Genomic DNA, 53,851 nt, shown 5'->3' with positions numbered 1-53,851 from the left:
CCCCCTCACCCCGCCCCTTCCAACACCCGCACGCGGGCCTCCACCAGCGCGGGCAGTGCCCGGCGGCGCGCGAGGGCGGCCGGCAGGCGTCGTACGGCTCCAGTCAGTGCCAGCCGGGCCGTCGGGTCCGTGCGGCCTTCCAGCGCCAGTCGTGCGGTGTGTGCGACGGCGTGTCGCAGTGGGCGGCGTAGCCACGCGGTGAGCAGGACGTTGCGGCGTACTTGGGCGGCGCGGCCTGGACGCGGTGCGCCGCCCGCGCCGTCGGGCTGGTGGCGGGCGATGAGCGCGGGGCAGTAGGCGACGCCCCAGCCGGCCGCCTCCAGGTCCAGGGCCAGCAGCGATTCCTCGGCGCCGAAGTGGAGTACGGGGTGGTAGCCGCCGACCTCCAGGAACGCGTCGCGGCGGGCGACGGCGGCGCAGCCCAGGAAGCCGAGCACGGACGGGCCCGGCAGGTCGGGTTCGTGGCCCAGCGGGGAGGCGGCGAGCACGTCGTTGAGCGGGTCGGGGCCGGCGTCCGGGCCGACCAGGGTCGCGGCGGCGGCCAGCCCCAGCCGTGGGTGCGCCGCGAACACCTCGGCGGCCCGCGCCAGGGCGCCCGGCTCCCACCAGGAGTCGTCGTCGCTGAACGCCACGAGCGGCGTGTCGAGCGCGGCGGCCCCGTACGTACGGCCGACCGCGCCGAGGTTGTGGCCGGGCGTCAGGACCCGTACGGCGGGGAAGCGCTCGTGCACGGCGGCCGCGGTGCCGTCCGACGAGCCGTTGTCCACGACCACCACCGGCGGCTCCTCGGGCAGCCGGGTGATCCGTTCCAGCGTCCCGAGCAGGCGCTCGCGCCGGTCCCGGGTGATCATGACGATGCCCACCCGCGGGGCGTCCGGCGCGGCCACCGTGCCGGGCGGTCCGGCCGTCCGCGCGGTCACGAGCGGACCTCGGGCCCCGGCGCGGCGGCGCGGGCCGCGCGCCGGGCCAGCGCGGTCGTGGACCTGCCGTCCAGGTACGGCAGGACGAGCGCCTGGCCGCCCCACTCCCGCAGCGTGGCCGCCTCCGGCAGCGCGTCCACCGAGTAGTCGCCGCCCTTGACCCATACGTCGGGCCGCAGCCGCCGCAGCAGTTCGACGGGCGAGTCCTCCTCGAACACCGCGACGGCGTCGACGCTGCCCAGCCCGGCCAGCACGCGGGTGCGGTCCGCCGCCCGGGTCAGCGGCCGTCCCGGGCCCTTGAGGCGGGTGACGGACGCGTCGGAGTTGACGCAGACGATGAGGCAGTCACCGATCCGCCGGGCACTCTCCAGCAGGCCGACGTGCCCGGCGTGCAGCAGGTCGAAGCAGCCGCCGGTGGCGACCACCGTGCCTCCTCTGGCCCGTACGGACCGGGCCAGTTCGAACGGGTCGGCGGGCCGCGCCGCCGCCGGCCGTTCCACCGGCGCGGTGCGCCACAGCGCACGGTTGCCCGCGCCGCCCGCCGCGACGAAGGCGGCGGCCTCGGCGACTGCCCGCTGTACGGCTTCCTCGGGCAGCGCGCCGTCGGCCAGCGCGGCGGCCGCCGTGGCGGCGAAGCAGTCGCCCGCCCCGCACGGGTCGCCGTCGGCCCGGTACGGCGCGGGTACCAGCATCGGCGAGTCGCTGCCCGCCCTGGCCAGCAGCGCGCCGCGCGCGCCGAGCGTCACCGCGACGGCCGCGGCCTGCCATTCGGCGGCCAGTTGGGCGCCCCGTACGGCACAGGCGTGCAGCGACCGGTCCTCGCCGGAGGTCAGCGCGCGCGCCTCGGACGCGTTGGGCGTGACCAGCCGCGCGCCCGGCACGGGCGGATCGCCCTTCGGGTGCGGGTCCCACAGCAGCGGCACCCGGTGTGCCACGTCGGCGAGCAGGTCACGTACTGCCGCCGCGGTACCCCGCCCGTAGTCGGCGACGAGGACGGCACGCGCTCCGGCGAGCGCCTCGCGCACCTCGGGCCCGGGCTCTCCCGGCCGCCCGCCGCCGCAGTCGAACCGCACCAGGGGGCGTCCGGAGGCCATCACCCGTGTCTTCTGCGGCAGTTGCCCGTCCAGGGGGATCTCCGCCAGGCGTACGACGTCGCGCAGCGCGCGCCGTACCGCCTCGCTCGCCGGGTCCTGGCCCAGCGCGGCGATCAGGACCACCTCGCGTCCCGAGCGCGCGGCGAGCGCGGCGGCGAGTCCCGCACCGCCCGGCCGGCTGCGGTCGTCGGCGACGTCCACCACCGGGGCGGGCGCGTCCGGAGCCAGCCGCGAGGACTCCCCGTCGATGTCCCGGTCCAGTAGTACGTCCCCCACGACGGCGAGGGGCTGACGGGTGCTCATGGCCGCCTCCGGGAATCGGGATCAGGCTGGGCGGCGTTCACAGCGCACCATCCCGCTCCACCACCGCGGCCTCCAGCGGAACGTCCGCGGCGGCCGGCGCGGAAGGAGAGGCCGGCGCGGCGCTGACCGCGTCGAAGTGCTCGCACAGAATGTGCACCGCGATCAGGTGCGCTTCCTGCACCGTCGCGCTGCTGGGGGAATCCACGCACACCGCCTCGTCGGCGGCGTCCGCCAGGGGATTGGGCCGGGGCCCGGTCAGTGCCCACACGCGCAGTTCGGCGTCCCGGGCGGTCTCGGCGGCAGCCAGCAGGTTGCCGCTGCGGCCGGAGGTGGACAGCAGCAGGAGTACGTCGCCGGGGCGGCCATGGGCGGCCACCTGCCGGGCGTAGACCTGCTCGAAACCGTAGTCGTTGCCGATGGCGGTGACGCTGGAGGTCTCGGCGTGCAGCGAGATCGCCGAGTAGGCGGGGCGGTCGTGCTGGTAGCGGCCGACGAGTTCGGCCGTCAGGTGCTGGGCCTGGGCGGCGCTGCCGCCGTTGCCCGCGGCGAGCAGCCGGCCGCCCACCGGCAGCACGGCGCCGAGGTGGTTCCCCCACTCGGCTATCCGGCGCAGGTGGCGGCGGCGCAGCTGGTGCACCGCCTCCTGGAGCGACTGGCAGTGGCGGTGGGCGGCGTCGAGAGGATGGCTCATGGTCGTCGGGCTCCCGGGAGGGCGCCGGTGGCGCCGGGGGCCCGCACCTCCTTCACACGTCTGCGGCGGGGACAGGGCGTAGGACGGTCGGCCGGGGCGGGGCCGCGGGGCGGCGGTCAGGCCACCTCGGTGACGGCGGGCCGCGGGCTCAGCACGCCGCGGTAGACGACTTCGGTGCCGGCCGCGACCTGGTCCCAGCCGTACCGGGCCAGTACGCGGCGGCGGCCCGCGGCACCGCAGGCGGCCCGCAGTTCGCCGTCCATGAGCAGTTCGCCGACCGCGTGGGCCAGCGCGGCCGGATCGCGCGGCGGCACCAGCCGCCCGCAGTCCGGGTCGGCCACGGTGTCCAGCTGCCCGCCGACGGCGGTGGCCACCACCGGCGTGCCGCAGGCCATCGCCTCCAGCGGCACGATGCCGAACGGCTCGTAGTCCGCCGGGCACAGCACCACGTCGGCGGCGCGCAGCAGCGGCGGTACGTCCTCGCAGGGCACGCCGCCGATGAAGCTCACCCGGTCGGCCACCCCGGCGGCGCGGGCCAGTTCGCGCAGCCGCCGTACCTCCGGGTCCGCGTCGAGCAGGTCGGCGGGCGGCCCGCCGGCGATGACGAGCCGAGCCTCGGGCAGCCGGGCCAGCGCGGCGACGGACACCTCGGCGCCCTTGCGCGGGACGAGCCGGCCGAGCTGGAGCAGCAGCGGGTGGTGCGCACTGTGGTCGGCGACCGGTCCGTCCGGTGTGAAGCGCGCGGTGTCCACCCCGCACGGCACCACACTGACCTTGCCGTCGCCGATGCCCATCCGGCCCAGCTCGGTGACCTCGTCCCGGCAGGTGGCGATCACCCGGGCACAGCCCTCGCCCACCTCGGCCTCGCTGGTGACGCGGGTGCGCGGGCTGGTGTCGGCGTCGCCCTGGTGGCGCCGCTTGACGGTGCCCAGCGCGTGGTACGTGTGGGCCAGCGGCAGCCCCAGTTCGCGGGTCGCCCGGAGCGCGGCCAGGCCGGACATCCAGAAGTGCGAGTGGACCAGGTCCGGCGCCCGTACCCGCCATTCGGCGGCCAGGAAGTCGCCGAACGCCGTCATGTACGGCAGCAGGGAGTCCTTGGGCACGTGCCGGGGCGGCCCGGCGGGGACGTGCCGGACCCGGACGCCGGGCCGCAGCACCGTCTCGTCCGGCAGGTCGGCGGCGTCCCGCCGGGTGTACACCGTCACCCGGTGTCCCCGGTCGGCCAGCGCGCCGGCCAGGCGCGCGACATGGACGTTCTGCCCGCCCGCGTCGACGCCGCCGAGCACCGCCAGCGGACTGGCGTGCTCGGACACGAGCGCGACGGACAGGCGCCGGGTGGCGCCCAGAGGGGTGGTCATCTCTGCACCTCCGTGATCAGACGCTCCCAGTCGTGCAGGAAGCGCTTGAGCCCGTAGCGCTCCAGGGCGGCCTGGCGGGCCCGCGCGCCGTCCTCGGCCGCCGCGTCGGGGTCCTCCAGGTACGTCCGGGCGGCGCGGGCCAGGACTTCGGGCCGGTTGGAGAGCGTGCCGGTGCCGGGCCGTACCGCTTCGGCGGCTTCGGTGGTGGCCAGGGCCACCACCGGCATGCCCAGGTGCATGGCCTCCAGCAGCGACAGGCCGAGGGAGGTCCAGCGCACCGGGTGCAGGTAGAGCCGCCGCTGCGCCATGGCGGCGTGCAGTTCGGCCTGTGGGAGGTCGGCCGTGCGGCAGCGGTCCGGTGGCAGCCCGAGGTGCTCGGCGAGCCCGTCGGTGCGCATGCCGAAGACGTCCAGCGGGGCGGCGGCCGACAGTTCGGGCAGCAGGTCGGTGCCGACCGTACGGCCGCGCCGGACCGGCTCGTTGACCACGACGGCGGCGCGCTCGACGGCGCCGGTGTACTGGTGGCCGGGGTCGACGATGCCGTGCTCGATCACTTCCGTACGGGTGCCGCCGTTGTCCCAGAACAGCCGGTTGAAGTGGGTGACGTGCACCAGCACCAGGTCGTCCCGGTCGGCGTACGGGTGGCGGGTGTGCGGCACGTCGCCGTCCGGCGCGTTGTGCTCCAGGTAGACGGCGGGCACGTCCCGGCCGGGGCGGCGCCCGCCCAGCCAGCGTTCCGCCAGCTCCGCCTCGTGCGGCCGTTGCAGCACGACCAGGTCGACCGGGGCGTGCCGCAGCTCCGCCGGGGTCTTCTCCACCACCGATTCGGGCCACGGGAAGGTACGGGCGCGGCCCAGCCCGTCGGGTCCCCGGTCCGGGGTGACCGGCACCAGATAGGTGTGCGGCCCCTGGACGAACGCGGTTGTCCACGATCCGTGGACATGCCAGAGCAGGATGTTCATACAGTCGCACCTCGTTCGGTGTCGTCGGGAGCCGCTACGGAACGGTCCGTACGGCCGGGCGCGGACGGCACCGACGGCCGTCCGGGGCCGGTCAGCCGGGACACGGCGGCGAGCAGCGCGGTGTCGCTGACCGTGTCGAGACAGGGGTGTCCCGGCACCGGGCAGCGCCGGGCGCGGCTGCCCGCGCACGGCGCGTCCTGGTCGCCCAGCAGGACGTGCGGCACGCCGTACGGCGCCCACAGCCGCGCGGGCACCACCGGCGCGAACAGGCAGACGACCGGCGTGCGCACGGCGGCGGCCAGGTGCGCGGGGCCGGTGTTGCCGACGACCACGGCCCGCGCGCCCGCCAGTACCCCGGCGAGCTGGTGCACGTCGGTGCGCCCGCCGAGGTCCAGCGCGTGGCGCCCTGCGACGGCGGCGGTCAGCTCCCGTTCGCCGGGCCCGCCGGTGACGACGACGCGGTGCCCCGCCGCGCTCAGCGCGCCCGCCGCCCGCGCCGCCCGCGCGGCACTCCAGGCGCGGGCCGGTACCGCCGCGCCCGGGTGCAGCACCACGTACGGGTCGGAGCCGGTCAGGGGAGAGGTGTCGGGGGGCGGCAGGACGCCGAGGGCGCCGTCGTCGCCGGGCGGCAGGGCGAACCCGGCGTCCCGCGCGAGGTCCAGCGCCGCTTCGGCCTCGTGCCGGTGCGGCTTGCGGTGGTGCCGCAGGTCCAGCAGCGCGCCGGGGTAGTCCACGCTGTCCGCCGCGACCCAGCCGACCCCGGCGAGTTTGAGCAGCAGCGCGGCAGGAAGCGGGCTCTGGTGGTACGAGACGAGCACCAGCGCCCGGTCGAACCGGCCCGCCGCCAGGGTGTCCACCAGCTCCCTCGTGACCTGCCGGTCCACCGGCGCGGGCCGCAGGCCGACCCACGGCGCGTCGTGCACGATCACCTCGTCCACGCCGGGCAGCAGCCGCGCCGCGCGCTCGCCCAGCGGGCCGCACAGCAGCGCGGTGTACGACGAGCCCGCCGCCACGGCACGTACCGCCGGACCGGCCAGCAGCACATCACCCGCGCTGTCCAGCCGGACCACGAGCGTCCGCGGGGCCGAGGTCATGCCGCGCCCTCTCCGGGGCCAGGGCCGCCCAGCAACAGCCGTACGGCGCCCGGCAGATCGCGCGCGTACTCGCGTGCCGCGACGACCTCCTCGGCCCGCGTCATCGGCGTCGGGACGAGCACCCCGCGCGCCCCGGCGGCCCGCGCCGCGCCCACGTCCGCGCCGATGTCGCCGACCACGGCGGTACGCGCGGGGCAGACGCCGAGGTGCGCGCAGGCGGCGAGGACCAGGCCGGGCGCGGGTTTGCGGCAGCCGCAGCGGTCCCCGGGCCCGTGCGGGCACACCGCCCACACGTCGAACGGCCCGAACCGCGCGTCGACTTCCTGCCGTACGGACCCGACCTGAGCACCCGTCAGCAGCCCGCGCGCGACGCCGGACTGGTTGCTCACCACGCCCACCATCAGGCCGCGGGCCCGCAAGGCGGCCACGGCCTCCAGTGCGCCGGGCATCGGCTCCACCAGCGACGGGTCGCCGTTGTACGGCACATCGGTCACCAGCGTCCCGTCCCGGTCGAAGAGCACCGCCTCCAGCGGGCCCGCGTCGCCGGACGGCACCCGGGTGGGGACCGGCACCCGCTCGGGGGTCTGCCGCCCCGGCCCGTACAGCCACAGGCGCCCGGCCTCCTCGCGCTCCGCCGCCGGGTCCACGACCGCCGTCGCCCCACGGGCGCCCGGCGCAGCATCCTGATACCTGTTCACCGGCTACACCCGCTCCGGCACCGGCTCCGGCAGAGCCTCCGGCATCACGGGCGCCGGGCGCACGCTCAGCGGCGCCACCCGGCGGTGCCGCACCAGACCGCGCAGCCAGTGCCCGGCGGCCGACGGCGGGATCAGCGCGCTGGTCACCGCCATCGTCACCACCTCGTCCCGGGTCCGCGGCCCCGGCGCGATCCGCGCCCACGCGAACTCCGCCGTACCGCCCAGCCACAGCCCGGCCAGCACCGCCGCCGTCCGCCGTCGCCCGGCCGCCGCACAGAGCAGCGAGGCGCCCGCCGCGGCCGTCACCGCCAGATGCCACGGCAACCGGCCGCGCGGCGCGTCCGCGTGGTGCCACCAGTCCCGGCCGTGCCGACGCGTCATCAGCACGTCATCGGCGTTGCCCGCCTGGAGCCGTACGGAGACCCAGCGGTCGGCCGGGCGCACCGGGTGCGTGGTGCGGCGGGTGCCGGACGCCAGCGCCCAGCCGGCCGCCAGCACCCGCAGCGCCAGATCGGCGTCCTCCCGGAAGGCGCGCCGGAACCGCTCGTCGAAGCCGTCCACGGACTCCAGCGCGTCCCGCCGGTACGCCATGTCCGCGGTGATCCACTTGGCGGTGGCCAGCCCCGCGGTGTTGCGCTCCCAGTCCGTCGAGCGGCGGTCGACGGGCACCGGCACGGCGATCCGCGCGGTGATCCCGGCCGTACGCGGCGACGCGGCGGCGAGGTCGGCGGCCAGGTCCGTACCCCAGGTGGGGCCCGGCACCACGTCGTCGTCCAGGAAGACCACCCACGGCGTGGCGTCCGCGGCCCGCCAGCCCGCGTTACGCGCCGCCGCCGGGCCGCGCGCGCAGCCCGGGACGACCTTCGTCCGGTCGCGCAGCGCCTCCGGGATCCCGGCGGGCAGCGGGGTGCAGTCGTCCAGCGCCCGGTCGTCCACCAGCACGACCTGGAGCGGCGGCGGCCCCTCGGCCGCGGCCAGCGCCTCCAGGCACGCCGTCAGGCTGGGGCGCCCGAGCGTCGGGATCACCACCACGTAGTCGGTGGACGGCGAGGTCATCGGACCGCCTCCTCACCGCTGCCCGCGACCGGCCCGGTGACCGGCAGGGACGCGGTCTCCGCCAGCCGGTCGTACGAGGCGGGCGCCAGCGTCTCCTCATGGCCGGACGGGAACGACAGCACCTCGGCCGGGCGCCGCGCCGAGCGGTTCCCGGCGGCGAAGAACTCCTCCCGCCGCACCGCGAACGGACCGATCGCCAGCAGGTCCACCGGCGTGGAGCCGAAGCACTCCAGCGCGTCCCGCGGGTCGTCGACCATCGGCCGCCCCGCGGTGTTCAGGCTGGTGTTGACGACCACGGGCAGCCCCGTACGCTGCTCGAACTCGGCCAGCATCCGCGCCACCAGCGGCTCGTCGGCCGGGTCCACGGTCTGGATGCGGGCGGTGCCGTCCACATGCACCACGGCCGGGATGCGCTCCCGCCACTCCTTCGCCACGTCGTGCACGAAGAGCATGTACGGGCTGGGCAGCTGCCCGTCGAAGATCCGGCCCGCCCGGTCGGCCAGCACCATCGGCGCCACCGGCCGGAACTGCTCGCGCCCCTTGACGTCGTTGAGCCGCTCCAGGTTCGCGGAGTGGCCCGGGTGCGCCATCAGGGAACGGTGGCCGAGCGCCCGCGGCCCGTACTCCGAACGGCCCTGGAACCACGCCACGATGGCGTTCTCGGCCAGCGCCTCCGCGACGGTCGCGGCGATGTCCAGGGGCCGCTCGAACGGCACGGCGGCGGTCCGCAGCCACGCCTCCAGCTCCGCGTCGGACCAGCCGCGGCCCAGGTCGGCGCCGGGCATCGGCGCGGGCTCCTCGCCGCCGTCGGCGCTCAGCAGCAGCGCGCCGCCGAGCGCGGTGCCCGCGTCACCGGCCGCGGGCTGCACCCACACCCGGTCGAACGGGCCCTCGCGCGCGATCCGCGCGTTGGCCACACAGTTCAGCGCCACCCCGCCGGCCAGCGTCAGCACGCTGTCGTGCGTACGGCCGTGCAGCCAGCGGGCCAGGTCGAGCAGCGTCTCCTCCAGGACCAGCTGGGCGCTGGCCGCGAGATCGGCGTGCGCCTGGCTCCACGGCTCCTCCGGGCTGCGCGGTACGCACAGGTCGCTCCACGGCACGTGCGCGGCGTGGAACCCGCCGTCGCCCGTCGGGTACACGTGGCGGCGCAGCTCGGGCAGCATCCGCGGGGTGCCGTACGAGGCCAGCGCCATCACCTTGAACTCGTCCGAGGAGCGCAGGAATCCGAGGTGCGCGGTCAGCTCCTCGTAGACCAGGCCGAGCGAGTGCGGCAGCTCCTGCCCGTACAGCGGCTCCAGCTTGCCCTGTACGCGCTGTGCCGCCAGGTGCGAGGTGGCCTCGCCGCGCCCGTCGAGGACGAGCACCGAGCAGCTGTCGGCGTCCGGCGCGGCGAACGCGGCGGACGCGGCGTGCGCCATGTGGTGCGGGACGTAGCGCACCCGCTGCGGGTCGAGCCCCGGCAGCGCGTTCTTGAGGAAGCCGGGGGCCTCGCGCGCGTACGTCAGGCGGAGGTGGTCCCAGGGGTCGTCCAGCCCCATCTGCTCGGCTGGCCGGGCGAGGCGGGGGTCGAAGGAGTACGCCACCGCGTCCAGCTCCTCGGGGCGCAGCCCGGCCGTGGCCAGGCACCAGGCGGCGGCCTGGTCGGGCGTCTCCCAGGCGGAGAAGGGCACCGGCCGCTTGCCGTGTTTGCGCCGCGAGAAGCGTTCCTCCTCGGCGGCGGCGACGGTCTGCCCGTCGACGACGAGGGCGGCGGCGGGGTCGTGGAAGAGCGCGTTGACGCCGAGAATGCGCATGGAAGTTCGCTGGCCTTTCGTCGGGATGGGCGGCGGCCGGCCGCCCGGTCGGGACGGCCCGTGCGCCGGGGCTCCGGCCGGAACCGGGGCCGGTGTCAGGCCCCCGGCCGCTTGCGGAACCAGTCGACGGTGCGTGCCAGACCGTCCCGGGCCGCCACTTCGGGCTCCCACTGGAGCTTGCCGCGGGCCAGGGTGATGTCGGGGCAGCGGACCGCGGGGTCGTCCGTGGGCCGTTCGATGAACCGGATCTGGGAGCGGGAGCCGGTGAGTTCGGTGATCAGCCGGGCCAGGCCGAGCATGGTGATCTCGACCGGGTTGCCGAGGTTGACCGGGCCGCGCAGATCGGAGGCGGCCACCGCGAGGACGCCCCGTACGGTGTCGTCCACGTGGCACAGGGAGCGGGTCTGCCGCCCGTCACCGGTGACCGTGAGCGGTTCGCCCGCCAGGGCCTGCCGGATGAACGTCGGCACCGCGCGGCCGTCGTGGCCCCGCATCCGCGGCCCGTAGGTGTTGAACAGCCGCACGATGCCGGTGTCGGTGCCGTGGGTGTTCGCCTCGGCGGTGGTCATCGCCTCGCCGAAACGTTTCGCCTCGTCGTACACGCTCCTCGGGCCGATCGGGTTGACGTTGCCCCAGTACGACTCGCTCTGCGGATGCTGCTGCGGGTCCCCGTACACCTCGGACGTCGAGGCGAGGACGAAACGCGCCCCGTGCGCGCGGGCCACCGCGAGCGCGTTGCGGGTGCCCAGACTGCCGGTGTCCAGCGTGTGCAGGGGCAGCCGCAGATAGTCGGCCGGGGAGGCCGGGGAGGCGAAGTGCAGGACGAGATCCACCTCGCGCCCGATCCGGAACGGCTCGGTGACATCCGCCTCCACGAACGCGAACCCGGGCCGGCCCTTGAGGTGGGCTATGTTCTCGCGCGCCCCCGTGCTCAAGTCGTCGATGCAGGTCACGGAGGCCCCCTGGGCCAGCAGCGCGGTACACAGATGCGAACCGACGAAACCCGCGCCGCCGGTCACCACGGCGTGTTTCCAGTTCCGGGACAGGGCGGCGTTCATGGGATCTCCCTCGACTAGGGGGCTACCGGGCATCGGGTGCCTCTCCAGCCCCGGAGAAAACGTCACGCTGGGCGACACTGCGCGCGCCCTTCGCATCGCTTAAGCTGAAAAATCGCCGCGGGGCGGCTCATCCCGTCCGATGCCGCCCGATGGCCGTGCGTGGCCAGTCAATTCCCGTACGCCGTGGCGCGGTGGGCCCCGGTCCACCGGACCGGCAACCGCCGCACAGTCACCCGTCCGACCGAGCCAGCCACCGCAGCAGCCCGCCGAGCAGCCCGTCCCCGTCCGGCGACAGCGTGTGCGGCCCCGTCTGCGCCCGCCCCTGCGGCGACAGACACCAGGCGAACAGCCGGTCCAGCTCCCCCTTCCCGGCCTGCTCGCAGCGCAGTACGGCCGGCCAGCCCAGCGCCGCCGCCTGCGCGCTGACCTTCGCGCCGCCCTCGACGGGATCGACGGCCAGCGCCGGAGTGCCCGCGCGCAATGCCAGGACCATGCCGTGCAGCCGGGTGGTCACCACCACGTCCAGCCGGGCCAGCACCGCGTGCAACTGGTCCGGCGTCGCGGGCAGCCGCCAGTCGCGTGAATCCAGCCGGGTGTCCAACGGCACGCGCGCCGCGTCCACGGTCCCCAGCCAGTCCGTCAGCCGCTCCGTGACCTCCTCGTGCCGCCGCCGGGCGCCGTACTCGTGCTGCCCGCCGGTCAGCACCACACCGACGAGCGGCACGTCACCGGGCGCCGGGGCGCGCAGGCTCAGATCCTGCGCCCCGGTCCGCCGCCCGGCCAGGTCACGGGCCAGCACCTCGTCGAACCGGGTCACCGCCGGATCGTCCGGATCGGGTACGGACACGCCGACCGCCACCCGGCGGCACCCGGCGAACCGGTCGTGCAACGCGAGCAGCGGACTCGGCCCGCCGTCCGGCGTCGGCCACGAGTGCACCGGGCCGCAGGCGAACACCACGTCCGTGAAGGCCGCGGGATCGGCGTCCTCCAGGTGCAGCGCGTCCGGCCGGAACACCGGCGACCACGCCGTGTCGTACGCGATCCCGGCCCCGTGCAGCGCGCACTGCACGGCCTCGGCAGCGAGCATGTCCCCGGCCGTCACCTCGCCGTGCAGAAAGCTGAACCAGCCGGTCAGCAGGATGCGGTGGTCCGGTGCGGGGCCCTGCCCCCGGGGCGGCGCCGTCACGAAACCGGTACCGGCACCGACCCGGGCGCGGCGGCCGGCCGAGCCTCCAGCCGTACGTCTTCGGGCCGCCGTACCGGCTCCGGCAGCCGCGCCACCGCCGTCAGCACCTCCGCCGCGGTGATCCGCAGCAGCCGCCCGTCCGGCTGCCCGCCGTGTGCGTCGCCGGGACGGGCCCGGTCCAGGTGGCCCGGATGCCACAGGGCCCGGTGCCGGGGCAGCCGGGGCGGGCCCCACAGCCGGGGCGCTACGGGCCCGAAGAGCACCACGGACGGCGTACCGAGCGCACTGGCCAGATGCGCGAGCCCGGTGTCGCCGACGATCACCGCACGGGCCCGCGCGACCAGCGCCGCCAGTTCCCCGAACGGCAGATCCGCCGAACCGCCGAGAACCGCCGACGGCGGCAGCCCGGCCTGAACGGCGACCTGCCGCGCGAGCGGTCCCTCACCGGCCCCGGCGGTCAGCACCACACGGTGCCCCGCACGGTGCAGCGCGTGCGCCACCGCGGCGAAACGCTCCGGCGGCCAGCGGCGCGCCGCGGCGTCCGCACCGGGGTGCACCACCACCGCGCCCGGCGCGGGCGACGGGCCGGGCGGCGCGTCGATCCGCAGATCATCCGGGTCCGCCGGAATCCCGTACCAGGTCAGCAGCCGGCACCAGCGGCTGCGCTCATGCTCGTCCGCACGCCAGACCGGCCCCAGGACGCGGGGCATCGCCGGATGCGCATACGCGAACAGCCGGACCGGGCGCAGGGCCAGCAGCGGAAGATGGCTGGCAGGCCCGTTCCCGTGCAGATCCACGGCGACAGCCGGGGGCGGCCCGGCCCAGTCGACCCGCCGCGGCACGCCACGACCGGGCGCCGACGCGGGCAGCACCCGGTCGACCACTCCCGTCGCCACCGCGGCCTCCGCCAGCCGGCCGGGCGCCGCCAGCACCAGCTCATGCTGCGGATAGGCAGTACGCAACGCCCGCAACGCGGGCACCGCCGTCAACAGATCCCCGAGCCCAAGCGCCCGAAGAACAAGAATGCGCGGCCGGTCGGCGCGGGGGTGGGGGCTTGGGCGGGGCGGGGTCATGCGGGTGCCTCCTTGGCATGCGGGGTCCTGATGCGGGGCCGTCGGCGAAAGGCGGTACGAGACGGCACGGGCCGCCCTTCACGGCGCGGGTCGCTGACACCAATGTGTGGTCACCTGCGGAGCCTCGCGACCGCTGGCCGCCGGGGTGTCCGCCGGTCTCGGGTGTCCGCCGGTCCGATGTGTACGCATGCGCGGGGCATCGGGAGCGGCTTTACGGGTACGTACCCGTACCCATAAGCTGGACCATGGAGAGGAGCATGATGATGGCCGATGCCAACGTTCGGATGCCGGAGGAAGCCAAGGAGCGACTGGCTGCGATAGCTGCCGGTGAAGGGTTGTCGCTACGGGCCTACCTGGCCCGTCTCGCCGACACTCTGCTGACCCCGCAGGAGCGGGCCGAGCAGGCCGAGAAGGCCCGGGCGGCACTGCACCAGTGGACGGGTTACGACCCGAGCCCGGACGAGGAGCAGAGCCTGGATGAGGAACTCGACCGACGCCTGGCCCGGGCGGTCGGCCGGTGAGCGAACCGATGCACGTCGTCCTTGATGACACAGCCATGGCCGCTGCCGGCCGGGGCAACATCATCGTTTCCCGGCTGATCCACCGGGCGCACGCCGAGGCGGACTGGTTCCTCTATGCCCCGGCGTGCGCACTGGTCGAAGCGGACCGGGCCCGCCCCGGAACGGCCGAACACCTCGCCGCTCTGCCCGGCATCACCGTCCTTGACCTGGACCTTCCGGCCGCCTTGGCGGTGGCGCACGAGGAAACCTGGGCGGCGGCGCATGCCCAGTACGCCGCACAGCCGACACCCGACCGGCCGAGCGGTGCGGTCATCGCCACGACGCTGCCCAAGCAGTGGGAGGGCCGACCGGTCCGCGTCCTGGACCTGACACCCTGAACCGAGGGACGGCGAGTCCTGGCACTCCCGCCCTTCTGTGAGCAACCCCACCCCACCCCCGGGCCCCTTGTCCCCCAAGGGATCCGGGGTATTCCGCACGCCTCGGCCAGAGGCTCGCTCTTCCCCCGCCCCCGAAGCGTCTGTGAACATGTGGGATTGCTGTGCCTGGAAGGGTTCGCTGATCCGCGGACCGGAGTGAGGCCGGCATGTCGACCGAATCGGCGCCCGCGGTGTGCACGCAGTCGTGCTCCGTGCCCGTCGAGCCGCTCTCCGAGCCTGCTGGGCTCTTCACGAAGTTCTCGCCGCTGTGTCTTTTCCTGTTCGATCCGCTGCCCGTGTCCCGGCGCAAGCGGAGTCCCACGAGACGATTCCCGCCCCGGAAACCCCTGAAACAGTCGAAACCGAGAAAAATGTACGCCGACGTCTCGGCGGCTTCCGGTATCTGCTGGGCCGCAAGCCGGCCGGCGGTGCCGATCACGCGCCGTGGCGGTCCCTGCGCTACCGCAGCATGCGCTGGTGGTCGGTGGCCAATCTGGTGTCCAACGCCGGCACCTGGATGCAGCTGACCGTGCAGAACCTGCTGGTGCTCCAGCTCACGGGTTCCGCGGCGGCCACCGGTCTGTCGCTGTCCGTACAGGCGGGTCCCGGGCTGATCATGGGGCTGTTCGGTGGTGCCGCCGTCGACCGGTGGCCCCGCAAGCTCACGGCCGGGCTGAGTCAGGCCGTGCTGGGGCTGGTCGCCTTCACCACCGCGGTCCTGGTCGCCACCGGCCAGCTGAACTACGGGCTGCTGATGGCGCTGGCCGCCGTCACCGGCCTGGTCGCCACGGTGGACGGCCCGGCCACCGCCCTGCTCGGCAACGATCTCGTACGCCGGGAGGACGTGCCCTCCGCGATCGCCGTCGGCTCGCTGGTGCACAGCGTGGGGCGGCTCGGCGGTACGGCGCTGGCCGGTGTCGCCGTCGGCTTCCTGGGTACCGGCGCCGCCTATGCGGCCAACGGTGTGTCCTTCCTGTTCGTCGCGGCCGTCATCCCGTTCCTGAAGCCGGTGAGCGAGGCGCTGCGGGCGCCTGCGAAGAGCCGGGAGGGTACGGAGGAGGCCGTCGCGTCCGCGGGGGCGACGGAGCCGGAGATCGGTGACCGGGCCCGGGATGGCCTGGCGTTCTTCATGCGCCGGCCGCGGCTGGTGGCGCTGGCCGCCATCACAGGGCTCAGCGCGATCTTCGGCCGTAACTACCAGCTGACCCTGGCCGTCCTGGTCACCGGGCCGCTCGCGGCGGGCGCCGGCGCGTTCGGCACCGTCTCGTCCGTACTGGCGGCGGGCGGCATCGTCGGCGCGATCCTCGCCGCCCGGCTGCGCAACCCGTCGGTCAAGCTGGTCGGCGCGCTGGCCGCCGCCGGTGCGCTGCTCCAGGTCTTCGCCGGGCTGTCCCCGTCGCTGATCGTCCTGCTCGTGCTGGTGCTGCCGATGTCGGTGGTGGAGTCGGTTTCCGACACCGCCGGTACGACGGTGCTCCAGACGGACCCGCCGCCGAACATGCGCGGCCGGGTGCTGGGTGTGTGGCGCAGCGCCAGCACGGTGTGGGGTCTGGTGGCCCCGCCGCTGCTGGGCCTGCTGATGGAGGTGGCCGGTGCCCGCGGCGCCCTGGTGGCGGGCGGTCTGATCATCGCGGTGGCGATCGGCGCGGGTGCGCTGCTGCGCTCCCGCGAGCGGATCTCCTGGCTGGTGCCCGCGTCCGCCCCCGCGCCCGCCGTGGCGGCGGAGTACCGGTCCGTGGCCTGACGCACGGGCGGGGCCGGCGGGACGCCCGTCCCGCCGGCCTCGGCGCCGCTACCGGTTCTTGAACACGGCTTTCTCCACCTCGGCCGGGTTCTCGTAGCTCTTGCTGGGGATGCTGGAGATCTTGTCCCGCATGCCGCTGTCCGCGTGGTTGCCCTCGGCGCACGAGACCAGGTCGTCCTTGCTCGCCGGGTAGTGGGCGCCCTTGAGGGCCTTCTGCAGCTCGATCGGGTTGGTGTCGCTCATGGGGGTCCTCCGGTTGGGGGAGTGGGGTGCCGTCCGGCGGCCTGCCGGTGGCCGCCCCTCCAGTACCCGACCATTACGGGATTAATCGGACGAAAGTCCCGCCCGGGGCCGATGCCCCGGGCCCCGGCCCGTGGCCGCGCCGCCCCGCGAATGGGCGGCATCCCCAGGGGTACCCGCGTCCTCCCGCAGCGCGTGAGCCCGAGGAGGTCCGGTGAGCGGGAAGAACATCTTCGTATTGGGCCTGGAGGAGGCCAATCTCCCCGCCCTGCACGACGTGCCCGACGCGGAGCGGTACCGCTTCCATCCGCTGCTCACCCACGGTGAGCTCCAGGGGGGCGAAATCTCCGTACCCGATCTCCTGGGAAAAGCCGAGGGCATCCTGGACTCCTTCGACGGCACCATCGACGCGATCGTCGGCTACTGGGACTTCCCCGTCAGCACCTTCGTGCCGATCCTGAGCGAGCGCTACGGCACCCGCAGCACCAGCCTGGAGTCGGTCGTCAAGTGCGAGCACAAGTACTGGAGCCGCCTGGAGCAGGAGAAGGCCGTCGACACCCACCCGCGCTTCGGCCGCGTCGACCTCGGCACGCCCGACCCGCGCCCGCCCGAGGGCGTCCGCTTCCCCATGTGGCTCAAGCCCGCCCTCGCGTACTCCTCGGAACTGGCCTTCGGCGTGCACGACGAGGCGGAGTTCCGCGCGGCGGTCGACAGGATCCGCGAAGGCATCGGCCGCGTCGGCCGCCCTTTCGAGGACATCCTCGGCCGCCTCGACCTGCCGCCCGAGATGACGGGCGTCGGCGGTCAGGTCTGCCTCGCGGAGGAGGCGCTGTCCGGCATCCAGGTCGCGGTCGAGGGCTACGTCCACGACGGCGAGGTCACGGTCTACGGCGTACTGGACTCCATCGACTACCCCGGCTGCTCGTCCTTCCTGCGCCACCAGTACCCCTCGACGCTCCCCGAGCCCGTCCTGCACCGGCTGCGCGACGCCACCGCCCGCGTCATGCGGCAGATCGGCATGCAGGAGGCGACCTTCAGCGTCGAGTACTTCTACGACCCGCACACCGACGCGATCAACGTGCTGGAGGTCAACCCCCGGCACTCCCAGTCGCACGCCGAACTGTTCCAGTACGTCGACGGCGCGCCCAACCACCACGCCATGCTGCGCCTCGCCCTCGGCGAGGACCCGGCCATGCCGCACCGCGCGGGCCGCTACCGGACCGCCGCCAAGTGGTACTACCGGTGGTTCGCCGACGGCGTCGCGCGCAAGGTGCCCACCCACGAGGAGATCGCGGGCATCGAGAGCCGGATACCGGGCACGCGGATCCATGTGATCCCCGAGCCGGGCCAGCACCTGGCCGACATGGCGGAGCAGGACAGCTACAGCTTCGAACTGGCCCATGTCTTCACCGGGGGTGACAGTGAAGAGGAGCTGCGCGAGAAGTACGACCACTGCGTGGCGGCTCTGGACCTGGCCTGCGAGCGGACCCGGCCCGGCGGCCGGGACGGCTGAACCGGGCGGCCGGTCCGCGGGGCGGCGCCGGCGGGCACGACAGTGAGGAGAAGGTCGCCGCATGCGTTACGTGAGCAATCTGCCCTGCGCCACGGCGGAGGAGGACCACGTCACCATCCCCGTCTCCGACGGCACCCGCCTGTCGGCGCGCATCTGGCGCCCCACGGCCTCGGACGAGGAGCCGGTGCCGGCGGTGCTGGAGTACATCCCGTACCGCAAGGGGGACCTGACCGCCGTACGCGACTCCGTCCACCACCCCTACATCGCCGGCCACGGCTACGCCTGCGTCCGCGTCGACCTGCGCGGCACCGGCGAGTCGGAGGGCGTGCTCCGGGACGAGTACCTGGAGCAGGAGCAGGCCGACGCCGAGGACGTGCTCGCCTGGCTGGCCGCACAGCCCTGGTGCGACGGCACCACCGGCATGATGGGCCTGTCCTGGGGCGCCTTCGCCGCCCTCCAGGTCGCCGCCCGGCAGCCCCCGAGCCTGCGCGCCATCGTCATCGCGTCGTTCACCGACGACCGGTACGCCGACGACATGCACTACATGGGCGGCCAGCTGCTCTCCGACAACCTGGCCGAGGCGGGCACCATGTTCGCCTACGGCACCTGCCCGCCCGACCCGGCCGTGGTGGGCGGCCGCTGGCGGCAGATGTGGCACGAGCGGCTGGAGAACACCCGGCCGTGGGCCCTGGCGTGGCTCGCCCACCAGCGCCGCGACGCCTACTGGCGGCACGCCTCGGTCTGCGAGGACTACAGCTCCGTACGCTGCCCGGTGCTCGCCTCCAGCGGCTGGGCCGACGGCTACTCCAACGCCGTCACCCGGCTGCTGGGCAACCTCGACGTACCCCGCAAGGGCCTGATCGGACCCTGGTCGCACAAGTTCCCCCACCTGGGCGAACCGGGCCCCGCGATCGGCTATCTCCAGGAGGTCGTGCGCTGGTTCGACCACTGGCTCAAGGGCGCCGACAACAACGTCATGGACGGGCCGATGCTCAGCGCCTGGATGCAGGACAGTGTGCCGCCCTCCACCTCCTACGAGATCCGGCCGGGCCGCTGGGTCGGCGAGCCGGACTGGCCCTCCCCGCACATCCGCACGGCCTGCCGCCCGCTGTTCCGGCACCGGATCGGCGCCGACGGCGAGGAGTGCGGCGACCGGGGCTGCGGGGTGCTGACCGTGCAGTCGCCGCTGTCCGTCGGCCAGTTCGCCGGCAAGTGGGCCTCCTACAACGCGCCGCCCGACCTGCCGTACGACCAGCGCGAGGAGGACGGCGGCTCGCTGGTCTTCGACAGCGACCGGCTCACCGAACGGGTCGAGATCCTCGGCTCGCCCACCGTCGAACTGGACCTCTCGGTCAGCGAACCGGTCGCCATGGTCGCCGCCCGGCTCTCCGACGTGGCCCCCGACGGCCGGGCCACCCGCGTCACCTACGGCGTGCTCAACCTCGCCCACCACGAGACGATCGGCGAACCGGAGCCCCTGGAGCCCGGCCGCCGCTACCGCGCCACCGTCCAGCTCAACGGCGTCGCCCAGGCGTTCCCGCCCGGCCACCGCATCCGCCTGTCGCTGTCCACCTCGTACTGGCCGCTGGCCTGGCCGCCGCCCCGGCCCGCCACGCTCACCGTGCACGAGGGGACCAGCACCCTGACGCTGCCGGTACGCCCCACCACCGAACCCGACCGGCTGCCGCCGCGCCCCTTCGGCGAGCCGGAGGGCACCCGGCCGCTGACCGTCAGCCAGCTGACCGCGCCGGAGGAGCGCTGGGAGGTCAAGCGCGACCTGATCGGCTACAACTCCGAGCTGGAGATCGTCAAGGACCGCGGCCTGGCCCGCCTGGACGACACCGGCATGGAGGTCGGCCGGCGCGCGTACGAGCGGTACGCGACCGTCGCCGACGACTTCACCTCCGCCACCGGCGAAACCCTGTGGACCATGCGCTTCCGGCGCGGCGACTGGGACGTTCGGGTGGTCACCCACCAGGAAGTACGGTGCGACGAGAAGCAGTTCATCGTGGACGCCACTTTGGACGGCTACGAGAACGACCGCCGCGTCTTCTCCCGCACCTGGAACGAGACGATCCCGCGCGACTGTCTGTGAAAGGTACGGTCGGCCCGTGCGCCTGCTGCTGATGTCCGACACCCACCTGCCCAAACGCGCCAAGGCCCTGCCGCCGCAGCTGCTGGACGAGGTGGCCCGTGCCGATGTGGTCGTACACGCCGGGGACTGGGTGGACACCGCCACGCTGGACCTCCTGGAGGACCGCTCCCGCCGGCTCATCGGCGTGTACGGCAACAACGACGGCCCGGAACTGCGCGCCCGCCTGCCCGAGGTCGCATACGCCGAACTCGGCGGCCTGCGCTGGGGCGTGGTCCACGAGACCGGCCAGAAACAGGGACGCGAACGCCGCTGCGCCGAGCGGTACCCGGACCTGGACGTCCTGGTCTTCGGCCACAGCCACATCCCGTGGGACACCACCACGGAGGACGGCCGCCTGCGCCTGCTCAACCCCGGCTCACCGACCGATCGCAGGCGGCAGCCGTACTGTACGTATATGACGGTGGGGGCGGCATCGGGCTGCCTCACCGACGTGGAGCTGCACCGGCTGCCGCCGCGCCGCTGACCGTACGCCCGGTCAGGCCGCCAGCGCCCGCACCGCCCGCCCCGCCGCTTTCTCGTATCGCCGCACCAGCAGCCGCGCCACCTCCGGCGCCGGGCCGAGGACTTCCGCGAGGACCTCGGCCCCGGCCTCCTCGGCGCCGCGGGCGATGCGGTCCGGGAGGAAGCCGGGGGCGATGACGTACGGGGCCACGGCGACGCGTGCGGCGCCGTCGGCGCGCAGCGCCCGTACGGCGTCCGCGGTGCGGGGCAGGGAGGCGGAGGCGAACGCAGGCCGCACGGCGCACCAACCGGTGGTGCGCCGCCACTCCCGCGCGATTTCAGCGATCACTGCGATCGCCTCCGGGTCGGAGGAGCCCGCCGAGGCCAGCACGACCCCGGTCGAGCGCCGGTCGCCGGGCCGCAGCCCGGCCTCGTACAGCCGCCGCTCCAGGGCGGCCGTCAGCAGCGGCGACGGTCCGAGCACGTCGGCCTGGCGGACGGCGAGTCCGGGGAGCCGCGCACCGGCCTCCCGCAGGACGGCCGGGATGTCCGTCTTGGCGTGGAAGGCACGGGTCAGCAGCAGCGGCAGGGCCACCACCTCCCGTACGCCGTCCGCCGCCAGCCGCTCCAGCGCCCGGGGCACGCCCGGCGCGTTGAAGTCGAGGAAGGCGACCTCGACGCGCAGGCCGGGGCGCAGCGCCCGGGCCCGCGCGCACAGCGCGGTGACGGTCGCCGCGTGCCGCGGGTCGCGGCTGCCGTGCGCGATGACGAGGAGGGCCGGTGGTACGTACATGGGTCAGCTCTTCACCAGGAGTCCGCGGCTGCGCAGCACCCGCCGCTCGATCGGCGCGAAGATCAGCAGCTCGATGCCGATGCCGACGATGAGGATGAGGAGGATGGCGGAGAGCACCCAGGACATGTCCTGGAGCTCGCGGCCCTGTTCCAGGAGCTGGCCGAGGCCGGTGCCCAGGTCGGCGGCGTTGACGATGAGTTCGGCGGCCATCAGGGAGCGCCAGGAGAACGCCCAGCCCTGCTTGAGGCCGGCGAGGTAGCCGGGCAGCGCGGCGGGCAGCAGGACGTGCCGGACGCCGGTCAGTCCGCGGGCGCCGATCGTGCGGCCTGCGCGCAGGTAGAGCGGCGATATCTGGTCGACGCCGGAGACCAGGCCGTTGGCGATGGAGGGGACCGCGCCGAGCAGCACCACCGCGTAGATGGTGGCGTCGCTCAGGCCGAACCAGATGATGGCGGCGGGCACCCACGCCACCGAGGGCAGCGACTGGAGGCCGCTGAGGATGGGGCCGATCGCGGCCCGTACCGGCTTGACCCGGGCGACGATCAGGCCGAGCGGCGTACCGATCACCACCGAGGCCAGGAAGCCGAGCGCGCCGCGGGACACGCTGGTCCACACGTAGTCGAGCAGGGTGCCTTCGAGCCACTTGTCCTGGAGCGACCGGGCGACATCGACGGGACTGGGCAGCAGGTAGTGGTCCTTGAGCTCGAAGTGGTAGGCGAGCTGCCACAGGAGGAGGACGAGGGCGACGGCGACGACCGGGGGCACGGCTTTGGCGCCGAGCCTGCGCAGCCAGGGCCGGCGGTCGGTGACGGTGGTGTCGAGTGCGTCCAGACCGGCTTCCAGCCCGGCCAGGTCGGCGGCGCCGTCGGGCCGCGCCCCGGCGGCCCCGGTCACCGCCGTCCCGGAGGCCGTGTCGGTGGTGCCGGTCTCAGTGCTGGCCATGGCGGCGGATCTCCCCACGGAGCTGTTCGGTGATCTCTACGGAAAGGTCGGCGACGGCCGCGTCCTCGATGCGCCGCGGATGCGGGATGTCCACGCCCCACTCGCGGGCGATCCGGCCGGGCCGGGAGGACAGCAGCACCACCCGCTCGGCGAGCCGCACCGCCTCCCGGACGTTGTGGGTGACGAACAGGACGGACAGGCCGCCGCTGCCGGTGGTGCCGTCGTTGGACTCCTGCCAGATGCGGGTCAGTTCGTCGTGCAGTACGTCGCGGGTGATCGCGTCGAGGGCAGCGAACGGCTCGTCCATCAGCAGCAGCCGGCTGTCCTGGGCGAGGGCACGGGCCATCGCCACGCGCTGCCGCATGCCGCCGGACAGTTCGTGCACCCGCTTGCCGTACGCGCCCTTGAGCCGTACGAGTTCGAGCAGCCGCTCCGCCTCGCCGCGCCGCTCCGCGCGCGGCACCCCGCGCAGCCGCAGCGCCAGTTCGATGTTGCGGCCCGCGGTGAGCCACGGGAACAGCGCGTGCTCCTGGAACATCAGGGCCGGGCGGCCGCCGGGCGTCTCGATGCTCCCCGCGGACGGGCCGTCCAGCCCGGCGACGAGGTTGAGCAGCGTCGACTTGCCGCAGCCCGACGCCCCCAGCAGACAGACGAACTCGCCCGGCGCGACATCGATGCTGATGTCGTCCAGCACGTGCTGCTGCGCGCCGGGGCGGCCGAAGGACTTCGAGACATGGTCGATGCGAGCGGCGTACGAAGCGGCCGCGCCGCCCGTGTCCGCCGGGGCGGACGTCCTGGTGCCGGGCTTGCCGAGCGTGGTGGTCGTCATCGGTGTCACCTCCTGGGATGCGTGCGGCGGACTACTCGGCGCCGAGACCGGCGTCGTCGACGGCCGGCTTGCCCTCGGCCTTGAGCACCTTGTTGAGCAGCGTCAGGTCGTAGATGCCCTTCAGGGCGGGCTTCTTCAGCAGACCGGCCCGGACCGCGTGGTCGGCCTCCTGCTGGAGGGTGGCGGCCAGCGGGTCGTCGGTGACGTCGGTGTTGCGGAACGCCGGGTCGATGACGTCGGGCGGCAGCGCCTTGCCGGACGCGGTGGCCAGCTTGTCGTTGAGCGCCCGCTTGGCCTCGGCGGGGTGGGTCCTGATGTACGTGTTGGTCCTGACCGAACCGCGCAGCACCGCCTCGACGGCCTTCGGGTGCTCCTTGAGGAACTTCTGCGAGACGATCACGTTCGTGATGACGAACTTGCCGTCCTTCCACAGCTTCTTCTCGTCCAGCAGCACCTTGCCGCCCTCGGCGACCAGCTTGGACGCGGTCGGCTCGGGCACCCACGCGGCGTCGATGCTGCCCTGCCGGAAGGCGACGGGGGTGACCTTGTTCTCGGTGCGCTGCACGGTCACGTCGCCCTTGCCGGTGGTGGCGTCGACCTGGTAGCCCTTCTCGGCCAGGTAGTTGAGCAGCGCCACGTCCTGGGTGTTGCCCAGCTGCGGGGTGGCGATGGTCCTGCCCTTGAGGTCGTCCAGGCTCTTGATCTTCTTGGGATTCACCACCAGCGACACGCCGCCGGACGCCGAACCGGAGATGATCTTCAGGCTCTTGCCCTTGGAGGTGGTCCAGCCGTTGATCGCGGGGGACGGGCCGATCCAGCCGATGTCGATGGCGCCGGAGTTCAGCGCCTCGATCTCGGCCGGGCCCGCGTTGAAGACCGACGGCGCGAACTTCGTACCGCCCAGCTCCTTCTGGAAGAACCCCTTCTGGTCGCCGACCAGCGCGGTGGCGTGCGTGGTGTTGGCGAAGTAGCCGACCTTCACCTGGTCGAGCCCGTCGGTCTTCGGGCCCTTCGCCTCGACCGCCCCCTGGCTGTCCTGCTTGGCGCGGGACCCGTAGCCGCACGCTCCGAGCGCGCCCAGCAGGAGGGGGACGGTGGCGGCGGCCGCGAGGAGGCGGCGGCGTCGTACGGCAGGCACGGGAGGGGGTCCTCTCGGAGGGCCGGGCGGCGAGCGCCTACGGCGGGCCCGGCAGAGCGGTGGGATGTCGGAAGGGGGGCGTGGGGGGCATACGGCGGTACGTCATCGGCGGCGGCCCGCACATCGCCCGACCCCGCCCTGGCCGCTGCCCAGGGCTCCGCTGCCGATCCGGCCGCCCTCCTTCGCGAACGTCGAGAAGGCGTCCGCGAAGGTCGCGAAGGCGTCCAGGGCCAGGGATCCGGTCATGTCAGAAGTCCCATTCCGCGTCGTCGTCGGCGTGTGCCGCCGCGGCCTCGGCCGCCTCGGCGAACGCGGACCCGGCCATGCCCGCGGTCAGCGTGGTGCCGTCCGCCGGATCGATGAGCAGGAACGATCCGGTGCGCCGGGAGTCGGCGTACGGGTCCAGGGCCAGGGGCTCGGCGGTGCGCAGCACGACCCGGCCGATGTCGTTGGCGGCCAGCTCGCCGGGGGCCGGGTGCTGGGAGAGGTCGGCCAGCGTCAGCCGGGACGGGATGTCCTTGACGATCGCCTTGACCGTACGGGTGGTGTGCTTGAGCAGCACCCGCTGGCCCGTCTTCAGCGGCCGGTCGGCGACGTGGCAGACGGTCGCCTCGACGTCCTGAGTGGTGGCGGGCGCAGTGGCGGCCGGGGCGATCAGGTCGCCGCGCGAGATGTCCAGGTCGTCGGCGAGCCGTACGGTCACCGACTGCGGCGCCCAGGCCACGTCCACCGCCTGGCCCAGTACGTCCAGCGCCTCGATGGTGCTCGTACGGCCCGACGGCAGCACCGTCACCGCGTCGCCGACGCGCAGCACGCCGGAGGCGACCTGGCCCGCGTAGCCGCGGTAGTCGGGCAGTTCGGGGGTCTGCGGGCGGATGACGTACTGCACCGGGAAGCGCGCCGGGTCCTCGGAGGGGTCGGCCACGACGGGGACGGTCTCCAGGTGTTCCAGCACCGTCGGGCCGCCGTACCAGTCCATGTTCGTGGACGGGGTCACCACGTTGTCGCCCGCCAGCGCGGAGATCGGGATGGTGGTGATCTCCGGGACGCCCAGGGACGCGGCGTACGTGGTGAACTCCTCGGCGATCGCCGCGAAGACCGGCTCGGCGTAGTCCACCAGGTCCATCTTGTTGACGGCCAGCACGACGTGCGGGACGCGCAGCAGCGCGGCGACGGCGGCGTGCCGGCGGGTCTGCTCGACGACGCCGTTGCGGGCGTCGACCAGCACCACGGCCAGCTCGGCGGTGGACGCGCCGGTCACCATGTTGCGCGTGTACTGCACATGGCCGGGCGTGTCGGCGAGGATGAACCGCCGCCGGGGCGTGGCGAAGTAGCGGTAGGCGACATCGATGGTGATGCCCTGCTCCCGCTCGGCCCGCAGCCCGTCCGTCAGCAGCGCCAGGTCCGGGGCCTCCTGGCCGCGGCCCAGCGAGGCCCGCTCGACCGCTTCGAGCTGGTCGGCCAGTACCGACTTCGAGTCGTGCAGCAGCCGCCCGACCAGGGTGGACTTGCCGTCGTCCACCGAGCCGGCGGTGGCGAAGCGCAGCAGTGAGGTGGCCGTGGCGGCCACGTCGACCGGGTCGACAATCGTGCTCATGGTTAGAAGTACCCCTCGCGCTTACGGTCCTCCATGGCGGCCTCGGACAGCTTGTCGTCGGCCCGCGTCGCGCCCCGCTCGGTGAGCCGGGAGGCGGCGATCTCCGCGATGACGGCCTCGATGGTGGCCGCGTCGGAGTCGACGGCGCCGGTGCAGGACATGTCACCGACGGTGCGGTAGCGGACCAGGCGGGTCTCGACCCTCTCGCCGTCTTTGGGGCCGCCCCACTCGCCGGGCGCCAGCCACATGCCGCCCCGGGCGAAGACCTCGCGCTCGTGGGCGTAGTAGATGGCGGGCAGTTCGATCTTCTCGCGGGCGATGTACTGCCAGACGTCCAGCTCGGTCCAGTTGGACAGCGGGAAGACGCGGACGTGCTCGCCGGGGGAGTGGCGGCCGTTGTAGAGCTGCCACAGCTCGGGGCGCTGGCGGCGCGGGTCCCAGCCGCCGAACTCGTCGCGCAGCGAGAACACCCGCTCCTTGGCGCGCGCCTTCTCCTCGTCGCGCCGCCCGCCGCCGAACACCGCGTCGAAGCGGTTCGACTCGATGGCGTGCAGCAGCGGCACCGTCTGGAGGGGGTTACGGGTGCCGTCCGGGCGCTCCCGCAGCTCGCCGCGGTCGATGAAGTCCTGTACGGAGGCGACGTGCAGCCGCAGCCCGTGCCGGGCCACCGTACGGTCGCGGTAGTCCAGCACCTCGGGGAAGTTGTGCCCGGTGTCCACGTGCAGCAGCGCGAACGGCACCGGCGCGGGCGCGAACGCCTTCAGCGCCAGGTGCAGCATGACGATCGAGTCCTTGCCGCCGGAGAAAAGGATCACCGGCCGCTCGAACTCGCCCGCCACCTCGCGGAAGATGTGCACCGCCTCGGACTCCAGCGCGTCCAGGTGGCTGAGCGCGTACGGGTTGTCGGCGTCCCCGGTGCTCTCGCTCAGGGCTGCGGCGGTCGTCATGCCAGTCCCCTCTCGGTGAGCAGCGCGTGCAGCGCCGCCGCGGACTCCTGCACGGTCCGGTCGTGCGTCACGAGCCGCAGATCGGGCGACTCGGGCTCCTCGTACGGATCGTCGACGCCGGTCAGCCCGGAGATCTCGCCGGCCGCCTGCTTCGCGTACAGGCCCTTCACGTCCCGCTCGGAGCAGACCTCGACCGGCGTGGCCACATGGATCTCCAGGTACGGCGTGCCCTCGCGCTGGTGGCGCTTGCGCACCGCCTCCCGCGAGTCCGCGTACGGCGCGATCACCGGCACCAGTGCCTTGACGCCGTTGCTCGCCAGGAGTTCGGCGACGAAGCCGATGCGCTGCACGTTGGTGTGCCGGTCCTCCCGGCTGAAGCCCAGCCCCGCCGAGAGGAACTCGCGGATCTCGTCGCCGTCCAGCACCTCGACGCGGTGGCCCTCGCCCCGCAGCCGCTCCGCCAGCGCGTAGGCGATCGTGGTCTTGCCGGCACTGGGCAGTCCGGTCAGCCACACCGTGGCGCCCGTCATCTTTCGCTCCCGAAGGTCCTGTATGTCCTCGTGGTCCGGCGCACCGTGGCCGGACACCCCGGGGCCGCTCATCCGTGCAGCCCGCATTCGGTCTTGTCGCGGCCGGCCCAGCGGCCGGCCCGCGCGTCCTCGCCCGCCAGCACCCGGCGGGTGCAGGGCGCGCAGCCGACCGAGGCATAGCCGTCGGTCAGCAGCGGATTGATCAGCACGCCGTGCTCGGCCACATACGCGTCCACGTCGTCCTGCGTCCAGCGCGCGATCGGCGCGATCTTCACCTTGCGGCGCCGCGCGTCCCAGCCCACCACGGGGGTGTCCGCGCGGGTCGGCGACTCGTCGCGGCGCAGCCCGGTGGCCCAGGCGTCGTACCCGGCCAGGCCCTCTTCCAGCGGCTCGACCTTGCGCAGCGCGCAGCACAGGTCCGGGTCCCGGTCGTGCAGCTTCGGCCCGTACTCGGCGTCCTGCTCGGCCACCGTCTGCCGCGGGGTGAGGGTGATGACGTGGACGTCCATCACCGCCTCCACCGCGTCGCGGGTGCCGATGGTCTCCGGGAAGTGATAGCCGGTGTCGAGGAAGACCACGTCCACGCCGGGGAAGGCGCGCGAGGCCAGGTGGGCCACGACCGCGTCCTCCATGGAGGAGGTGACGCAGAAGCGGTTGCCGAAGGTCTCCGCGGCCCAGGTGAGGATCTCCAGCGGGGAGGCGTCCTCCAGGTCGCGTCCGGCCCGCTCGGCGAGCGCGGCCAGTTCGTCTTCCGTACGGTGCTGAGTCGCCGTCATATTCCGTTGCTCCCTTGGCGGTTGACGGTCTGCGCGGCCGGGGCGGCGACGCCCTTGGCCAGCAGCCCGAGGAACGAGAGCCGGAACGCGCGGCTGCACGCCCCGCATTCCCACGAGCCGTGTCCTTCCTCGGAAGGGCGCAGGTCCTCGTCGCCGCAGTACGGGCAGTAGAACGGCGCGGCCCGCTCGCTCACTTCAGCGCTCCCTCGTCCGCGCGGGCGGCCCAGGTGGCGAACCGCTCGCCCGCCTCGCGCTGCTCCTGGAAGTTGGTCAGCACCCGCTCCACGTAGTCCGGTAGCTCCGCCGCGGTGACCTTCAGGCCGCGGACCTTGCGGCCGAAGCCCGCCTGGAGGCCGAGCGCGCCGCCCAGGTGCACCTGGTAGCCCTCCACCTGGTTGCCGTCGGCGTCCAGCACCAGCTGGCCCTTGAGGCCGATGTCCGCGGTCTGGATGCGGGCGCAGGCGTTCGGGCAGCCGTTGAGGTTGATGGTGATGGGCTCCTCGAAGTCCGGCATCCGGCGCTCCAGCTCGTCGATGAGCGCGGCGCCGCGGCCCTTCGTCTCGACGATGGCCAGCTTGCAGAACTCGATGCCGGTGCAGGCCATCGTGCCGCGCCGGAAGGGCGACGGGCGGACCTGGAAGTCCAGCGCCTCCAGCCCCGCGACCAGCGGCTCGACCTGGTCCTCCGCCACGTCGAGGATGATCATCTTCTGCTCGACGGTGGTGTTCAGACGGTCCGAGCCATGGGCCGCGGCCAGGTCGGCGACCTTGACGAGGGTGGCACCGTCCACCCGGCCGACGCGCGGCGCGAAACCCACGTAGAAGCGGCCGTCCTTCTGGCGGTGCACCCCGATGTGGTCGCGCCAGCGGCTGCTGGGCTCGGCCGGCGCCGGGCCGTCGATCAGCTTCCGCTTGAGGTACTCGTCCTCCAGTACCTGCCGGAACTTCTCCGGACCCCAGTCCGCCATCAGGAACTTCAGCCGGGCGCGGTTGCGCAGCCGCCGGTAGCCGTAGTCGCGGAAGATCCCGACGACACCGGCCCACGCGTCGGGCACCTCCGCCAACGGCACCCACGCGCCCAGGCGTTCGCCGAGCCGGGGGTTGGTGGACAGGCCGCCGCCCACCCAGAGGTCGAAGCCGGGGCCGTGCTCGGGGTGCTCGACGCCCACGAACGCGACGTCGTTGATCTCGTGCACCACGTCCTGTACCGGCGACCCGGAGATCGCCGTCTTGAACTTGCGCGGCAGGTTGGAGAACTCCTTGCTGCCGATGAAGCGCCGCTCGATCTCCTCGATCGCGGACGACCCGTCGATGATCTCGTCCGCCGCGATGCCGGCGACCGGCGAACCGATGATGACGCGCGGGCAGTCGCCGCACGCCTCGGTCGTCGACAGGCCCACCGACTCCAGCTTCTGCCAGATCGCCGGGACGTCCTCGATGCGCACCCAGTGCAGCTGGATGTTCTGCCGGTCGGTGATGTCCGCGGTGCCGCGCGCGTACTCCTGGGAGACCTCGCCGATGGCCCGCAGTTGCGCGACGCTCAGCCGCCCGCCGTCGACGCGCACCCGCAGCATGAAGTACTCGTCCTCCAGCTCCTCGGGCTCCAGGACCGCGGTCTTGCCGCCGTCGATCCCGGGCTTGCGCTGGGTGTACAGGCCCCACCAGCGCATCCGGCCGCGCAGGTCGTTGGGGTCGATGGAGGCGAACCCGGTCTTCGCGTAGACCGTCTCAATACGTGTCCGCACATTGAGACCGTCGTCGTCCTTCTTGAACTGCTCGTTGCCGTTCAGCGGCGTGAAGTGACCTACGGCCCACTGCCCCTCCCCGCGGTGGCGTCCGGCCTTGCGGCGGGTCGTGGCGGGGCTGGGTCGATCGGAGGTGGCGGCCATGGCGGTACGTCCTTCTGGGCGGCTCGGTGAGGGCGGGAGCGGGCAGCGGCAGCCCTGCGATGACCTGCGAAGACGTGCCTCGGCACGGAGCGGTGCGAGGTGCGGGTGAGAGGGTGTCCGGGGCAGGTCGGATCAGGGTGCCCGCGCGTCCGCGGCGATGGGGACGGCGAAAAGGAATGACGTTGCTGAGACTGTCAGCCCGCCGGACAGATGGCGCTGGACATGCGGCCGAGGTCGACGTGCCGCCGACTCACCAAGGCAATTCCAGCTGTAGACATGACGGAAGCGTGTCACGGCGCTCTTGAGCCAGTCCACCGCCGTCCGGAGTATGGACAAGAGTGTCCCGTAAGGCGAGACAATGTGACGCCGGTCACGCCGGCGGGGGGAGGGGCCTCGGGGCCCTGGCCCTCCCCCCGCCGGCGGGAGTCCTCGCCTCCGCTCAGACGCCCGGCCACGGACCCGGAGCGGGCGCCTCCGGCTCCTCGGTCACCTCGGTCGCGAACACCCGGAAGCCCCGCCGCCGGTAGTTGTCCAGCGCGTGCGGGCCGTCCTGGCTGCACGTGTGCACCCACACCCGCCGCGTCTTCGCCCGCTCCGGCCACCGCCCGGCCAGATCCCAGGCGCGCGCTGTACCGTACGCCAGCAGGTGCCCTCCTATGCGACGGCCGCGGAACGCCGGCAGGAGACCGAAATAGCTGATTTCCACGACCCCTTCGGGCTGCGCGTCCAGCTCGATGTACCCGGCCGGCGTCCCCCGCTCGTACGCCACCCAGGTCTCCACGCCCGGCCGCTCCAGGAACTCCCGCCACCGCGCGGGCGACCACCCCAGCCGGTCCGTCCACGCGATGTCCCCACCGACGGACGTGTACAGGAAACGGCTGAACTCGGGAGACGCCACCTCCGCACGGGCGATGTCCACCCGTTGCTCCGCCGGGGGAGCGGCAGCCGGGGCGAGGTCGCCGGGTGCGGTCTGTTCGAGGTGCCAGGTGGTTACGGTGATGGTCATGGGGGCAGCACATCACAGCCCTGACGAGGGGACGGGGGACGGGGCATGGGACGGGTCGGACAACTGTGGAACACCGGGGAAATGCCGCTCCGCGACGGGCTGTACCGGCCGGACGACACCGGCTCGGAGCTGTATGTCGCAGGTCCGGGGGCCTACCACCCGGATGCCGGGCAGCCGATTCCGTTCCGTATCGGGGAGCCGTTCGATGTCGCTCAGGCCATCGAGGAAGACGGCACCGACGAGGCGGACACGTGCTTCGAGAGCCCGCTGCCGGACGGAACGGGGTGGCTCTCCGGCGGTGGCGGCGGAATGGGCAACATCGGCCACCTCGCCCGTCTCGACGCCGGCCGCTCGTTGCGGTGGGTCGCCGTGATGTTCCACTCCAACCCGTTCGTCGGGGTGCGCTACGAGGGCACGCACGCCGTGTTCACCAACGACTGGGGAAACCGGCTGACGCTGGACCTCGCGCACCCTGCCCTCGGCTGACCGTGACCGGGCCGCACGGCATCCGCCCGCGCGGCCCGGCCGGATCACAGCACCGCGTCCGCGATGCGGTCCACCTGGTCCGGGTCGGTGGCCCAGCAGTAGAGCATGACCTCGTCGGCGCCGATGGCGCGGAACGCGGCCACCGCGTCGCGGAGCTGCCGTTCCGTGGTGAGCAGGCCGTTCACGACGTGGTCGGTGTACTCGAACGGGCCGTAGTACGCGCGCGCCTCGCGCCGGGCCTCGTCGAGGACGGCCTCCGGGCCGAGCGCCACGTTCACCTGGGCCACCAGCCGGGGACGGCCGGGCCGCCCCGCCTCGTCCCAGGCCGCCTCCATCTTGCGGAACAGCCCGTCCATCATGGGGGCGGGCAGCGCCGCGCCGAGGAAGCCGTCGCCCCAGCGGGCCACCCGCCGGATCACGGCCGGCACGAAGCCGCCGAACAGGACCTCCGGGCCGCCGGCACGGGCCGGGGCCGGGCCGATCGGTCCGACGTCCGCGCCGTACGGCTCACCGGCCCAGACGGACCGCAGCCGGGCCATCTGGCCGTCCAGCCGCCGGCCGCGGGTGCGCTGGTCGACACCCACGGCCGCGTAGTCGTCCGCGCGCCCGCCCAGCCCGATGCCGAGCGTGAAGCGGGCGCCGGACAGCAGGTCGAGCGTGGCGGCCTGCTTGGCGAGCAGCGCGGTGCGGTGCAGCGGCGCGAGCAGCACCTCGGTCTGCAGCCGGACACGGGAGGTGGCGCCGGCGAGGGCGGCCAGGGTGATCAGCGGTTCGGGGTTGCCGTACGCCAGCCGGTCGAGCAGCGCGATGCTGCGGAACGGGGCGGCGTCGGCGCGCCGGGCCCAGGTCAGCAGGGTCGCGGGGTCGCCGATGGGCAGGCCGAGGCCGACAGACATGACAGGTCCTCCAGGAGGGCAGGGTCGATCGCGAAATGTCGTGTCGCCCGCTCACTTGGCCGCACGCGCGCTGTGGCGTGGGTCGCTCCCGTTCTGCGACGGTCCTCCTGGGGAGCTGATGTTCGAAGCGGGATGAGGTTACCCGAGGGGTGCGCGGGGCCGCACCGTATTTATGGGACGGACGGCGCGCGGGATTTATGGGGCGGACGGCGCGCTGGCCGGACGCCCCCGTAGCGATCCGGCTGCCCCACCACGGTCACCCGAGCCGCGCCGCCACCACCGCCGGTGCCGTCGAGTGCGGCAGCAGGTCCACCGGGCGCGGCGGCAGGCGCAGCTCGACGTCCACCCCGTCGGCGAAGCGGTACGGGCGGTGCGCCAGCACGCTCGCGAGGTGGCGGCGCAGCCGCGACAGTTCGGCCCGTACCGTCACCGTGCGGCCGCGGTCCCCGAACAGGTCCTGCGCCAGGTCGGCGGCGCTGCGCCCCTGCGGCCGGTGCGCCAGCACGAACAGCACCTCGGCGTGGCGCGGGCTCAGCTCGTGCGACCAGCTGCCCGCCGGGCCGGTGACCGTGACCGCGGGCCGGGCGCGGCTGCTGAGGTCCAGCAGCACCCGGCTGGGCCGGGGCTCGTCGCCCGGCGGCGCGCCGACGCGGATCAGCCAGCCGCCGGGCAGCGGTTCAAGCGTGCACATGCCGTAGCGCGGCAGCCACAGCGGCCCGGCCTCGGGGGACTTGGGGAGCGCGACCCGGTCCGGCGGGGCCAGCCCGGTCACCGCGGCCGTCCAGCCGTCCTTGTCCACGGCCAGCGCCTGCCCGCCGAGCCGGGCCAGTACGGGGGCGGCGCTCGCCCGCAGCCGGTCCAGCGCGCCGTGGTGCCGCTCGCGCAGCTCGCCCTCCGCGAGCCGGGCCACCGCGGTGACCAGCGACAGCACCGTGGGGTGGAAGGTGTGCGCCGGGCCGCTGACGTCCACGATGCCCAGCAGCCGCCCGTCGCGCGGGTCGTGCAGCGGCGCCGCGGCGCACGTCCACTGGTGGTGGGTGCGTACGAAGTGCTCGGTGGTGTGCACCAGGACGGGGCGGCGGGCCACCAGCGCGGTCCCGATGGCGTTGGTGCCGACGACCTCCTCGGTCCAGTCCGCGCCCTTGTCGAAGCCGTGCCGGTCGGCCATCCGCCGTACCGCGGCGCAGCCCTCCCGCCACAGCACCCGGCCCTCGCCGTCCGCGACGACCATGATCTGCTGGGCGGCGTCCACGGCCGGCAGCAGACCGCTGTTGAACAGCGGCAGCAGCGACGCGAGCTGCGAGCTGTGCCGCCGGTGCTCCAGCTCCTCCACGCTCAGCGGGCGCTCCCTGCGGTCCCGGTCGGGATCGACGCCGGAGCCGAGCGCCCGGCGCCACGACTCGCAGATCACCGCGCGGGGCGCGGTGGCCGTCCGCTCACCGCACAGCGCGGCCTCACGGACCGAGGCGAGCCGGCGCGTCGTCGCGCGTATCTCCTGGGCCGACCAGATACCCATGTCGATCGGTCTGTCGCTCACGCTGTCTCTCCGTAGTGCACTGTCCGCGGTTGCGCCCATGGTGCCGTCACCGGGCCGGTCCGAACGGGGGATTGCGCCAATTGGTTGCAACGGGCTGCAACTGTTGTGGCGTATGACGGGGGCGAGGAAGGTGACCGGCAGTACGGAGAGGGGGCAGCGCCATGGTGAACAGCACTCCTCACGTCGTCGTGGCCGATGCGGCGCACGGCCTCCGTACTGCCCGCGCCGCGCGACCCGCGCGGCCCCGCGGCGTCCCGCCCCGCCGCCGGCGCCCCGGCGCCGGCCGCCGGATGCCGTCACCTTCCGGCGGCCGCGGCCGCGGACCCCGCCGTGGCGGCCGGGACGCCGCACACACGGGCGGGAACAGGCCCTGAGGGCCGGCTCCGAGAGCCGGTCCGAGTCCGGGAAGCGGTGCCGGGTCGGCGCGGCACCGCTTCCCGCAAACGCGGTGGCGGACCTCGGACCCCACCCCCCTCTTCAGGGAACGGGGTCCGCCACCGCACTTTCTCCGGTTTCTCCGGTCGTGCGGCGGCACGGGTACGCCGCCCTCACCCTCGGCCGTCCACCACCGGCCGCGCCCGTTCCACGATGGCGCGCAGGCCGAGCGTGGGCGGCAGGGTGCCGAACGAGGCGCCGTGGTCGGCGCCCAGGCGCGAGGCGCAGAACGCGTCGGCGACCTCGGGCGGCGCGTACCGGACCAGCAGCGAACCCTGTAGCACCAGTGCCATCCGCTCCGCCAGCCGCCGGGCGCGGGCCTCGATGCCCTCCAGGTCGGCCAGTTCGGTGAGCATCTCCTTGATCGCGGCGTCCAGGCGGTGGTCGGCGCCCCGTGCGGTGCCGATCTCCGTCAGGAACGCGTGCAGCGCCGCCGGTTCGCGGCGCAGCGCCCGCAGCACGTCCAGGGCCTGGATGTTGCCCGACCCCTCCCAGATGGAGTTCAGCGGCGACTCGCGCAGCAGCCGCGGCATGCCGGACTCCTCCACGTAGCCGTTGCCGCCCAGGCACTCCAGCGCCTCGGCGGCCACCGGGGTGCAGCGCTTGGTCACCCAGTACTTGGCCACCGGTACCGCCATTCGCAGGAAGGCGCGCTCCTGCTCGGTGTCCGCGTCGTACGCCGCCGCCAGCCGCAGCGCCAGCGCCGTCGCCGCCTCGGACTCCAGCGCCAGGTCCGCCAGGACGTTGCGCATCAGCGGCTGGTCCGCCAGCGGCCTGCCGAATGCCTGCCGGTACGCGGTGTGGTGCAGCGCCTGCGCCACCGCCTGCCGCATCACCGCCGCCGACCCCGTCACACAGTCCAGCCGGGTCGCCGCGACCATCCCGATGATCGTCGCCACCCCGCGCCCCTCCTCGCCGACCCGCCGCGCCCAGGTGGTGCCGTCGAACTCGACCTCGGCCGACGCGTTGGAGCGGTTGCCGAGCTTGTCCTTGAGCCGCTGGATGCGGAAGGAGTTACGGCTGCCGTCCGGCAGCACCCGCGGCAGCAGAAAACAGCTGAGCCCGTCCCCTCCTCCCACACCCCCGGGCGTCCGCGCCAGCACCAGGAACGCGTCCGACATCGGCGCCGAACAGAACCACTTGTGCCCCGTCAGCACATACTCCCCGTCGGCGGCCAGCGGCTCGGCGACGGTCGTCACCGCCCGTACGTCACTCCCGCCCTGCTTCTCCGTCATCGCCATCCCGGCCAGCGCGCCCGGCTTCTCCGCCACCGGCCGCAGCCCCGGCTCGTACACCCGCGAGGTCAGCAGCGGCTCCCACTCCGCCGCCAGCGCCGGGTCGGCCCGCAGCGCCGGCACCGCCGCGTGCGTCATCGACAGCGGACAGCCGTGGCCCGCCTCGGCCTGCGTCCACACCAGGAACCCGGCCGTACGCCGTACGTGTCCGGCCGGCCGCGACCAGGCGTCGGTCAGCCCGGAGGAGACGGCGTGTCCCAGCAGCCGGTGCCACGCCGGGTGGAACTCCACCTCGTCCACCCGGTGCCCGTAGCGGTCGTGGGTACGCAGGACGGGGGGCTGCTCGTTGGCCAGCGCGCCCCAGCGCCGCGCGTGCGCGGAGCCCGCCGCGCGGCCCAGCTCGCCCAGCTCACCCCGTACCTCCTCCAGGAGAGCGGGCGGGACGTGCCGCCCGACGCCCTCGGCGAGCGCCGCGTCGGCGGCGAAGACGTCGTACCCGACCAGCGGCGGAGGCTGGTTCGTGACCGTATGAGTGGTGGCTGCCATGGCAGATACGGTAAGGAGGTGCAGCCAGTGAAAGAAGCAGCGCAGCGGCCGTCCGGCCGTCTGCACAGGGCCCGGGTCCTGTATCGGAACGTCTCCAAACGCCGCCTCGCCTGGCTGCTGCTGAAGGACACCGTCAACTCCTGCATGGAATACCGCGTCACCGGGCTCGCCGCCGAGGCCGCGTTCTTCTGCCTGCTGTCGCTGCCGCCGCTGCTCCTCGGCTTCATCGGCCTGCTCGGCTACATGGAGCCATGGATCGGCCGGGAGACCATCGACCACATCCGCGAGAACATCCTCAGCGCGTCCGACACGCTGCTGTCCAGCAAGGGCGTCAACGAGATCGCCCGGCCGCTGCTCGACGACATCTTCACCGGCCGCCGCCCGGACGTCATCTCCCTCGGCTTCGCCATCGCCCTGTGGTCCGGCTCCCGCGCCGTCAACGTCTTCGTCGACACCATCACGATCATGTACGGGCTGGACGGGCGGCGCGGCATCGTCCGCACCCGGCTGCTGGCCTTCGTGCTCTACCTGGCCGCGCTGGTCGTCGGCGCGGTGGCGCTGCCGCTGATGGTGGTCGGTCCGGACACCGTCGTCAGCTGGATGCCGGCGAGCGGGACCGCCATCCGCATCCTGTACTGGCCGGTCGTCCTCATCCTCTCCGTCGCCTTCCTCACCACCCTCTACCACGTGTCCGTCCCCGTACGCTCACCCTGGCGCGAGGACATCCCCGGCGCGGTCGTCGCCCTCGCCATGTGGGTACTGGGCAGCCTGCTGCTGCGCGTCTACCTCACCCAGACCGTCGAGGGCCCCACCATCTACGGCTCCCTCGCCGCACCGGTCGCCGTCCTCCTGTGGATCGGCGTCTCCGCCTTCGCGGTCCTGGTCGGCGCCGCCATGAACGCCGCCCTGGACCGGGTATGGCCCTCGGTCGCCACCGCCGCCGGCCGCGCCGAAAAGGAACACCGCGCCCGCGAGGTGGCCGCCGCCCAACGCGCCGCCCTCGCCGCCGTCGGCCTGGGCAGCACCGCCACGGACGACCCCCCGTACCCGGACGACGAAGAAGACGACGACACCGAGGACGACGACACCCCGCCCCCCGCCGAGTACCCCGAACGCTGGACCGAGTTCCTGCCGCCGGTCGACATCAAGGCCCGGCTGTATGCGTATGCGAGGAGGAGGCGGCGGAATTGAGGGAAGCGCCGCGCCGGTTGCCGCTTCGGACGGGCGGCTACTCGGCCCGGGTCACCTGCGCATGGTCGGAGACCACCCGCCGGAAGAGGTGGTGACCGGTCCGGCCGCTGTGGCGCAGCGCCCATTGCTGAGCTGAGTCTTGGTTTTCTTGCGGTCCGGACTCGGCGCCGCAGCCGGCGGCGGTGCAGACGGTCTCGTAGGAGACGCCGCTTTCCGGCACGTGCCGGATCGTATGAGACACGTACCGGTACACGGCGCGGCTGATCACCGGTGGCCCTCCGGGTGGCGTCGCAGATGGATGTTGCAGTCGGTCACGGTGGTCAGATCGCCGACGGCGCGCGCCCGCTCGCGGACGTTGACGAGTTCGGCGCAGCCTGCGCAGCCGTCGACGGGTGCGGGGTCCGCCTCCAGCGGTAGCGGCAGGACGATCGGGGCGGTGGAGTACCGCGTCGGGTTGGTCATGCCGAGCAGAGTGGAACACCCTCAAGGACGAATCCGTACCTGGCCGGGGGACAGTTGGGCCATCGAAGCGCTACGTTCGCGAAAAGGCCCAAACGTCCCGGGGAGGGGTCTTGAACACCGCCCTACGCTCGGCTATGACGAGTGCCGGACTCAGCCCTCGTCGCCTTGCCGTGCGCGTCGGCGTCACCGGTAAGACGGTCGAGAGATGGCTGGCCGACGCGGAACTGACACCCCATGCACGAAATCGCGAGGACGCCTGTCGGGCGTTGGGAGTGGGTGAAGAGATGATCTGGCCGCAGGCAGCCAAGGACCGCGTCAAGAGTGGACATGACCGGGAACTGGTGCGCAGCTATCCGTACCGGTCCGCCTGCCCTTCCGATGTGTGGGGCGAGCTGATCAGGGGCGCGGCCAAGGAACTGTTCTTCGCGGGGTACACGAATTACTTTCTGTGGTCGCAGGTGCCGGCATTCTCCGAAACGTTGCGGCGGAAGGCCGGGGCGGGGTGCCGGGTGCGGTTCCTGGTCGGTGATCCTGAGGGGGAAATCACCCAGGGACGGGAGCGTTCGGAGAATGTGACGCTGACCGTCTCCACGCGCATTCGTACCACGCTGGAGCAACTGGAGCGTATGGGGCCGGTGGACGGGCTGGAAGTCCGGTTCAGTGCCCCCGAAGACGCCGTCTATCACGTGGGGCTTTCGGTGTTCCGTTTCGATGACGACGCGTTCGTGACGCCGCACCTCGCCCGCCTTGTCGGGCACGATTCGCCGCTGCTGCATCTGCGCAGGCAAGAGGGCGGCGGCATGTTCGACCGGTTTGCGGAACACGCCGAGGAGTTGTGGGGACGGGGGAGTCGCGTAGCCGCCTAGGGGAAGGGTGCCGGTCACCAGCCGGCGATCGTTTCGCGCCCCTGCGGGACGGCGAGGTCGAGCAGGCCGGGGAAGCGGGCGTCGAGGTCGTCCCGGCGTAGTCGGTTCAGCCGTCGGGTGCCCTCGTCGCGTTGGCGGATGACGCCGGCTTCCCGCAGGGCTTTGAAGTGGCCGCTCTGTGTGGACTTGCTGACCGGCAGTGCGAAGGTCGTGCACGCCAGTTCCCCGTCGGGCCCGGCGTCGGCGAGGCGGGCGACGATGGCCAGCCGGACCGGGTCGCTCAGGGCAGCCAGCACGGTGGTGAACCGCAGGTGGTCGCGGGCGGGGTGGACGAGTTCGGTCGCGGTGCGGCTGGCCATGCTTTCAGGATACCCAAGCATGTTCGGGGAAGTCGAACATCTGCTATGTTCGGCGGCTCCGAACATGATGCTTGGGGAGGAACGGATGTCGATCGATCGCCTTGGCGTGCGGGCTGACAGTCGGCCGCCACGCGGTGCCCGTGTTTCCGGCTCGCCGGACACGGCCTTGGACGGGCGGCCCTCGTCCGGAGGGCGATGGCGGTTCCGGGGCGCCGCGTACACGCTGCTGATCCTGCTGACCGGCACGAATCTGCCGACGCCGCTGTACCGGGGCTACGAGGCGCGCTTCGGGTTCTCGCCGCTGGTCGTCACGCTGATCTTCGCCGCGTACGTGGCCGTGCTGATCCCCTGTCTGCTGCTCGCCGGCCCGCTCTCGGACGCGGTCGGCCACCGCAGGGTGCTGCTGCCGGCGGTGGCCGTGGCCGTACTGGGGTCGCTGGTCTTCGCCCTCGCCGACGGTACGGGGTGGCTGTTCGCCGCCCGTATGCTCCAGGGCCTCGCCATCGGAGCGGCCTCGGGATCGCTCACCGCGGCGCTGACGGAGCTCGAACCGTCCGGCAACCGCCGCAAGGCGGCGCTGGTCTCCACCGTGGCCTCCGTGGGCGGGCTGGGACTCGGCCCCGTGCTGGCCGGTCTGCTCGCCGAGTACGCCCCGGCGCCGTATGTCGTGCCGTACGCGGTCGAGATCGCCTTGCTGGTACCCGCGGCGGCGGCCGTTCTCGCGCTGCCCGCGACGCGTTCCGGCAAGCGGTGGCGCCCCCGCCGGCCGGGAATCCCGCATGCCATGCGGGCGGTGTTCGCGACCAGCGGGACGGCCGGCTTTCTCGCGTTCGCCGTGATCGGGCTGTTCCTGACCCTCGTGCCCACCTACGCCGCCACGCTCTCGGGCAGCGGCAACCTGCTCCTGGGCGGTGCGGCCGTGGCCCTGATGCTGGCCTGCTCCGCCCTCGCCCAGCTGATCGGCTACGGCAGGCCGGCGCGAGCCCTGGAGCTGGCGGGGCTCCCGCTGCTGGCCGCCGGGCTGGTGCTGCTCGCCCTCGCGGGCGGCCTCGCCTCGCTGCCCCTGCTCCTCGCCGCCACCGTGATCGCAGGCATCGGCCAGGGGCTGGTCTTCCTGGGCGGCCTGACCGCGGTCAACCAGGCGGCCCCCGCCGAACGCCGGGCCGACGTGCTCTCCAGCTTCTACGTGATCATGTACCTCGGCGTCGGCCTGCCCGTCATCGGCGTCGGCCTCCTCGCCGCGTCGGTCGGCCTGCTCGCTGCTGTGCAGTACTTCGCCTGCGTGGTGGCCGCGCTGTGCCTGGCGGTGCTGCTCGCTCTGGCCCTCGCCCTCGTCCGGGCGCCCGCCGGCCGGTGAACAGCGGGCGCCGCGCGGGCGGAACGCGCCCGCCGCTCCCGGCCGGGGCCCCTACGGCCGTGCCGGCCAGATCAGCGCCTGGGCGACGATGACGCGCTCGCCGTTGAAGGTGACGGCCGGGCCTTCGTGCAATACGTAACCGAGTTCCAGCATTTCGCTCACGCGCCGGCAGAACGTGGCATCGTCCGGTCCGGTCAGGACGCGGTAGACGGGTAATCCGTCTGGTGGTGTGTTCATGAGGAGAAGAATTCCAGACGCGCTCGCCCGCCGAGCGGGCGGGCGGGGCCGTGCGCATCCCGCGTACGACCCCGGCTGGCCACTGCCGTGTGCTGAATACGGGTGATCGGGGCGGCGGCGGGCCGCGAGCGACGGCGTGCGGCCGGTGGGTTTGCTGCACAGTGCTGGCAGCGAACCGGATATCACCGCCCGTCAGGAGAGCGCCGTGCACGCATTTTCCTACTGTGCGACGCGGGGGTTGCGGGGTCCGCGTCCCGGCCGGCTGGTCGCGTTGCTGTTCGTTGTGCTGCTGGTTCTTGTGGGCGGTTCTTCTGGGGGTGGGTACGCGGTCGCGTCCGTACCGACTGGTGATCCGGTGGCGCCGTACGACGGGACGGGTGGGACGGTCCGGTGTTCCACCCCCGGCGACTGCCTTCCGGAGCCGGTGGTTCTGTCGCCCGGGCCCGGTCTCCGTACGGAGGGCGGGCCCGCCTCCCTGCCTGCGGGGCGCCCCGCCCTGCCCGCCACCGGCGGAGGCCCGCTGATCTCGGTGGCCGCGTTCGCGGCGGTGCTGATCATTGTGGGCGCCGTGGCCGCAGCGGTGGGGCGGGACCGGTGGAACCGCCGGCGGCGGAGGGCGGGGAAGGGGCGCGCGGGGCATTGACAGGGGTTCGGGGTGGCGAACGGGAAGTACGTGGCTGCCGCAGATGATGCGGGCCTCGGGCTACGGCCTCACGTCCTCGGTTCCTCATGATCATCAATGCGGGCGGCATCGTCGGCATGCTGGTGGCCGGGCGTACCGCCGACCGCTTCGGCCCGGTCCGCGTCTCGGCCGTCTGGTTCCTGCTCACCGCCGCCGGAGCGCTGCTGAGTGCGCGGCTGCCGCTCGGGCTGACGTACGCGGTGGTGGCGGTCACCGGTGTCTGGCTGTTCAGCGCGCAGGTCATGGTGTACGCGGCGGCCGACCGCGTGTACCCGCCCGCCGGCCGTGCCACCGGCCTCGGCTGGGTCACCGGCATCGGCCGTACGGGCGCGGTCGCCGGACCCTGGCTCGGCGGCACGCTGGCCGCGAGCGGCGACGACCGCCTCGGATTTCTCGCGTTCGCGCCGGCGGGGCAGGTGGGGGGGCGGTGAGTGTCGCGCTGGTTCCGATGGCCCGCCGGGGGATCGGGCGAGGCGTGGGGCGGGCCCGGGGGAGGCGGCCGTGACCCGGTGACGGGGCAGTGATGATCATGGATCGGGTTCCGTGGGGCAGGAGGTGATCGATGCAGTCGTACGCGTCCCGCGGAAGTGAAGGAGCTCCTGCCCGTGGCCGCACCTTGGAGAGTTGACGGTGTGTCATCCGGTTCCCGTTCCGGTGTACGGGCCGGTGCCCGTGCTTACCCGATGCGGCGGACGGTGTTCGTCCTGGCCGTGATCGGCGCCCTGCTCTGCGGCGGATTCCTCGCCGTACGGGAAGCGGCCCGGTGGGCGGTGGCGCACCCGGGCCCGGCCCTCGGTGTGGGCGCCGTCGTCCTCCCGCTGCTCGTGGCCCTGGCCGTGGTGGCGGTCCGCGGCATGCCGCGGCTGCGTGAGCTGCGGCGGGCGGCGCGGGCGGGGAAGGCGGAGGCCGAGGCGGAGGTGGCGGCGATGGCGGAGGCCGCTCCGGTCGCGGAGGCCGGGCCGGTGGTCGAGGCCGAGGCGGCCGATGTGGCGCCGTGGCGTGTCGAGGACTTCCTCGCCCTGGACGCGGACGGCTTCGAGCAGGCGATAGCCCGCCTCTGCGAACGGGACGGCTGCCGGGACGTCCAGGTGGTCGGGGGCGCGGGGGACCTGGGCGCGGACGTGCTGGCCACCGCGGCCGACGGCCGGCGGCTCATCATCCAGTGCAAGCGGTACGGCGAGACGAACAAGGTCGGCTCCCAGGACGTACAGCGCTTCGGCGGCACCTGCTTCACGGTGCACGAGGCCGAGGTCGCCGCCGTCGTCACCACGAGCATCTTCACCGAACCGGCCGCCGACTACGCCGCGACCTGCGGCATCCGCTGCTACGACGGGGAACGGCTGGTCGCCTGGGCGAACGGGGACGGGGCGGCGCCTTGGGCCTGACCCGGTCACCCGGCGGCCGCCTCCGGCTCCAGGTCCAAGGCGAGCGCGTCGTGCACCGGGACGTAACCGAGCCGCTGATAGATCGAGTTGCTGGTCGGATTCGCCAGGTCGGCGAAGAGCACGACCTCCCTCGCGCCCAGCGCCAGGGCATGCCGCGCACCCGCCGCGACGATGCCGCTCGCATAGCCACGGCGACGCAGCTCGGGCGGCGTGTAGACGGGGCCGGTCCGCGACATTCCGCCGAGCACCGGACCGACCCCGGCGAACGAGACCGGGCGGCCGCCGTCCTCCCAGATGTGCAGCAGGCCCTCGGCGGTCCGGCGCCGGACCAGCGCGCCGTGGTCCGCGCTGGAGCGACCCGCCCCGGAACGGCCCGCGCCGCTCTCCGCCGCGAACGCCTCGTGCCACGTCACCAGTACGGCGTGGTCGGCCTCGACGGCGGACCGGGCGCTGCCGCGCGGGGCCGGTTCGGGCCGGGCCAGGGACCGGAGGCGGTAGAGCCGTGAGCGCTCCCGTACCTTCGCCCGGCCGCCGGTGGCCCGCTCCCAGGCCCGCGCGAAGGCGGTGGCCGCCTGCGTATGCCCCTGAACGGAGGGCACCGCGGTCGCCCCGGGCTCGGCACTCGCCTCCGCCGGCACCTCCGCCAGGCGGCCGGCGGCCTCCCCGCTCATCGCCCCCAGCACCACCCCGAACGGCGGAGTCTGTACGAACACCCCGGACACCGGCTTCCGCGGCCCCTCCCGCCACCACCCGAACCGCGGCTGCCCCGCGCCGAACGCGTGCGGACCGTCCTTGGCCAGCCGGTCCACGATGGTCAGCGGCACGGTGTTCAGCGCCGGTTCGGCGGTGAGGAAGTCACCGGCCGGCAGCCGCAGGTCGTCCAGTGAGGTGCTCAGCGTCCAGGCCATGCCGCATGCTGCCGTACGGACGACATCTGCCGCACACCGATTTCGGCGGCCCGCCGCACGGCCGGTCCGCTGCCTACGCCACCGCGATCCGCACGTACCGCCCCGCCGTACGCAGATCCGCCTCGATGCGCGCCGCCGCCGCCCGCAGCGGGGGCAGGAAGGCGTCGCGGTCCTCGGCGGGGGAGCGGCGGCCCGCGTGGGTGGAGATGTTGACGGCGGCGACGACGCGGGAGTCGCGGTCGCGGACGGGCACGGCGAGGGAGCGCAGGCCCTCCTCCAACTCCTCGTCCACCAGGGCGTAGCCGTCCTCGCCGACCTGTTCCAGGAGGGTCGCGAGGCGTTCGGGGGAGGTGACCGTGTGCTGGGTGAGCGGGGTGAGGGTGGTGCGGGAGAGGTGGGCGGTGCGTTCTGCCGGGGAGAGGCCCGCGAGCAGCACCCGGCCCATGGAGGTCGGGTAGGCCGGGAAGCGGGTGCCCACGGTGATGTTGACGCTCATGATCCGTACGGTGGGAACCCGCGCCACGTACTGGATGTCCGTACCGGACAGCACCGCCATCGACGCGGAGTCGTGCACCTGCTCCACCAGCGTCGCCAGATGCGGCTGGGCGATCTCCGGCAGCGTCAGGCCCGACAGCGCGGCGAAGCCCAGGTCGAGCACCTTCGGGGTGGGGCGGAAGAGACGGCCGTCCGAGGCGAGGTAGCCGAGGTGTTCCAGGGTGATCAGGGCGCGCCGGGCGGTGGCCCGGGCGAGGCCGGTGGCCTGCGCGACGGCGGTCAGCGGGAGTTCGGCGCGTCCGGTGCCGAACGCGGTGAGCGTGAGCAGGCCGCGGGCCAGTGATTCGACGAACTCCGGGCCCAGTTCCTGTTTGGAGGCCCGCATCCAGGAGGCGTGCCGGCCGGTGGTGGGCTCCGGGGCGGGGGCGGTCGGCGCGGGATCGGCCAGGGTGCGTTCCATCTCGGCGACGGTCTCGCGCAGGCGGGGGAGTACGGCGGTGGGCAGGTCGGCGGCGGCCAGCCGGCTGGTGTGGCTGACGACGCTCACCGCGCACACCGGCCGGCCGTGGGGGTCGCGTACGGGCACGGCGACGGCGACCAGGCCCGGTTCGATCAGCTGGTCGTCCAGGGACCAGCCCGCGGTACGAGCCGCCTCGACCCGGGACGCGAAGTCCTCGCCGGGGTCCGCCGAACGCGTACTGCCGTTCTCGCCCCGGGCCGCGAAGTCCGCGCCCAGGTTTCCCGGGCCACCCGTACCACCGTTCCCGTCCCGGCGCGGCGGTACGGCCGGGAAGCCCGCGTCCGTGGGGTCCGCCGCGCGCCGCTCCCGCCAGCGCCGCCAGGCGTCCGCGTCCCAGTCGGCGGCGAACAGGGCCCCGGGAGCGCCGCGTTCGGCGGGCAGCAGGTCGCCGATGCGGAACGCGAGCGACATCGCGCGCCGCCGTGTCGCCTGGTGGACGAAGCGCACCCCGTCACCGTCGGGTACGGCGAGCGAGACCGACTCGTCGAGCGCGTCGGCGAGCCGTTCGGCGGCCGGGCCGAGCCGGTCGGGCAGTTCGGAGGCGGCCAGGTAGGCGTTGCCCAGTTCCAGCAGGCCGGGCGCGAGCACTGCGTCCCGGCCCTCGACGCGTACGTACCCGAGGCGGGCCAGGGTGCTCAGGACGCGGTCGACGGTGGAGCGCGCCAGGCCGGTCGCGCGGACGAGGTCGCCGACGGCCTGCCGTCCGCCGCCCGTGGAGAGCGCGCGCAGCACGGACAGGCTGCGCATCAGCGGGCCCACTGCCTCCTGGGGCGGCGGCGCGTCGGTGGCGGGGTGCGTCATGGGCTCTCCACGGTGCGGAAATCTCGTCGGAACCGTACCCGGTGACCCGTTGACAGGGCTGGGAGAGGGGGACAGACTCTGGGCACGCCAGGCCGTGAACTTCAGTTCACCTGACGAACAAGTGGGTGCAGGGGGCCCGCACGGCTGGGGGCGCCGACACCGCGGCTCGACAGATCGACGCGAGGGTGAGGACATGGCCGACATCCGTTCCCTGCACGACGCCGTCGGGGATCTGATCCACGACGGGGACACCGTCGCGCTGGAGGGCTTCACCCACCTGATCCCGTTCGCCGCGGCGCACGAGATCATCCGGCAGGGCATCACCGGCCTGACACTGGTCCGCATGACGCCGGACGTGGTCTACGACCAGCTCATCGGCGCGGGCGCGGCCCGCAAACTGGTCTTCTCCTGGGGTGGCAACCCCGGCGTCGGCTCCCTGCACCGCTTCCGCGACGCGGTCGAGAACGGCTGGCCCCGCCCGCTGGAGCTGGACGAACACAGCCACGCCGGAATGGCCAACCGCTATGTCGCCGGCGCCTCGCGGCTGCCGTTCGCGGTGCTGCGCGGCTACCGCGGCAGCGGCATCCCCGGCCGTACGGACACCGTCGCCACCGTCACCTGCCCCTTCACCGGCGAGGAACTGGCCGCCGTCGCCGCCCTCAACCCGGACGTCACGGTCATCCACGCCCAGCAGGCCGACCGCGACGGCAACGTACAGCTGTGGGGCCTGACCGGCGTGCAGAAGGAAGCGGTGCTGGCCGCCCGGCGGGTGCTGGTCACCGTCGAGGAGATCGTCGACGGGGCGCTGGAGCCCCGGCCCGGCTCGGTGGTGCTGCCGGGCTGGGTGATCGACGCCGTCGCGGAGGTGCCCGGCGGCGCCCACCCCTCGTACGCGGCCGGGTATTCGGTCCGGGACAACGACTTCTACCAGGAGTGGGACGCCGTTTCCCGCGACCGGGACACGTTCGCGCGCTGGCTGGACGACAACGTACGGAAGGCGACTCGATGAGCGGCACGGTCGGTGATACGGGCAGCGGTACGGCCAGTGATGTGGGCGTCGGTGCGGACGCCGGTACGGGCGACGGCGCGCGCTGGGGGCGCGACGAGCTGATGGAGATCAACGCGGCACGGGCGCTGACCGGCGCGCGCAGCTGCTTCGTCGGCATCGGCCTCCCCAGTACGGCCGCCAACCTCGCGAGCCGCACCGTCAACCCCGGCCTGGTCCTGGTCTACGAGTCCGGCACCATCGGCTCCCGGCCGACCCGGCTGCCCCTGTCCATCGGCGACGGCGAACTGGCCGACACCGCCGACGCGGTGGTGTCCGTGCCGGAGCTGTTCAACTACTGGCTCCAGGGCGGCCGGATCGACGTGGGCTTCCTCGGCGCCGCCCAGCTCGACCGGTACGCCAACATCAACACCACCGTCGTGGACCGCGGCCCGGACCGGCCCGAGGGCCGCCTGCCCGGCGCGGGGGGCGCCCCCGAGATCGCCGCCAACTGCGGCGAGGTACTGATCGTGCTGCGGCACACCCGCCGTAACCTCGTGCCCGCGCTCGACTTCGTCACCACCCTGGGCCACGGCACCGGGCCGGGCGACCGCGCCGCCCTCGGCATGCGCGGCGCCGGACCCACCGCCGTCATCACCGACCTCGGCATCCTGCGCCCGCACCCGGACACCGCCGAACTGGAGCTGACCGCGCTGCACCCCGGCGCCACGGTGGAGCAGGCCCGGGAGGCGACCGGCTGGGACCTGCGCGTGGCAGGGGACCTGACGGTCACCGAAGCGCCCACCGAAGCCGAACTGTCCGAGCTGCGCGCCCTCAAGGCGGCCGGAAGGAGGGCAGCATGAGCTCCATGGATGTCCGTGATGGGTATGTCGTGGATGCGGTGCGGACTCCGATCGGCCGGTACGGGGGCGCGCTCGCCGGCCCCAGCTCGGAAGCCCCCGCAGGCCTCACGTCTGGAGATGCCCCATGACTCCATCGAGCGCATCCGCCGCCCCGGCCGCCACCGCCTCCACGGCCCCCGCGACGCCCCCCGCACCGCCGCCTCCGGCCCCCGAACCGCAGTCCGTTATCGACCGTGAGATCGCCGCACTGCACAGCGCCGCCGCCGACGCCCGTGCGGCGGGCGGTCCCGTACCGGCGCACCCCGGCCGCGACTTCGCCCCGTACCGCAGCACCCGCCTGCGCCACCCGCGGCAGCCGCTCGCGGCGATCGACGCACTGCGCGACCCGGAGGCCGTCGAGCTGGCCGGGCCCGCCTTCGGTGTCACCGACGTGACCGCCCTGGACGCCGATCTGACCCGGCAGCACGCCGGTGATCCGCTCGGTGAGCGGATCACCGTCACCGGCCGGGTGCGGGACCGCGCGGGCCGCCCGGTGCGCGGGCAGCTCGTGGAGATCTGGCAGGCCAACGCCGCCGGACGGTACGCCCATCAGCGCGATCAGCACCCGGCACCGCTCGACCCCAACTTCACCGGCGTCGGCCGCTGCCTGACGGACGACGAGGGGCGGTACGCGTTCACCACCGTGCGGCCCGGCGCCTACCCGTGGCGCAACCATCACAACGCCTGGCGCCCGGCGCACATTCACTTCTCGCTCTTCGGCACCGCCTTCACCCAGAGGCTCGTCACCCAGATGTATTTCCCCGGGGACCCGCTGTTCCCGTACGACCCGATCCTGGCCTCGTGCACCGACCCGCAGGCGCGCGCCCGGCTGGTCTGCGCGTACGACCCGGAACTCGCCCGCGCGGAGTGGTCCCTCGGCTACCGCTGGGACATCGTGCTGGACGGACCGTCCGCCACCTGGACCGAGGAGGAACACTGATGTCCACCACCTCCACACCGCACGAGCACCCGGGCGTACCGCACCAGCCGGCCCCGGCGCAGGAGACGCCCGGGTCCCTCGCCCCCACCCCCTCCCAGACCATCGGCCCCTTCTACGGCTACGCGCTGCCGTTCCCCGGCGGCGGGGAGATGGCCCCCATCGGCCACCCCGACACCATCACCCTGCACGGCCGTGTCCTCGACGGCGCGGGCGAGCCGGTGCCGGACGCGCTGCTGGAGTTCTGGCAGGCGGGGCCGGACGGGAGTCTGCACGGAGCGCCCGGCTCGCTGCGCCGCGACCCGGCGACCGGCGCGGTCATCGGGCGCGACGGCGTGGAGTTCACCGGCTTCGGCCGGGTGCCGACCGACGCCGACGGCCGATATGTGCTGCGTACGCTGCCCGCCACCGCACCGGCGGACCGGCCGGACGCGGCGCCGTACATCGCGGTGTGCGTCTTCGCCCGCGGACTGCTGCACCACCTGTTCACCCGGGTGTACTTCCCGGAGCACACGTCCGCCCACGCGACCGACCCGCTGCTGTCACAGCTTCCCGCGCACCGGGCGCGCACCCTGGTCGCGCGGGCCGACGGCGAACGGCGGTACCGCTTCGACATCCGCCTCCAGGCCCGTGCCGCGGGCGACGGCGACGAGGCGAGCGAGGAGACGGTTTTCCTTGAGTTCCGCTGATGACGGCCTGCTGCCCGCGGACGATGGCCTGCTGGTCCCGGGCCGGGTGGGCTCCGCCGTGGAGGCCGCCACCGGTGACGCCGCATACGTACGTGCCCTGCTGGACGCGGAAGCGGCCCTGACGCGGGCGCAGGCGGCCGTCGGCCTGGCGCCGCCCGCGGCGGCCGAGGCCGTCACCGCGGCCGCGCACGACACCGGCCGGTACGACGCCCGCGACCTCGCGGTACGGGCCCGCTTGGGCGGCAACCCGGTCATCCCGCTGGTCGGCACCCTCACGTACGCCGTGGCCGAACGGAACCCGGACGCCGCCGCCTACGTCCACCGCGGCGCCACCAGCCAGGACATTCTCGATACCGCCACCATGCTGGTCTGTTCGCGCGCCCTGGCCGCCGTGCTCGGCGACCTGGACGACACCGCGACCACCCTGGCCCGGCTGGCGGCCGAGCACCGCGACACGCCGATGGCGGGACGCACGCTCACCCAGCACGCGGTGCCGACCACGTTCGGCCTCAAGGCCGCGGGGTGGCGCGGGCTGGTGCTGGACGCCCGGGACCGGCTCGCCGCCGTACGGGCCGCGCTGCCCGCGCAGTTGGGCGGCGCGGCGGGCACCCTCGCCGCGTTCCACGCGTTCGCGGAGGCCGATGGCCGGGGGCCGGTGCCCGACCTCGGGCTGCGGCTGCTCGCCGCGTACGCCGCCGAGACCGGCCTCGCCGAGCCCGTGCTGCCCTGGCACACGCTGCGCACTCCTGTCGCCGACCTCGCGGGCGCGCTGGCACACACCGCCGGGGCCCTCGGCAAGGTCGCCGCCGACGTGCTGTCCCTGTCCCGTACGGAGACGGGCGAGCTGGCCGAGGGCAGCGGCGGCGGCTCCTCCGCGATGCCGCACAAGGCCAACCCCGTACGGGCCACGCTGATCGCCGCCACGGCCCGTCAGGTCCCGGCGCTGGCCGGGGTGCTGTACGGGTCCCTGGCCGCCGAGGACGAACGGCCGGCCGGGGCCTGGCACGCGGAGTGGCAGCCGCTGCGCGACGCCCTGCGGCTGGTGGGCGGCGCGGCCCGGGACGCCGCCGGACTGGCCGCCGGACTGCGGGTACGCCCGGAGCGGATGCGCGCCAACCTCGCCGCGACCGGCGGCGGGATCGTCGCCGAACGCCTCGCGGCCGTGCTCGGCGCCCACCTCGGCCGGGACAAGGCCAGACGATTGCTCACCGACGTGTCGCGCCGGGCCGCCGAGGACGGCACCGGCCTGGCCGAGGCGCTGGACCGGGCCCTGCGCGCCCGGCACCCCGCCGTCGCCGACGCCTTCCCCGCCGCCCGGCTGCGGGAACTGGCCGACCCGGCCGCGTACACCGGCTCGGCCGGAGCGCTCGTGGACCGCGCCCTGCGCCGCCCCGGCGCGCAGCCCGCCGCACCGACCCCGCAGGAGAACGCATGACCAGCACCGCCGCCCACCCGCTCCCGCAGCACCGCGAAGACGGCCCCGCCGACGCGCCCCCGCTCATCCTGGGCCCCTCCCTGGGTACGTCGCTCGCGGTGTGGGAGCCCCAAATGGCGGCGCTGGCACGGCAGTTCCGCGTCGTGCGCTGGGATCTTCCCGGGCACGGCGGGACTCCGTACGACGTACTCCCGGGCCGTACGGACGGGACTGCCCCTACGGAAGGCACCGCCCGCACCGTCGCGGACCTGGCCGGACTGGTCCTCGCCCTCGCCGACTCCCTCGGCATCGACCGGTTCGCGTACGCCGGGATCTCCCTGGGCGGCGCGGTCGGCGCCTGGCTCGCGGTCCATCACCCCGAGCGGATCGCGTCGCTCGCGCTGGTCTGCTCCTCGGCCCGCTTCGGCGAGCCGGAGGGGTGGCACGAACGCGCCGCGCTCGTACGGGAGCAGGGCATGGCGGCGATCGCCGAGACCACTCCCGGCCGCTGGTTCACCCCGGCGTTCGTCGGCACGCCGGAGGCGCGCGGCCTTCTGGACGGGCTGCGGGCCGTGGCGCCCGAGGGGTACGCGGCGTGCTGCGACGCGCTCGCCACCTACGATCTGCGCGGTGATCTGGGCCGGATCGGCGCGCCCACGCTCGTCGTCGCCGGTCGGGACGACCCCGCGACCCCGCCCGCGCACGCCCGCGAACTCGCCGACGGCATCCCGGCCGCGAGCCTCACCGAACTGGCCGGTGCCGCCCACCTGGCCAACGCCGAACGGCCCGCGCAGGTGCTCGCCGCGCTCCTCGGCCACCTCGCGGCGCACCCGGTGGCCAGCGAGGGCACCGACCGGACCGACGGCACCGGTGACACCGGCCTCACCGACGACCGCACGCGCCATGCCGCCGGTACCACCGTCCGCCGCGCCGTCCTCGGTGACGCCCACGTCGACCGCGCGACCGCCCGCACCACCGCCTTCACCGCCGTCTTCCAGGACTTCATCACCCGCTACGCCTGGGGCGAGATCTGGACCCGGCCCGGACTGTCCCGGCACACCCGCAGCTGCGTCACGATCACCGCGCTGGTCGCGCGCGGGCACCACGAAGAGCTGGAGCTGCACCTGCGCGCCGCCCTGCGCAACGGCCTGACCGCCGAGGACATCCAGGAAGTCCTGCTCCAGTCGGCCGTCTACTGCGGCGTGCCCGCAGCGAACTCCGCATTCGCGCTGGCAGACCGCGTCATCGCCGAACACCGGGAAGGAAAGTGACCCCGATGCGTCCCGCGTCCTCCGCGCCCCCGGCCCCCGCCACCACGACGGTCGGCATCGTCGGCGGTGGCCCGGCGGGGCTGCTGCTGGCCCGGCTGCTGCACCGCTCCGGCATCGGCTGCGTCGTCCTGGAGAGCCGCGACCGCGCCTACGTCGAACAGCGCCAGCGCGCCGGAATCCTGGAGCAGGGCACCGCCGACACGCTGCGCGCCTGCGGTGCGGGGGAGCGCCTGGACCGGGAGGGCATCGTCCACCACGGCATCCGGCTGCGCTTCGACGGGCGTTCGCACCGCATCGACTTCCCGTCCCTGACCGGCGGCCGCAGTGTGCTCGTCTACGCGCAGACCGAGGTGGTCAAGGACCTCATCGCCCTCCAGCTCGCGGAAGGGCCGCCGCTGGTGTTCGGGGCGCGGGCGCTCGCGGTGGAGCGCGCGGACACCGAACGGCCCGTGATCCGCTACGTACACCAGGGCCGGGAACACGCCCTCACCTGCGACTATGTCGTCGGCTGCGACGGGTTCCACGGCATCGTCCGGGACGCGGTGCCGGCCGGCGCCCGCCGTACGTACGAGCGCGGCTACCCGTACTCCTGGCTCGGTGTCCTCGCCGACGTGCCGCCGTCCTGCGACGAGCTGGTCTACGCCCACTCCGAGCGCGGCTTCGCGCTGTTCAGCATGCGCTCGCCGACCGTCAGCCGGCTCTACCTCCAGGTCCCCAACGGCACCGACCCCGCCGACTGGCCGGACGAGCGGATCTGGGACGAGCTGGACGCCCGCTCGGCCACCGACGGGCCGTGGACCCTCGAACGCGGCCCGATCACCGCCAAGTCCGTCCTGCCGATGCGCAGTGTGGTCACCGAGCCGATGCGGTACGGGCGGGTGCTGCTCGCCGGGGACGCGGCGCACATCGTCCCGCCGACCGGGGCGAAGGGCCTGAACCTCGCCGCCTCCGACGTCACCGAACTGGCCCACGCCTTCGCCCACCTGGAGGAAACCGGCTCCACGGAGCTGCTGGACGGCTGGTCCGACACCTGTCTGCGCCGCGTCTGGCGCGCCGAGCAGTTCTCGTACTTCATGACGACGACCCTGCACACCGACCCCGGCCAGAGCACCTTCGACACCCGGTTGCAGCTCGCCCAGCTCGACCGGATCGCGTCCTTTGGGCACGCGGCGGCCGAACTGGCGGAGAACTACACGGGGTTGCCGTTCGCCCGCGCGGCCGTGCCTACCTCGGCACGGTGAGGATCTCGGCCCCGTCGTCGGTGATGGCGATCGTGTGCTCGCTGTGAGCGGTACGGCAGCCGGTCGCGCTCCGGAGCGTCCATCCGTCGGCGTCGGTGACGAGTTCGGCGGTGTCCGCCATGACCCACGGCTCCAGCGCGAGCAGCAGCCCGGGGCGGAGCTTGTAGCCACGGCCGGGCCGGCCGGTGTTGGGGACGTGCGGGTCCTGGTGCATCGTCGAGCCGATGCCGTGCCCTCCGAACTCGGTGTTGACCGGGTATCCGGCCTCGCCGAGGACCGTGCCGATGGCATGGGAGAGGTCGCCGATACGGGCCCCGGGCCCGGCGGCGGCGATCCCCGCGGCCAGCGCGCGTTCGGTGGCGTCGATCATCGCGGCGCTCTCCGGGTGCTGTGTGTCGCCCACGATGAAGCTGATGGCGGCGTCCGCGGCGATGCCGTTCTTGGAGACGGCGAGGTCGAGCGTCAGCAGGTCGCCGTCGGCGAGCGGGCGGTCGTACGGTCGTCCGTGGAGCACGGCGTCGTTGACGGCCGTGCAGATGTAGTGGCCGAACGGGCCGCGTCCGAAGGACGGCGCGTAGTCGACGTAGCAGGACTGCGCCCCGGCCTCGACGATCATCTCCTTGGCCCACCGGTCGATGTCCAGGAGGTTCGTGCCGGCCGTGCTGCGGCCCTTCAGCGTCTGCAGGATGTGGCCGACCAGGGCGCCGCTGTCTCTTGCCCGGCTCAGCAGGGTGGGGTTCAGGATCTCGATCATGCGGCGCCCTTCTCATGCTCCCAATAACTATACCGGCAATACTATACCGGTACTAGAATCGGTCCCATGGTCAGGTTGCCGCTCACTCCCGAAGAGGTCGAACGCGGTCAGCGTCTCGGCGCCCTCCTCCGCCGGGCCAGGGGGAAGCGCTCGATGCTCGACGTCGCGCTCGACGCCCATGTCTCACCGGAGACCCTCCGCAAGATCGAGTCGGGCCGGGTGGCCACCCCCTCCTTCCCGACCATCGCGGCGATCGCCGATGTCCTCGGCCTCTCCCTCGACGCGGTGTGGGCCGACATCAGCCGGCCCGGGGCCGGTGCCGAACCGGCCGGCTCCGGTCATCTCGCACGGGAGCCGCTGACCGCGTAAGCCCCCCGGGCAGGGCGCTCACTTGCGCCCCTTGCCCCCGCCCTGCTTCCCCGGTTCCTTCTTCCCGCTCCCGCCGGTGTCCTGCGCCGTGCCGGTCTCCGCCGCCACGTCCTCGGCCACCTGCTTGAG

Annotated in this window: 57 protein-coding genes (1 of these 57 cut by a window edge); 20 read left to right on the top strand and 37 right to left on the bottom strand. The window is 73.9% G+C overall.

Annotation, left to right across the window (positions count from 1 at the left end; all coding sequences use genetic code 11):
- Positions 1-5: 5 nt before the first annotated feature.
- The 12 genes from ADK86_RS38260 to ADK86_RS38205 all read right to left on the bottom strand — a co-directional run bounded on the left by ADK86_RS38260 (position 6) and on the right by ADK86_RS38205 (position 13,286).
- Complete coding sequence (locus ADK86_RS38260) at positions 6-920, bottom strand: glycosyltransferase family 2 protein (protein WP_078952542.1); 915 nt, start codon at positions 918-920, stop codon at positions 6-8.
- On the bottom strand, positions 917-2,317 hold the full coding sequence (gene rfaE2 / locus ADK86_RS38255) for a D-glycero-beta-D-manno-heptose 1-phosphate adenylyltransferase (RefSeq protein ID WP_053700769.1): 1,401 nt from the start codon (positions 2,315-2,317) through the stop codon (positions 917-919). Before rfaE2 ends, ADK86_RS38260 begins: the two co-directional genes overlap by 4 nt.
- 37 nt (positions 2,318-2,354) lie before the next feature.
- Entirely contained in the window at positions 2,355-3,008 is a 654-nt protein-coding gene (locus tag ADK86_RS38250; protein WP_053700768.1) for a D-sedoheptulose-7-phosphate isomerase, read from the bottom strand.
- 116 nt (positions 3,009-3,124) lie between these two features.
- Positions 3,125-4,366 (bottom strand): glycosyltransferase, encoded by a 1,242-nt coding sequence (locus tag ADK86_RS38245; protein ID WP_030600955.1) that lies wholly within the window; start codon positions 4,364-4,366, stop codon positions 3,125-3,127.
- Positions 4,363-5,328: a glycosyltransferase gene (locus ADK86_RS38240; RefSeq protein WP_053700767.1), complete on the bottom strand. Its 966-nt coding sequence runs from the start codon at positions 5,326-5,328 to the stop codon at positions 4,363-4,365. The genes ADK86_RS38245 and ADK86_RS38240 overlap by 4 nt, the downstream gene beginning before the upstream one ends.
- The gene (locus tag ADK86_RS38235; protein WP_053700766.1) at positions 5,325-6,422 is read right to left on the bottom strand and encodes a glycosyltransferase family 9 protein; all 1,098 of its coding nucleotides are present in this window, start codon (positions 6,420-6,422) and stop codon (positions 5,325-5,327) included. Before ADK86_RS38235 ends, ADK86_RS38240 begins: the two co-directional genes overlap by 4 nt.
- Positions 6,419-7,120: a D-glycero-alpha-D-manno-heptose-1,7-bisphosphate 7-phosphatase gene (locus ADK86_RS38230; protein ID WP_199834549.1), complete on the bottom strand. Its 702-nt coding sequence runs from the start codon at positions 7,118-7,120 to the stop codon at positions 6,419-6,421. Before ADK86_RS38230 ends, ADK86_RS38235 begins: the two co-directional genes overlap by 4 nt.
- A gap of 3 nt (positions 7,121-7,123) precedes the next feature.
- Positions 7,124-8,176, bottom strand: a complete 1,053-nt coding sequence (locus ADK86_RS38225) for a glycosyltransferase family 2 protein (protein ID WP_053700765.1) — start codon at positions 8,174-8,176, stop codon at positions 7,124-7,126.
- Positions 8,173-9,969: a carbamoyltransferase gene (locus ADK86_RS38220; RefSeq protein WP_053700764.1), complete on the bottom strand. Its 1,797-nt coding sequence runs from the start codon at positions 9,967-9,969 to the stop codon at positions 8,173-8,175. Before ADK86_RS38220 ends, ADK86_RS38225 begins: the two co-directional genes overlap by 4 nt.
- Positions 9,970-10,064: 95 nt before the next feature.
- Positions 10,065-11,027 carry a UDP-glucuronic acid decarboxylase family protein gene (locus tag ADK86_RS38215; RefSeq protein WP_199834548.1) on the bottom strand — a complete coding sequence of 321 codons (963 nt, stop codon included), beginning with the start codon at positions 11,025-11,027 and terminating at the stop codon, positions 10,065-10,067.
- Positions 11,028-11,256: 229 nt separating this feature from the next.
- Positions 11,257-12,213 carry a polysaccharide pyruvyl transferase family protein gene (locus tag ADK86_RS38210; RefSeq protein WP_107088664.1) on the bottom strand — a complete coding sequence of 319 codons (957 nt, stop codon included), beginning with the start codon at positions 12,211-12,213 and terminating at the stop codon, positions 11,257-11,259.
- Complete coding sequence (locus ADK86_RS38205; protein ID WP_234346311.1) at positions 12,210-13,286, bottom strand: glycosyltransferase family 9 protein; 1,077 nt, start codon at positions 13,284-13,286, stop codon at positions 12,210-12,212. Before ADK86_RS38205 ends, ADK86_RS38210 begins: the two co-directional genes overlap by 4 nt.
- A 263-nt stretch (positions 13,287-13,549) precedes the next feature.
- Between ADK86_RS38205 and ADK86_RS38200 the strand changes: the two genes are divergently transcribed.
- From ADK86_RS38200 to ADK86_RS38190, 3 genes are all read left to right on the top strand, one after another.
- On the top strand, positions 13,550-13,807 hold the full coding sequence (locus ADK86_RS38200; RefSeq protein WP_053700782.1) for a hypothetical protein: 258 nt from the start codon (positions 13,550-13,552) through the stop codon (positions 13,805-13,807).
- Between the two features lie 8 nt (positions 13,808-13,815).
- Positions 13,816-14,184, top strand: a complete 369-nt coding sequence (locus tag ADK86_RS38195; protein WP_053700781.1) for a hypothetical protein — start codon at positions 13,816-13,818, stop codon at positions 14,182-14,184.
- Positions 14,185-14,692: 508 nt separating this feature from the next.
- A complete protein-coding gene (locus tag ADK86_RS38190) occupies positions 14,693-15,967 on the top strand; it encodes an MFS transporter (protein WP_053700762.1) in 1,275 nt (424 codons plus the stop codon).
- Between the two features lie 48 nt (positions 15,968-16,015).
- Here ADK86_RS38190 and ADK86_RS38185 read toward each other — a convergent pair whose 3' ends face one another.
- Positions 16,016-16,210 (bottom strand): DUF2795 domain-containing protein, encoded by a 195-nt coding sequence (locus ADK86_RS38185; RefSeq protein WP_030375776.1) that lies wholly within the window; start codon positions 16,208-16,210, stop codon positions 16,016-16,018.
- A 211-nt stretch (positions 16,211-16,421) separates the two neighbouring features.
- Here ADK86_RS38185 and ADK86_RS38180 point away from each other — a divergent pair, with 211 nt between their 5' ends.
- The 3 genes from ADK86_RS38180 to ADK86_RS38170 all read left to right on the top strand — a co-directional run bounded on the left by ADK86_RS38180 (position 16,422) and on the right by ADK86_RS38170 (position 20,338).
- On the top strand, positions 16,422-17,720 hold the full coding sequence (locus ADK86_RS38180) for an ATP-grasp domain-containing protein (protein WP_053700761.1): 1,299 nt from the start codon (positions 16,422-16,424) through the stop codon (positions 17,718-17,720).
- Between the two features lie 61 nt (positions 17,721-17,781).
- A complete protein-coding gene (locus ADK86_RS38175) occupies positions 17,782-19,815 on the top strand; it encodes a CocE/NonD family hydrolase (RefSeq protein ID WP_053700760.1) in 2,034 nt (677 codons plus the stop codon).
- Between the two features lie 16 nt (positions 19,816-19,831).
- Entirely contained in the window at positions 19,832-20,338 is a 507-nt protein-coding gene (locus ADK86_RS38170) for a metallophosphoesterase family protein (RefSeq protein ID WP_053700759.1), read from the top strand.
- Between the two features lie 12 nt (positions 20,339-20,350).
- Here ADK86_RS38170 and ADK86_RS38165 read toward each other — a convergent pair whose 3' ends face one another.
- From ADK86_RS38165 to ADK86_RS38115, 13 genes are all read right to left on the bottom strand, one after another.
- The gene (locus ADK86_RS38165) at positions 20,351-21,109 is read right to left on the bottom strand and encodes a sirohydrochlorin chelatase (RefSeq protein ID WP_053700758.1); all 759 of its coding nucleotides are present in this window, start codon (positions 21,107-21,109) and stop codon (positions 20,351-20,353) included.
- A gap of 3 nt (positions 21,110-21,112) precedes the next feature.
- Positions 21,113-22,051 carry an ABC transporter permease gene (locus ADK86_RS38160; protein WP_053700757.1) on the bottom strand — a complete coding sequence of 313 codons (939 nt, stop codon included), beginning with the start codon at positions 22,049-22,051 and terminating at the stop codon, positions 21,113-21,115.
- Complete coding sequence (locus ADK86_RS38155; RefSeq protein ID WP_053700756.1) at positions 22,038-22,880, bottom strand: ABC transporter ATP-binding protein; 843 nt, start codon at positions 22,878-22,880, stop codon at positions 22,038-22,040. The genes ADK86_RS38160 and ADK86_RS38155 overlap by 14 nt, the downstream gene beginning before the upstream one ends.
- Before the next feature lie 31 nt (positions 22,881-22,911).
- The gene (locus ADK86_RS38150) at positions 22,912-24,018 is read right to left on the bottom strand and encodes an ABC transporter substrate-binding protein (protein ID WP_053700755.1); all 1,107 of its coding nucleotides are present in this window, start codon (positions 24,016-24,018) and stop codon (positions 22,912-22,914) included.
- 102 nt (positions 24,019-24,120) lie between these two features.
- A complete protein-coding gene (locus ADK86_RS41925; RefSeq protein WP_078952540.1) occupies positions 24,121-24,264 on the bottom strand; it encodes a hypothetical protein in 144 nt (47 codons plus the stop codon).
- Position 24,265: 1 nt separating this feature from the next.
- A complete protein-coding gene (locus ADK86_RS38145) occupies positions 24,266-25,615 on the bottom strand; it encodes a sulfate adenylyltransferase subunit 1 (RefSeq protein WP_053700754.1) in 1,350 nt (449 codons plus the stop codon).
- 2 nt (positions 25,616-25,617) lie between these two features.
- Positions 25,618-26,562, bottom strand: a complete 945-nt coding sequence (gene cysD / locus ADK86_RS38140) for a sulfate adenylyltransferase subunit CysD (protein WP_053700753.1) — start codon at positions 26,560-26,562, stop codon at positions 25,618-25,620.
- On the bottom strand, positions 26,559-27,092 hold the full coding sequence (cysC, locus tag ADK86_RS38135) for an adenylyl-sulfate kinase (protein ID WP_053700780.1): 534 nt from the start codon (positions 27,090-27,092) through the stop codon (positions 26,559-26,561). Before cysC ends, cysD begins: the two co-directional genes overlap by 4 nt.
- A gap of 68 nt (positions 27,093-27,160) precedes the next feature.
- On the bottom strand, positions 27,161-27,868 hold the full coding sequence (locus tag ADK86_RS38130) for a phosphoadenylyl-sulfate reductase (protein WP_053700752.1): 708 nt from the start codon (positions 27,866-27,868) through the stop codon (positions 27,161-27,163).
- Positions 27,865-28,062, bottom strand: a complete 198-nt coding sequence (locus ADK86_RS38125) for a hypothetical protein (protein WP_053700751.1) — start codon at positions 28,060-28,062, stop codon at positions 27,865-27,867. The genes ADK86_RS38130 and ADK86_RS38125 overlap by 4 nt, the downstream gene beginning before the upstream one ends.
- A complete protein-coding gene (locus tag ADK86_RS38120; RefSeq protein ID WP_053700750.1) occupies positions 28,059-29,756 on the bottom strand; it encodes a nitrite/sulfite reductase in 1,698 nt (565 codons plus the stop codon). The genes ADK86_RS38125 and ADK86_RS38120 overlap by 4 nt, the downstream gene beginning before the upstream one ends.
- Before the next feature lie 194 nt (positions 29,757-29,950).
- Positions 29,951-30,034 (bottom strand): putative leader peptide, encoded by an 84-nt coding sequence (locus ADK86_RS45550; protein WP_312024626.1) that lies wholly within the window; start codon positions 30,032-30,034, stop codon positions 29,951-29,953.
- Between the two features lie 161 nt (positions 30,035-30,195).
- On the bottom strand, positions 30,196-30,762 hold the full coding sequence (locus tag ADK86_RS38115) for a GNAT family N-acetyltransferase (RefSeq protein WP_053700749.1): 567 nt from the start codon (positions 30,760-30,762) through the stop codon (positions 30,196-30,198).
- A 45-nt stretch (positions 30,763-30,807) separates the two neighbouring features.
- Here ADK86_RS38115 and ADK86_RS38110 point away from each other — a divergent pair, with 45 nt between their 5' ends.
- Positions 30,808-31,248: a hypothetical protein gene (locus tag ADK86_RS38110; RefSeq protein ID WP_053700748.1), complete on the top strand. Its 441-nt coding sequence runs from the start codon at positions 30,808-30,810 to the stop codon at positions 31,246-31,248.
- A 44-nt stretch (positions 31,249-31,292) separates the two neighbouring features.
- Here the strand turns inward: ADK86_RS38110 and ADK86_RS38105 are convergent, their stop codons facing one another.
- The 3 genes from ADK86_RS38105 to ADK86_RS38095 all read right to left on the bottom strand — a co-directional run bounded on the left by ADK86_RS38105 (position 31,293) and on the right by ADK86_RS38095 (position 35,897).
- Positions 31,293-32,144 carry an LLM class flavin-dependent oxidoreductase gene (locus ADK86_RS38105; protein ID WP_053700747.1) on the bottom strand — a complete coding sequence of 284 codons (852 nt, stop codon included), beginning with the start codon at positions 32,142-32,144 and terminating at the stop codon, positions 31,293-31,295.
- A gap of 256 nt (positions 32,145-32,400) precedes the next feature.
- Positions 32,401-33,681 (bottom strand): GAF domain-containing protein, encoded by a 1,281-nt coding sequence (locus ADK86_RS38100; protein WP_053700746.1) that lies wholly within the window; start codon positions 33,679-33,681, stop codon positions 32,401-32,403.
- A gap of 548 nt (positions 33,682-34,229) precedes the next feature.
- A complete protein-coding gene (locus ADK86_RS38095) occupies positions 34,230-35,897 on the bottom strand; it encodes an acyl-CoA dehydrogenase family protein (RefSeq protein ID WP_053700779.1) in 1,668 nt (555 codons plus the stop codon).
- An 18-nt stretch (positions 35,898-35,915) separates the two neighbouring features.
- Between ADK86_RS38095 and ADK86_RS38090 the strand changes: the two genes are divergently transcribed.
- Positions 35,916-37,088 carry a YihY/virulence factor BrkB family protein gene (locus ADK86_RS38090; protein WP_053700745.1) on the top strand — a complete coding sequence of 391 codons (1,173 nt, stop codon included), beginning with the start codon at positions 35,916-35,918 and terminating at the stop codon, positions 37,086-37,088.
- A 37-nt stretch (positions 37,089-37,125) separates the two neighbouring features.
- On the opposite strand, the gene ADK86_RS38085 is transcribed toward ADK86_RS38090, so the two are convergent.
- Both ADK86_RS38085 and ADK86_RS38080 read right to left on the bottom strand, forming a co-directional pair.
- Positions 37,126-37,356 (bottom strand): hypothetical protein, encoded by a 231-nt coding sequence (locus ADK86_RS38085; RefSeq protein WP_078952538.1) that lies wholly within the window; start codon positions 37,354-37,356, stop codon positions 37,126-37,128.
- Positions 37,353-37,550 carry a hypothetical protein gene (locus ADK86_RS38080; RefSeq protein WP_053700744.1) on the bottom strand — a complete coding sequence of 66 codons (198 nt, stop codon included), beginning with the start codon at positions 37,548-37,550 and terminating at the stop codon, positions 37,353-37,355. Before ADK86_RS38080 ends, ADK86_RS38085 begins: the two co-directional genes overlap by 4 nt.
- Positions 37,551-37,684: 134 nt before the next feature.
- Between ADK86_RS38080 and ADK86_RS38075 the strand changes: the two genes are divergently transcribed.
- Entirely contained in the window at positions 37,685-38,416 is a 732-nt protein-coding gene (locus ADK86_RS38075) for a transcriptional regulator (RefSeq protein ID WP_078952537.1), read from the top strand.
- Between the two features lie 14 nt (positions 38,417-38,430).
- Here ADK86_RS38075 and ADK86_RS38070 read toward each other — a convergent pair whose 3' ends face one another.
- On the bottom strand, positions 38,431-38,775 hold the full coding sequence (locus ADK86_RS38070) for an ArsR/SmtB family transcription factor (RefSeq protein ID WP_053700742.1): 345 nt from the start codon (positions 38,773-38,775) through the stop codon (positions 38,431-38,433).
- A 166-nt stretch (positions 38,776-38,941) separates the two neighbouring features.
- Between ADK86_RS38070 and ADK86_RS38065 the strand changes: the two genes are divergently transcribed.
- Complete coding sequence (locus ADK86_RS38065) at positions 38,942-40,132, top strand: MFS transporter (protein WP_063789187.1); 1,191 nt, start codon at positions 38,942-38,944, stop codon at positions 40,130-40,132.
- Positions 40,133-40,183: 51 nt separating this feature from the next.
- Here ADK86_RS38065 and ADK86_RS38060 read toward each other — a convergent pair whose 3' ends face one another.
- Complete coding sequence (locus tag ADK86_RS38060) at positions 40,184-40,369, bottom strand: DUF1737 domain-containing protein (protein ID WP_030600850.1); 186 nt, start codon at positions 40,367-40,369, stop codon at positions 40,184-40,186.
- A 729-nt stretch (positions 40,370-41,098) separates the two neighbouring features.
- Between ADK86_RS38060 and ADK86_RS38055 the strand changes: the two genes are divergently transcribed.
- Together ADK86_RS38055 and ADK86_RS38050 are read left to right on the top strand one after the other, a co-directional pair.
- On the top strand, positions 41,099-41,482 hold the full coding sequence (locus ADK86_RS38055) for an MFS transporter (RefSeq protein ID WP_053700740.1): 384 nt from the start codon (positions 41,099-41,101) through the stop codon (positions 41,480-41,482).
- 252 nt (positions 41,483-41,734) lie between these two features.
- Entirely contained in the window at positions 41,735-42,436 is a 702-nt protein-coding gene (locus ADK86_RS38050; protein WP_053700739.1) for a restriction endonuclease, read from the top strand.
- Positions 42,437-42,441: 5 nt separating this feature from the next.
- Here the strand turns inward: ADK86_RS38050 and ADK86_RS38045 are convergent, their stop codons facing one another.
- Together ADK86_RS38045 and ADK86_RS38040 are read right to left on the bottom strand one after the other, a co-directional pair.
- A complete protein-coding gene (locus ADK86_RS38045; RefSeq protein WP_053700738.1) occupies positions 42,442-43,344 on the bottom strand; it encodes a GNAT family N-acetyltransferase in 903 nt (300 codons plus the stop codon).
- Between the two features lie 73 nt (positions 43,345-43,417).
- Positions 43,418-45,160, bottom strand: a complete 1,743-nt coding sequence (locus tag ADK86_RS38040; protein ID WP_053700737.1) for an IclR family transcriptional regulator domain-containing protein — start codon at positions 45,158-45,160, stop codon at positions 43,418-43,420.
- Positions 45,161-45,353: 193 nt separating this feature from the next.
- On the opposite strand from ADK86_RS38040, the gene ADK86_RS38035 reads away from it, so the two are divergent.
- From ADK86_RS38035 to ADK86_RS38005, 7 genes are all read left to right on the top strand, one after another.
- Positions 45,354-46,169 (top strand): CoA transferase subunit A, encoded by an 816-nt coding sequence (locus ADK86_RS38035; protein WP_030375745.1) that lies wholly within the window; start codon positions 45,354-45,356, stop codon positions 46,167-46,169.
- A gap of 101 nt (positions 46,170-46,270) precedes the next feature.
- A complete protein-coding gene (locus ADK86_RS38030) occupies positions 46,271-47,008 on the top strand; it encodes a CoA-transferase subunit beta (RefSeq protein WP_053700777.1) in 738 nt (245 codons plus the stop codon).
- 124 nt (positions 47,009-47,132) lie between these two features.
- Complete coding sequence (pcaH, locus tag ADK86_RS38025; RefSeq protein WP_234346309.1) at positions 47,133-47,987, top strand: protocatechuate 3,4-dioxygenase subunit beta; 855 nt, start codon at positions 47,133-47,135, stop codon at positions 47,985-47,987.
- Positions 47,987-48,673 (top strand): protocatechuate 3,4-dioxygenase subunit alpha, encoded by a 687-nt coding sequence (gene pcaG, locus ADK86_RS38020; RefSeq protein ID WP_053700736.1) that lies wholly within the window; start codon positions 47,987-47,989, stop codon positions 48,671-48,673. Before pcaH ends, pcaG begins: the two co-directional genes overlap by 1 nt.
- Complete coding sequence (gene pcaB / locus ADK86_RS38015) at positions 48,660-50,108, top strand: 3-carboxy-cis,cis-muconate cycloisomerase (RefSeq protein WP_053700735.1); 1,449 nt, start codon at positions 48,660-48,662, stop codon at positions 50,106-50,108. Before pcaG ends, pcaB begins: the two co-directional genes overlap by 14 nt.
- Positions 50,105-51,358: a 3-oxoadipate enol-lactonase gene (gene pcaD, locus ADK86_RS38010; RefSeq protein WP_053700734.1), complete on the top strand. Its 1,254-nt coding sequence runs from the start codon at positions 50,105-50,107 to the stop codon at positions 51,356-51,358. The genes pcaB and pcaD overlap by 4 nt, the downstream gene beginning before the upstream one ends.
- 5 nt (positions 51,359-51,363) lie before the next feature.
- Positions 51,364-52,599: a 4-hydroxybenzoate 3-monooxygenase gene (locus tag ADK86_RS38005; protein ID WP_053700733.1), complete on the top strand. Its 1,236-nt coding sequence runs from the start codon at positions 51,364-51,366 to the stop codon at positions 52,597-52,599.
- Here the strand turns inward: ADK86_RS38005 and map are convergent.
- Entirely contained in the window at positions 52,583-53,353 is a 771-nt protein-coding gene (gene map / locus ADK86_RS38000) for a type I methionyl aminopeptidase (protein ID WP_053700732.1), read from the bottom strand. The genes ADK86_RS38005 and map overlap by 17 nt on opposite strands.
- A 66-nt stretch (positions 53,354-53,419) precedes the next feature.
- On the opposite strand from map, the gene ADK86_RS37995 reads away from it, so the two are divergent.
- Complete coding sequence (locus ADK86_RS37995; RefSeq protein WP_053700731.1) at positions 53,420-53,722, top strand: helix-turn-helix transcriptional regulator; 303 nt, start codon at positions 53,420-53,422, stop codon at positions 53,720-53,722.
- An 18-nt stretch (positions 53,723-53,740) separates the two neighbouring features.
- Here ADK86_RS37995 and ADK86_RS37990 read toward each other — a convergent pair whose 3' ends face one another.
- Positions 53,741-53,851, bottom strand: the end of a protein-coding gene (locus tag ADK86_RS37990; protein ID WP_053700730.1) for a DNA polymerase ligase N-terminal domain-containing protein. Its footprint extends 579 nt past the window's final position; 111 of the gene's 690 nt are visible here — the last part of the coding sequence; its start codon lies off the right edge, out of view; it ends in the stop codon at positions 53,741-53,743.

This window comes from Streptomyces sp. NRRL F-5755 (assembly GCF_001279365.1).
GTDB lineage: Bacteria > Actinomycetota > Actinomycetes > Streptomycetales > Streptomycetaceae > Streptomyces > Streptomyces rimosus.
The sequence above is the reverse complement of the archived record's forward strand: the minus strand, read 5'-3'. Positions and strand labels throughout refer to the sequence as shown.

Bases quoted from the DNA above. Each gene is read 5' to 3' on its own strand.
- rfaE2 (WP_053700769.1), bottom strand. From the start codon at position 2,317: ATGAGCACCCGTCAGCCCCTCGCCGTCGTGGGGGACGTACTACTGGAC.
- ADK86_RS38250 (WP_053700768.1), bottom strand. From the start codon at position 3,008: ATGAGCCATCCTCTCGACGCCGCCCACCGCCACTGCCAGTCGCTCCAG.
- ADK86_RS38245 (WP_030600955.1), bottom strand. From the start codon at position 4,366: ATGACCACCCCTCTGGGCGCCACCCGGCGCCTGTCCGTCGCGCTCGTG.
- ADK86_RS38240 (WP_053700767.1), bottom strand. From the start codon at position 5,328: ATGAACATCCTGCTCTGGCATGTCCACGGATCGTGGACAACCGCGTTC.
- ADK86_RS38235 (WP_053700766.1), bottom strand. From the start codon at position 6,422: ATGACCTCGGCCCCGCGGACGCTCGTGGTCCGGCTGGACAGCGCGGGT.
- ADK86_RS38225 (WP_053700765.1), bottom strand. From the start codon at position 8,176: ATGACCTCGCCGTCCACCGACTACGTGGTGGTGATCCCGACGCTCGGG.
- ADK86_RS38220 (WP_053700764.1), bottom strand. From the start codon at position 9,969: ATGCGCATTCTCGGCGTCAACGCGCTCTTCCACGACCCCGCCGCCGCC.
- ADK86_RS38215 (WP_199834548.1), bottom strand. From the start codon at position 11,027: ATGAACGCCGCCCTGTCCCGGAACTGGAAACACGCCGTGGTGACCGGC.
- ADK86_RS38205 (WP_234346311.1), bottom strand. From the start codon at position 13,286: ATGACCCCGCCCCGCCCAAGCCCCCACCCCCGCGCCGACCGGCCGCGC.
- ADK86_RS38200 (WP_053700782.1), top strand. From the start codon at position 13,550: ATGGCCGATGCCAACGTTCGGATGCCGGAGGAAGCCAAGGAGCGACTG.
- ADK86_RS38195 (WP_053700781.1), top strand. From the start codon at position 13,816: ATGCACGTCGTCCTTGATGACACAGCCATGGCCGCTGCCGGCCGGGGC.
- ADK86_RS38190 (WP_053700762.1), top strand. From the start codon at position 14,693: ATGCGCTGGTGGTCGGTGGCCAATCTGGTGTCCAACGCCGGCACCTGG.
- ADK86_RS38185 (WP_030375776.1), bottom strand. From the start codon at position 16,210: ATGAGCGACACCAACCCGATCGAGCTGCAGAAGGCCCTCAAGGGCGCC.
- ADK86_RS38175 (WP_053700760.1), top strand. From the start codon at position 17,782: ATGCGTTACGTGAGCAATCTGCCCTGCGCCACGGCGGAGGAGGACCAC.
- ADK86_RS38165 (WP_053700758.1), bottom strand. From the start codon at position 21,109: ATGTACGTACCACCGGCCCTCCTCGTCATCGCGCACGGCAGCCGCGAC.
- ADK86_RS38160 (WP_053700757.1), bottom strand. From the start codon at position 22,051: ATGGCCAGCACTGAGACCGGCACCACCGACACGGCCTCCGGGACGGCG.
- ADK86_RS38155 (WP_053700756.1), bottom strand. From the start codon at position 22,880: ATGACGACCACCACGCTCGGCAAGCCCGGCACCAGGACGTCCGCCCCG.
- ADK86_RS41925 (WP_078952540.1), bottom strand. From the start codon at position 24,264: ATGACCGGATCCCTGGCCCTGGACGCCTTCGCGACCTTCGCGGACGCC.
- ADK86_RS38145 (WP_053700754.1), bottom strand. From the start codon at position 25,615: ATGAGCACGATTGTCGACCCGGTCGACGTGGCCGCCACGGCCACCTCA.
- cysD (WP_053700753.1), bottom strand. From the start codon at position 26,562: ATGACGACCGCCGCAGCCCTGAGCGAGAGCACCGGGGACGCCGACAAC.
- cysC (WP_053700780.1), bottom strand. From the start codon at position 27,092: ATGACGGGCGCCACGGTGTGGCTGACCGGACTGCCCAGTGCCGGCAAG.
- ADK86_RS38130 (WP_053700752.1), bottom strand. From the start codon at position 27,868: ATGACGGCGACTCAGCACCGTACGGAAGACGAACTGGCCGCGCTCGCC.
- ADK86_RS38120 (WP_053700750.1), bottom strand. From the start codon at position 29,756: ATGGCCGCCACCTCCGATCGACCCAGCCCCGCCACGACCCGCCGCAAG.
- ADK86_RS45550 (WP_312024626.1), bottom strand. From the start codon at position 30,034: ATGTCTACAGCTGGAATTGCCTTGGTGAGTCGGCGGCACGTCGACCTC.
- ADK86_RS38115 (WP_053700749.1), bottom strand. From the start codon at position 30,762: ATGACCATCACCGTAACCACCTGGCACCTCGAACAGACCGCACCCGGC.
- ADK86_RS38110 (WP_053700748.1), top strand. From the start codon at position 30,808: ATGGGACGGGTCGGACAACTGTGGAACACCGGGGAAATGCCGCTCCGC.
- ADK86_RS38105 (WP_053700747.1), bottom strand. From the start codon at position 32,144: ATGTCTGTCGGCCTCGGCCTGCCCATCGGCGACCCCGCGACCCTGCTG.
- ADK86_RS38095 (WP_053700779.1), bottom strand. From the start codon at position 35,897: ATGGCAGCCACCACTCATACGGTCACGAACCAGCCTCCGCCGCTGGTC.
- ADK86_RS38080 (WP_053700744.1), bottom strand. From the start codon at position 37,550: ATGACCAACCCGACGCGGTACTCCACCGCCCCGATCGTCCTGCCGCTA.
- ADK86_RS38075 (WP_078952537.1), top strand. From the start codon at position 37,685: ATGACGAGTGCCGGACTCAGCCCTCGTCGCCTTGCCGTGCGCGTCGGC.
- ADK86_RS38070 (WP_053700742.1), bottom strand. From the start codon at position 38,775: ATGGCCAGCCGCACCGCGACCGAACTCGTCCACCCCGCCCGCGACCAC.
- ADK86_RS38060 (WP_030600850.1), bottom strand. From the start codon at position 40,369: ATGAACACACCACCAGACGGATTACCCGTCTACCGCGTCCTGACCGGA.
- ADK86_RS38055 (WP_053700740.1), top strand. From the start codon at position 41,099: ATGATCATCAATGCGGGCGGCATCGTCGGCATGCTGGTGGCCGGGCGT.
- ADK86_RS38050 (WP_053700739.1), top strand. From the start codon at position 41,735: ATGCGGCGGACGGTGTTCGTCCTGGCCGTGATCGGCGCCCTGCTCTGC.
- ADK86_RS38045 (WP_053700738.1), bottom strand. From the start codon at position 43,344: ATGGCCTGGACGCTGAGCACCTCACTGGACGACCTGCGGCTGCCGGCC.
- ADK86_RS38040 (WP_053700737.1), bottom strand. From the start codon at position 45,160: ATGACGCACCCCGCCACCGACGCGCCGCCGCCCCAGGAGGCAGTGGGC.
- ADK86_RS38035 (WP_030375745.1), top strand. From the start codon at position 45,354: ATGGCCGACATCCGTTCCCTGCACGACGCCGTCGGGGATCTGATCCAC.
- ADK86_RS38030 (WP_053700777.1), top strand. From the start codon at position 46,271: ATGGAGATCAACGCGGCACGGGCGCTGACCGGCGCGCGCAGCTGCTTC.
- pcaH (WP_234346309.1), top strand. From the start codon at position 47,133: ATGACTCCATCGAGCGCATCCGCCGCCCCGGCCGCCACCGCCTCCACG.
- pcaG (WP_053700736.1), top strand. From the start codon at position 47,987: ATGTCCACCACCTCCACACCGCACGAGCACCCGGGCGTACCGCACCAG.
- pcaD (WP_053700734.1), top strand. From the start codon at position 50,105: ATGACCAGCACCGCCGCCCACCCGCTCCCGCAGCACCGCGAAGACGGC.
- ADK86_RS38005 (WP_053700733.1), top strand. From the start codon at position 51,364: ATGCGTCCCGCGTCCTCCGCGCCCCCGGCCCCCGCCACCACGACGGTC.
- map (WP_053700732.1), bottom strand. From the start codon at position 53,353: ATGATCGAGATCCTGAACCCCACCCTGCTGAGCCGGGCAAGAGACAGC.
- ADK86_RS37995 (WP_053700731.1), top strand. From the start codon at position 53,420: ATGGTCAGGTTGCCGCTCACTCCCGAAGAGGTCGAACGCGGTCAGCGT.